46 protein-coding genes are annotated in these 57,671 nt (G+C 47.8%); 18 read left to right on the forward strand and 28 right to left on the reverse strand.

Going from position 1 to position 57,671, the window contains the following annotated elements:
- Positions 1-60 precede the first annotated feature (60 nt).
- On the reverse strand, positions 61-819 hold the full coding sequence (locus tag HNR77_RS19985; protein ID WP_184188138.1) for an SDR family oxidoreductase: 759 nt from the start codon (positions 817-819) through the stop codon (positions 61-63).
- A 189-nt stretch (positions 820-1,008) separates the two neighbouring features.
- Between HNR77_RS19985 and HNR77_RS19990 the strand changes: the two genes are divergently transcribed.
- Together HNR77_RS19990 and HNR77_RS19995 are read left to right on the forward strand one after the other, a co-directional pair.
- Entirely contained in the window at positions 1,009-1,599 is a 591-nt protein-coding gene (locus HNR77_RS19990) for a TetR/AcrR family transcriptional regulator (protein ID WP_260410706.1), read from the forward strand.
- Positions 1,600-1,693: 94 nt separating this feature from the next.
- Entirely contained in the window at positions 1,694-2,731 is a 1,038-nt protein-coding gene (locus HNR77_RS19995; protein WP_184188141.1) for a cupin domain-containing protein, read from the forward strand.
- 193 nt (positions 2,732-2,924) lie between these two features.
- Here HNR77_RS19995 and HNR77_RS20000 read toward each other — a convergent pair whose 3' ends face one another.
- The 4 genes from HNR77_RS20000 to HNR77_RS20015 form a co-directional block, all read right to left on the reverse strand.
- Positions 2,925-4,064 (reverse strand): toxic anion resistance protein, encoded by a 1,140-nt coding sequence (locus tag HNR77_RS20000; RefSeq protein ID WP_184188144.1) that lies wholly within the window; start codon positions 4,062-4,064, stop codon positions 2,925-2,927.
- A gap of 47 nt (positions 4,065-4,111) precedes the next feature.
- A complete protein-coding gene (locus tag HNR77_RS20005; protein ID WP_184188146.1) occupies positions 4,112-5,800 on the reverse strand; it encodes a vWA domain-containing protein in 1,689 nt (562 codons plus the stop codon).
- A 12-nt stretch (positions 5,801-5,812) separates the two neighbouring features.
- Positions 5,813-6,544: a hypothetical protein gene (locus HNR77_RS20010; protein WP_184188296.1), complete on the reverse strand. Its 732-nt coding sequence runs from the start codon at positions 6,542-6,544 to the stop codon at positions 5,813-5,815.
- A gap of 1,216 nt (positions 6,545-7,760) precedes the next feature.
- Complete coding sequence (locus HNR77_RS20015) at positions 7,761-10,073, reverse strand: beta-L-arabinofuranosidase domain-containing protein (protein WP_184188149.1); 2,313 nt, start codon at positions 10,071-10,073, stop codon at positions 7,761-7,763.
- 207 nt (positions 10,074-10,280) lie between these two features.
- Here HNR77_RS20015 and HNR77_RS20020 point away from each other — a divergent pair, with 207 nt between their 5' ends.
- The 3 genes from HNR77_RS20020 (at position 10,281) to HNR77_RS20030 (ending at position 11,927) form a co-directional block, all read left to right on the forward strand.
- Positions 10,281-11,048: a helix-turn-helix transcriptional regulator gene (locus tag HNR77_RS20020; protein WP_184188152.1), complete on the forward strand. Its 768-nt coding sequence runs from the start codon at positions 10,281-10,283 to the stop codon at positions 11,046-11,048.
- A 175-nt stretch (positions 11,049-11,223) separates the two neighbouring features.
- On the forward strand, positions 11,224-11,736 hold the full coding sequence (locus HNR77_RS20025) for a GNAT family N-acetyltransferase (protein WP_184188155.1): 513 nt from the start codon (positions 11,224-11,226) through the stop codon (positions 11,734-11,736).
- Positions 11,737-11,738: 2 nt separating this feature from the next.
- The gene (locus HNR77_RS20030) at positions 11,739-11,927 is read left to right on the forward strand and encodes a hypothetical protein (RefSeq protein ID WP_184188158.1); all 189 of its coding nucleotides are present in this window, start codon (positions 11,739-11,741) and stop codon (positions 11,925-11,927) included.
- Positions 11,928-11,980: 53 nt separating this feature from the next.
- Here the strand turns inward: HNR77_RS20030 and HNR77_RS20035 are convergent, their stop codons facing one another.
- A complete protein-coding gene (locus HNR77_RS20035) occupies positions 11,981-13,027 on the reverse strand; it encodes a 2,3-butanediol dehydrogenase (RefSeq protein WP_184188161.1) in 1,047 nt (348 codons plus the stop codon).
- Between the two features lie 140 nt (positions 13,028-13,167).
- Between HNR77_RS20035 and HNR77_RS20040 the strand changes: the two genes are divergently transcribed.
- Entirely contained in the window at positions 13,168-14,073 is a 906-nt protein-coding gene (locus HNR77_RS20040) for a LysR family transcriptional regulator (protein ID WP_184188165.1), read from the forward strand.
- Positions 14,074-14,250: 177 nt separating this feature from the next.
- Here HNR77_RS20040 and HNR77_RS20045 read toward each other — a convergent pair whose 3' ends face one another.
- The 5 genes from HNR77_RS20045 to HNR77_RS20065 all read right to left on the reverse strand — a co-directional run bounded on the left by HNR77_RS20045 (position 14,251) and on the right by HNR77_RS20065 (position 19,663).
- Complete coding sequence (locus HNR77_RS20045) at positions 14,251-16,005, reverse strand: methyl-accepting chemotaxis protein (protein ID WP_184188169.1); 1,755 nt, start codon at positions 16,003-16,005, stop codon at positions 14,251-14,253.
- A 339-nt stretch (positions 16,006-16,344) separates the two neighbouring features.
- Positions 16,345-16,632 (reverse strand): hypothetical protein, encoded by a 288-nt coding sequence (locus tag HNR77_RS20050; RefSeq protein ID WP_184188173.1) that lies wholly within the window; start codon positions 16,630-16,632, stop codon positions 16,345-16,347.
- Between the two features lie 17 nt (positions 16,633-16,649).
- A complete protein-coding gene (locus HNR77_RS20055) occupies positions 16,650-17,855 on the reverse strand; it encodes a WXG100 family type VII secretion target (RefSeq protein WP_184188176.1) in 1,206 nt (401 codons plus the stop codon).
- Between the two features lie 306 nt (positions 17,856-18,161).
- Positions 18,162-19,175 (reverse strand): anti-sigma factor, encoded by a 1,014-nt coding sequence (locus tag HNR77_RS20060; RefSeq protein WP_184188179.1) that lies wholly within the window; start codon positions 19,173-19,175, stop codon positions 18,162-18,164.
- Between the two features lie 2 nt (positions 19,176-19,177).
- Entirely contained in the window at positions 19,178-19,663 is a 486-nt protein-coding gene (locus HNR77_RS20065) for an RNA polymerase sigma factor (protein WP_184188181.1), read from the reverse strand.
- Between the two features lie 157 nt (positions 19,664-19,820).
- Between HNR77_RS20065 and HNR77_RS20070 the strand changes: the two genes are divergently transcribed.
- Together HNR77_RS20070 and HNR77_RS20075 are read left to right on the forward strand one after the other, a co-directional pair.
- Positions 19,821-20,441, forward strand: a complete 621-nt coding sequence (locus HNR77_RS20070) for a TetR/AcrR family transcriptional regulator (RefSeq protein WP_260410708.1) — start codon at positions 19,821-19,823, stop codon at positions 20,439-20,441.
- 15 nt (positions 20,442-20,456) lie between these two features.
- A complete protein-coding gene (locus HNR77_RS20075; protein ID WP_184188184.1) occupies positions 20,457-21,437 on the forward strand; it encodes an alpha/beta hydrolase in 981 nt (326 codons plus the stop codon).
- Between the two features lie 130 nt (positions 21,438-21,567).
- On the opposite strand, the gene HNR77_RS20080 is transcribed toward HNR77_RS20075, so the two are convergent.
- The 7 genes from HNR77_RS20080 to HNR77_RS20110 all read right to left on the reverse strand — a co-directional run bounded on the left by HNR77_RS20080 (position 21,568) and on the right by HNR77_RS20110 (position 30,122).
- Positions 21,568-22,926 carry an amino acid permease gene (locus HNR77_RS20080; protein ID WP_260410709.1) on the reverse strand — a complete coding sequence of 453 codons (1,359 nt, stop codon included), beginning with the start codon at positions 22,924-22,926 and terminating at the stop codon, positions 21,568-21,570.
- Between the two features lie 136 nt (positions 22,927-23,062).
- Positions 23,063-23,344: a hypothetical protein gene (locus HNR77_RS20085; protein WP_184188187.1), complete on the reverse strand. Its 282-nt coding sequence runs from the start codon at positions 23,342-23,344 to the stop codon at positions 23,063-23,065.
- Between the two features lie 167 nt (positions 23,345-23,511).
- Complete coding sequence (locus tag HNR77_RS20090; RefSeq protein WP_184188191.1) at positions 23,512-23,970, reverse strand: GNAT family N-acetyltransferase; 459 nt, start codon at positions 23,968-23,970, stop codon at positions 23,512-23,514.
- 138 nt (positions 23,971-24,108) lie between these two features.
- A complete protein-coding gene (locus HNR77_RS20095; protein ID WP_184188194.1) occupies positions 24,109-25,455 on the reverse strand; it encodes a DUF1963 domain-containing protein in 1,347 nt (448 codons plus the stop codon).
- 20 nt (positions 25,456-25,475) lie between these two features.
- Positions 25,476-26,657: an alanyl-tRNA editing protein gene (locus HNR77_RS20100; protein ID WP_184188198.1), complete on the reverse strand. Its 1,182-nt coding sequence runs from the start codon at positions 26,655-26,657 to the stop codon at positions 25,476-25,478.
- Positions 26,658-27,209: 552 nt separating this feature from the next.
- Positions 27,210-28,979 carry a dihydroxyacetone kinase subunit DhaK gene (dhaK, locus tag HNR77_RS20105; protein ID WP_184188201.1) on the reverse strand — a complete coding sequence of 590 codons (1,770 nt, stop codon included), beginning with the start codon at positions 28,977-28,979 and terminating at the stop codon, positions 27,210-27,212.
- Positions 28,980-30,122 (reverse strand): glycerol dehydrogenase, encoded by a 1,143-nt coding sequence (locus HNR77_RS20110; protein WP_145405929.1) that lies wholly within the window; start codon positions 30,120-30,122, stop codon positions 28,980-28,982.
- Between the two features lie 369 nt (positions 30,123-30,491).
- Here HNR77_RS20110 and HNR77_RS20115 point away from each other — a divergent pair, with 369 nt between their 5' ends.
- A complete protein-coding gene (locus HNR77_RS20115; protein WP_184188204.1) occupies positions 30,492-31,523 on the forward strand; it encodes a PocR ligand-binding domain-containing protein in 1,032 nt (343 codons plus the stop codon).
- Positions 31,524-31,582: 59 nt separating this feature from the next.
- On the opposite strand, the gene HNR77_RS20120 is transcribed toward HNR77_RS20115, so the two are convergent.
- Together HNR77_RS20120 and HNR77_RS20125 are read right to left on the reverse strand one after the other, a co-directional pair.
- Positions 31,583-32,689 carry a threonine aldolase family protein gene (locus HNR77_RS20120; protein ID WP_184188207.1) on the reverse strand — a complete coding sequence of 369 codons (1,107 nt, stop codon included), beginning with the start codon at positions 32,687-32,689 and terminating at the stop codon, positions 31,583-31,585.
- Between the two features lie 14 nt (positions 32,690-32,703).
- On the reverse strand, positions 32,704-33,564 hold the full coding sequence (locus HNR77_RS20125; RefSeq protein WP_184188305.1) for a LysR family transcriptional regulator: 861 nt from the start codon (positions 33,562-33,564) through the stop codon (positions 32,704-32,706).
- 274 nt (positions 33,565-33,838) lie between these two features.
- Here HNR77_RS20125 and HNR77_RS20130 point away from each other — a divergent pair, with 274 nt between their 5' ends.
- The 6 genes from HNR77_RS20130 (at position 33,839) to HNR77_RS20155 (ending at position 37,324) form a co-directional block, all read left to right on the forward strand.
- Entirely contained in the window at positions 33,839-34,831 is a 993-nt protein-coding gene (locus HNR77_RS20130) for a zinc-binding dehydrogenase (RefSeq protein ID WP_184188308.1), read from the forward strand.
- An 83-nt stretch (positions 34,832-34,914) separates the two neighbouring features.
- Complete coding sequence (locus tag HNR77_RS20135) at positions 34,915-35,217, forward strand: hypothetical protein (RefSeq protein ID WP_184188210.1); 303 nt, start codon at positions 34,915-34,917, stop codon at positions 35,215-35,217.
- 51 nt (positions 35,218-35,268) lie between these two features.
- Positions 35,269-35,487 carry a bacteriocin immunity protein gene (locus HNR77_RS20140; protein WP_184188212.1) on the forward strand — a complete coding sequence of 73 codons (219 nt, stop codon included), beginning with the start codon at positions 35,269-35,271 and terminating at the stop codon, positions 35,485-35,487.
- 26 nt (positions 35,488-35,513) lie between these two features.
- Positions 35,514-36,032 (forward strand): hypothetical protein, encoded by a 519-nt coding sequence (locus HNR77_RS20145; RefSeq protein ID WP_184188214.1) that lies wholly within the window; start codon positions 35,514-35,516, stop codon positions 36,030-36,032.
- Positions 36,029-36,442, forward strand: a complete 414-nt coding sequence (locus tag HNR77_RS20150; RefSeq protein ID WP_184188216.1) for a hypothetical protein — start codon at positions 36,029-36,031, stop codon at positions 36,440-36,442. Before HNR77_RS20145 ends, HNR77_RS20150 begins: the two co-directional genes overlap by 4 nt.
- Before the next feature lie 93 nt (positions 36,443-36,535).
- Positions 36,536-37,324, forward strand: coding sequence for a formate/nitrite transporter family protein (locus HNR77_RS20155; RefSeq protein ID WP_184188218.1), 789 nt, complete (start codon positions 36,536-36,538; stop codon positions 37,322-37,324).
- Positions 37,325-37,490: 166 nt separating this feature from the next.
- On the opposite strand, the gene HNR77_RS20160 is transcribed toward HNR77_RS20155, so the two are convergent.
- The 5 genes from HNR77_RS20160 to HNR77_RS20180 all read right to left on the reverse strand — a co-directional run bounded on the left by HNR77_RS20160 (position 37,491) and on the right by HNR77_RS20180 (position 48,304).
- A complete protein-coding gene (locus HNR77_RS20160) occupies positions 37,491-37,943 on the reverse strand; it encodes a GNAT family N-acetyltransferase (RefSeq protein ID WP_184188220.1) in 453 nt (150 codons plus the stop codon).
- 266 nt (positions 37,944-38,209) lie between these two features.
- A complete protein-coding gene (locus HNR77_RS20165; RefSeq protein ID WP_184188222.1) occupies positions 38,210-43,180 on the reverse strand; it encodes a DUF4132 domain-containing protein in 4,971 nt (1,656 codons plus the stop codon).
- A 31-nt stretch (positions 43,181-43,211) separates the two neighbouring features.
- Entirely contained in the window at positions 43,212-43,631 is a 420-nt protein-coding gene (locus HNR77_RS20170) for a hypothetical protein (protein ID WP_184188225.1), read from the reverse strand.
- A gap of 323 nt (positions 43,632-43,954) precedes the next feature.
- The gene (nasC, locus tag HNR77_RS20175) at positions 43,955-46,084 is read right to left on the reverse strand and encodes an assimilatory nitrate reductase catalytic subunit NasC (RefSeq protein ID WP_184188228.1); all 2,130 of its coding nucleotides are present in this window, start codon (positions 46,082-46,084) and stop codon (positions 43,955-43,957) included.
- A 36-nt stretch (positions 46,085-46,120) separates the two neighbouring features.
- A complete protein-coding gene (locus HNR77_RS20180; protein WP_184188231.1) occupies positions 46,121-48,304 on the reverse strand; it encodes an FAD-dependent oxidoreductase in 2,184 nt (727 codons plus the stop codon).
- A 416-nt stretch (positions 48,305-48,720) separates the two neighbouring features.
- Between HNR77_RS20180 and HNR77_RS20185 the strand changes: the two genes are divergently transcribed.
- Complete coding sequence (locus HNR77_RS20185; RefSeq protein WP_184188234.1) at positions 48,721-49,950, forward strand: nitrate/nitrite transporter; 1,230 nt, start codon at positions 48,721-48,723, stop codon at positions 49,948-49,950.
- A 259-nt stretch (positions 49,951-50,209) separates the two neighbouring features.
- Here the strand turns inward: HNR77_RS20185 and fabF are convergent, their stop codons facing one another.
- The gene (gene fabF, locus HNR77_RS20190) at positions 50,210-51,448 is read right to left on the reverse strand and encodes a beta-ketoacyl-ACP synthase II (RefSeq protein WP_184188311.1); all 1,239 of its coding nucleotides are present in this window, start codon (positions 51,446-51,448) and stop codon (positions 50,210-50,212) included.
- A 160-nt stretch (positions 51,449-51,608) separates the two neighbouring features.
- Here fabF and HNR77_RS20195 point away from each other — a divergent pair, with 160 nt between their 5' ends.
- Positions 51,609-52,457: a helix-turn-helix transcriptional regulator gene (locus tag HNR77_RS20195; protein ID WP_184188237.1), complete on the forward strand. Its 849-nt coding sequence runs from the start codon at positions 51,609-51,611 to the stop codon at positions 52,455-52,457.
- A gap of 75 nt (positions 52,458-52,532) precedes the next feature.
- Positions 52,533-53,207, forward strand: a complete 675-nt coding sequence (locus HNR77_RS20200; RefSeq protein WP_184188240.1) for a response regulator transcription factor — start codon at positions 52,533-52,535, stop codon at positions 53,205-53,207.
- 28 nt (positions 53,208-53,235) lie between these two features.
- On the opposite strand, the gene HNR77_RS20205 is transcribed toward HNR77_RS20200, so the two are convergent.
- Positions 53,236-56,316, reverse strand: coding sequence for a PAS domain-containing hybrid sensor histidine kinase/response regulator (locus HNR77_RS20205; protein ID WP_221443934.1), 3,081 nt, complete (start codon positions 56,314-56,316; stop codon positions 53,236-53,238).
- A gap of 494 nt (positions 56,317-56,810) precedes the next feature.
- Positions 56,811-57,647, reverse strand: coding sequence for a MetQ/NlpA family ABC transporter substrate-binding protein (locus HNR77_RS20210; RefSeq protein WP_184188247.1), 837 nt, complete (start codon positions 57,645-57,647; stop codon positions 56,811-56,813).
- Positions 57,648-57,671: the final 24 nt, after the last annotated feature.

The raw sequence follows: 57,671 nt of genomic DNA on the forward strand, positions 1-57,671 counted from the left end.
GTGACGTAGCAGGGGGCGAAAAGGGGATAAAAGATGCACTTCAGCAGGTCAAGACACGCCCTAGTAAGAACTCCAGCCAGCGTCAGCCGTAATTACGGTACCGTTAACAAAACTGGACTCGTCCGATCCGAGGAACAAAGCCACTTTGGCAATCTCTTCGCTCGTTCCTACCCGTGGGTTGATTGCCATCCCCTGCTGCTGTCGTCCTGCACCAAACGGGTTAATGCCCGTCATGGATGCGCCGATGTTGGTCGCAACCGCTCCCGGTGCAATGGCATTACAACGAATGCCTTGCTCGGCATACATGTATCCTGTATTTTTGGTAAAGCCCACCACAGCATGCTTGGATGCCGTATATGCGCCTCCTGCCCGTCCACCGTGCAGGCCACCCGCTGAAGCGATATTCACAATAACTCCTTGCTGTTTCTCCAGGAAGATCGGCAATACTTTTCGTGTTGTACGCATGACACTTGTTGTATTCACAGCAAATACTTTTTCCCACCGCTCATCCGTAATATCCGCAGCCGGCTCCATTCCGTCCATAATGCCCGCATTGTTGACCAGAATATCAACCGTACCATATTTGCTTACGGTTTGATCAATGAGTTGCTGTACATCCTCCTCTTTGGCTACGTTCGCCAGAAGCACAGATGCTTCTCCGCCGTTTGCCTGAATCTCTTGAACGACAGCCTGTGCAGCTTCTTCGTTAATATCAGAAACAACCACTCTGGCCCCTTCTTGCGCATACAGCGTGGCAATAGCCTTCCCCATCCCCGATCCTGCACCTGTGACAATAGCCACTTTATCTTGAAGTTTCATTTTTTATTCCTCCTTCGATGTATTCGTTTTCATAAAGATAACAAACAAATGTTCATTATCTCTTATCCTTAGTATAATAAGTCATAGCTTTTCGATACAATCAGTAAAAGTCTATCCCTTTGTACGTTAAACAACAGGTTATGACCTGTTTGTACGTTATTTTTATGAATATCCCAGGGAGGAATTCCAATGCCCGAAACATCAGAAGTAATGGATCGAAGAATCCGAAAATCCAAAGCTGCACTGAAGGAAGCCCTCCTTCATTTGATGCAAAAGAATACTTTCAAGGAAATCTCCATCTCCGATATCGTGCAGCAAGCTGACCTGAATCGGGGAACCTTTTACAGACATTATCAATACAAGGAAGATCTGTTCAACGAAATCCTGCATGATGTGACTGAGGATCTGGTGACCTCATTCCGCAAGCCTTACGAAGGTTTAAAAGAATTTCATGTGGATCGGATGCCCTCTTCCGCCATTACCATCTTCGAACATGTGCATCAGCACGCCCAATTCTACTCACTCGTTGTGCAATCCGAAGCATCGTCCAGCTTTCAGCGTATGATCTGTGATGTACTGCGTGATCTGTCTTTGCAGGATCTGAATCATATATTCCCTCCGCATATTAACCCGGAACTGCTTGCAAGTTATCAGTCTCATGCCATATTTGGCATGATCATGGAGTGGATCAGACAGGATTTCAAACACAGTCCTGCCTATATGGCGGAAGAGTTGTTCAAAATTATTCATTACACGCCCGCACAACGATTAAAAAATTGAATAATTTCTCAAAATATGGGTATAATAACATAGTTATTATTCAATTATTTACACATTGTCTCGTAAATTAAAATTTGAAGCAGGAGGAATGATGATGAAATCTTTCAAGTATCGTCTTGAGCAAAAAGAACCCCGTACCGGTCCCGGCGGCATCACCCGCGGAGCCTCGGTTCATGACTTCCCCGCATCCATCGGTATTGCGGGAGTGTCCATGCGCCTGGAACCAGGCGGCATGCGCGAACTGCACTGGCATGCGAACGCGGCCGAGTGGGCGTACGTCATCAGCGGTTCCTGCCGCACAACGGTTATTCATCCCGATGGGCATGCGTATACAGATACCTTCGAACCCGGAGATGTATGGTATTTCCCGCGTGGATACGGTCATTCCATTCAGGGTCTCGGACCGGATGAATGCCACTTCATTTTAATTTTTGACAATGGAGATTTCTCGGAGGATCACACGTTCAGCATTACCGACTTTCTGACTCAGACACCAGACGCCGTTGTTGCTCAGAACCTTGGTATATCCCTCGAGCAAGCAGCCAAGCTCAATCAGGGGGAAGCCTATTTTGCCAAAGGTCCTGTGCCGGATGACAGCTCCTCCTCAGCAACTTATCGCCGTAACTCCGAACTGACCACCCCTCACCGTTACCCTTTGCACGCCAAACAGCCGCGCCGGGCACCAGGCGGCGGTACCCAGCGTACGGTAACCGTGGAAGACTTCCCGATCTCCACGACGATGGCCGGATCACTCATTGAGCTGCAACCAGGCGCCCTGCGTGAACTGCACTGGCACCCCAATGCGGATGAGTGGCAGTACTATATCAGCGGCAGCGCAGAGATGACGGTATTTCTTGCAGAAGGCCAGGCCGTAACCGAGCAGTTCGAAGCCGGGGATGTGGGTTATGCTCCGATGGGTGCGGGTCACTACATCAAAAATACGGGTGATGATGTCTGCCGTGTGCTCATCGGCTTCAACAGCGGACATTATGAGGCGATTGATCTCAGTGAGTGGATCGCAGGCAATCCGGTGGACGTACTTTCCACAAATCTGGGCATCTCTCGTGAAGAGGCAGAACAGCTTCCTAATGATACAGTTTTCATCGCGCCAGCCCAAAAGAAAGGCAAATGACCGTAGAGAGCAGGTGCCTTTGAATACCGTAAATTTTCGTATTCGTCGAAGTTTAACGCTAAGAGCATCGGACATACGGTAGAACGTCTGGAGCCGGGATATTCCCGGCTTTTGTTATGCAACGACAAAAAACGGTTGATCCCGGATATCGCGGGTCAACCGTTTTTAAGATGATCGGGTATAACAATAATAATTACAAACCTAACTTCTGTCCTTTTTCCAGCCGCTGAATCTGCTGTTCCCCGGTCTCCGCCAGCTCACGGAACTGACCGATCGTTTCCCGCATTCTTGGCAGAGCCTCTTGCTTGTAGACCGAGATCGAGTCAAGCGCAGACAATACATCCGCAAAGGCCTGCTTCATCGTATCTACGGAGATACTCGCCTCATACGCCTGCTTTTGGATGGCTGTTCCCTGATCCTTCAGCATCTTGGAGGTGCCGGCAATCAGATCATTGGTGGTGCGGTTCAGCAGTTCGATCTTCTGAAGCACAATCTTCTGATTGTAGAGCGCACTGGCCACGGTAACGGCGATCTTCAGTGCCGAGATGGTCACATTTTTCGCGCGATCTACACCACGGATCAGTTCCTTGTTGTTACGAATCACCACTTCAATTGCCATAATTCCCTGCTGATTCACCACGAGCATCTGCTGCAGATCCATCACACGCTGACGGAGCGGGAACAGCACTTCCTCTGTAATAAAACGTACCTTCTCGGGGTCTTCGCCGCGTACCTTGGCTGCCTCAATCTGGGCATCAATGGATTCGTCCATCAGCATGCCCAGCTGAATCTCCTTCTGCAGTCGCTTGGTCAGCTCGCGCAGGCTCTGCTGCTCGATCTCCAGCGTGGTGTTGTCGTTACGCAGCGTAGCGCGGCCTTTGTCGAGTGAAACGACAATGTCGGCGATGACGGCGTCGGCTTTCTGGTATTTGAGGAAATACGCGCGCAGCGGGTTGAACAGCTTGCCCAGAAAGCCGGTTTTGGCAAAATCGACGACACTCGGGTCGAGATCCTTCAGTTGCATGTGCAGCTCGGTCAAGCCTTTGGCGACCTGACCGCCCTCGTCTCCGGTCTTGGACAGATGTCCAACGGAGACTTGAAGCAGCGCGTTTTTCTCCGAGGAGGATCGCATCGTGTTCATGCCAAAGCCGTCGATGGATTGCAAAATTTCTTTACGCTTCTCCAGGGATTCCAGGTCCAGGTTCATGATCATCTCTACGTTGGAACTGGCAACCTGCTGCAGCTCCGCTACCTCGGCGGGCACCGGTTTGATCTCTTCCTCAATCACCTTCTGAATTTCCTTCTGGCTCGGGATCTCCATCGTAAATGACATCCGCATTTCCCCCTTTTCGCTATCAATATCATTACATCCATGTATGGTTACATCTGTACGTTAAACAGGTTTCCGATTTTGTAGACGACATCGTCGGTATCTGCGTTAATGCTCGCTGCCTCGTTAATGCTGGAGATGCTCTCCAGCGCTTTGATGTCGGCATTATATCCAATGGTGTAGATCGGCACTTTGTAGGTCTCGACCAGACCCCGGATGTCCTTCAGCGTGTGGCCTTCATTCGTCTCACCATCACTCAGGACAAAAATCAGCGGTTTCACATTCGGGTTAGCTACCATATAATCCTCCAGCATCTTCATCGCAACAACGATCCCGTCAAAGGTTGCCGTACCGCCTCCAGCCTGCAAGCTGTCCACCGTTCCCACAAACATGGATTGCTGATTCGTATCATACTTGGCTATCGGCAGATTCACGGTCACTGTACTCGAGTAGGATACAAGCCCGATGCTATTGTCGGTACCGAGATACTTCTGACCAGTGCGCAGCGATTCCTTGAGTCGGTTCAACGGCTCGCCGTCCATGCTGCCCGATACATCAGTCACAAATACGGCTGCAATCGGTTTGCTTCCGTTTTTCTTCTCTTTCCAGACTTTCTGAGCGGATAAAAGTGTGCCGCCATCCACAGAGGCCAGCTCGGATTTGTAATCCTGCAAGCCGTTAAAGCCGAACTCTTCCGCCTTCTTCTGATACTGAGCCTGTGTCACAAAGTCCGCAAATTTCTGGATGATCTCCTGTTTGTTCTGCGGCAGTTGACCAAGTGCGTACAGCGGGCTGTCATGCCTTGCGCCAAAAGGAGTGAACACATAGCCGCTCTTGAGATCAGCTGTATTCACATACGTCTGGTATTCCAGCACAAAGGCATCCAGTCTGCCTGACTTGGCCGCTTCACGCATCTGAATGGTCGTGGACGCCGTAAATGGCACGTTGGCCTGGAATTTCTCGAAGCCCTGAATCGCCTTCTCGCCAAGCGGATTAGCGCTATCATACGTGTTCAGCGCGGTTACAAGGAAGTTAAGCCCTGTCGAGCTGGCAAAAGGATCGGTATATCCCATCGAAAGCTCATTGTTGGCAATCGCTTCGGTTACGGTTTTGACGTTAACGGCACCATACGTGTTGACGAGTGCATCATATTTGGCTTTGGAGATGACAATGCCCGGAACGTTGCCGACGAGGCGCTTGGAGATGAGCTTGGCTTTCACTCCGCTCGCTTCCACCATCGCACCCCACAGCTCATTAGACGGTGTGAAGGCATCAGGCACATATTTGCCGGACTTGATGTAATCTGTCGCTGTACCGGAGGCAATGTTGCGGATTTTGACCGAAACGGCTTTGCCGCCAATCGTGATGTTTGCTTTGTTAAAAGCATCCCCCACCTCGGTCAACCAGCCATCGACTCCGCTGCCTGATTTCTCCGGGGAAGAGAAAATTTCGACATAATCATTTGTGGTGTTCTCCACGGTAATCGGGAATTTCGAAATATCCGGCAACGATTCTGCTACATCGACCGGATCAAGATCAATCTGTCCCTTGACGGGCTCTGCCGTGGCCGGTGCGATATCCGCGTATAATTTGCCAAGCTCCTTCCCTGCATTTTCGGTTGTGACCTGTGTGGACGTTTTACCAAAGTTGGATGTTAGTGTGATCCCGGCGTAGACCAGACCAAACACCAGCACAAGCATCATGATGGATATGAATAAAAATTTCCCTTTCTTCGCCATACGTTCATCCCCTCACTGTCTATATAATTTGGTGTGTTTGATTAACTGATCAATCTCCTGCATACAAGGCATCTGTTCAATATCTCCGGCTTCAAAGCTGTCCAGACGTGAAATCTCCAGCAGCAATTGATCCAGCTTGAGCAAAATTTCTTCATTGGTGTGCAGTGAATTTTTGACGTAGGTCAGATAATCGTTATACACTTTCGTTTTTTCCTGAAAAAGCTTCTGTGGCAAATTCACCGATTTGGATTTCATCATACTGGCATAGTCCGCTTCGTCAAAGACGTTCAGACGGTTGAGGATGCTGCGAATATTCAGATACAGAAGCTTCTCGACCTCCTCCGTGACGGAAGCGAATTTCTTGAAGCTCAGCTCGCCTGGATCAAACCGTTGATGAAGTACATTCATCAGGGTCTCTTTTTTCTTTTTCATCCGGCTCAGCTGAGACAGCCCCAGTGTAATATCTTCTTCAAGCACTTTGATGCGTCTGTAAAAAGATAGAGCTTCGACATAATCTTCATGAGTCTCGATCTGTCTCACGGGTAAAACAACCGGCTGTTTGAACAACAAGGCGTAGCTGCCATAGAAAAGCGCCAGTACACTGCCGAACAGCAAGGTTACGGACAGGGCTGTCTGGAACGCACTCTCTCCAAATCCCAATCCGACAAAGCCCGGAGAGAAGGCCAGAACGTTCGCCGCCACAATGCCGAGCATCAGTGCAAAAAATTGTATGTACCTGGTCATGGTCAATCATCCGACCTCCTTTCATGTTAGATGTTGGCATTTCATGTCATATATCCCTTGTTCCTCATCTTCTCATTGTACATGATGTGAACGCTCTCAGGTGGATAGGATTGGAAATCAATATAGAAATATTGCTTCTTATATGAAGGATGTAAGGTGCATTGGGTGATATGGATGTGCGTAATTGACTCGTCGTGAACAAAAGAAAAGATCGATATCATAATATACGTGGCTTGGGCTTATCCCATTATCTATTTTCAGGGACAACACAGAACAGGCTGTGCTGCTTGCAGGTTAGAATGTTATTTTCTCTAAAAAATCAACGTGAACTTGTCAGTAGTCGGTAACTCCCGTATTCAGCGGTACGGAAAAGTGAGGAATACATATAATTATTCGGTAATACGTGGAAATACGGGATGCGTGTCATTTTTGATATAAGATTTTGTTACGCCCGGTGGAGTAAATTCCGTCAATAGAAGGCTGGCGCGGGCATGGAAGGCTTACATGGGATGTACAGAGGAGGGACAGGGGAGCGGCAACGAGGGAGCATTAAAGGTATGTACGGGCGTGCGAAGGATCTATATGAAGGAGCAAACCATAGGTATCATACCAACGGAGTATGGCGTCGGCCGTGCACTGTGCATACGTAACTCCGCGCAGACCAAAAAGACGAAACGGCAGATAACCTCCGACTTCGTCCTTGTGTGACTGAGGCTGGCATATCGTGACTGTGGCTGGCATATCGCCATATTTTGACGATTCATACAGCTAACGATTCCAGATGACGCTATTTGCTGCATTTCAGCCCATCTCAAAATGTAACGATTCTGAGAAACGTTATTTCCGCTTTTGAGTTGTGATTTCGTTGATTTTGACCCGTTTCGGTCGAAATAGCGTCGCTGGGAATCGTTAGATTTCTGAACAGGCCAAATTAGCCCAAATAAGGTCTGTACGATTCGTTAGAATTTCCACGCATCCACCTTGTACCAACCTCGGTTACTTTCGCGATCTGCTCCAATCGCCCCACATACTATTTCTCCGGCACTCTGCTCCAATCGCTCCAGATAGATACTATTACTCCCACAGTCTGCTCCAACCGTGCCATATGCCACTACTTTTTGCTCTACTGCGCGTGGCTCGAATCTCCCTTATTTTCTCCACTCAGATGTGCGTTGGCTCTAAACCCAGTTACCTTCACACTATACTCTTCACCACGCTACATACTTGGCTGGCTCCGCATTGTGCGAACCTCGGTTACCTTCCCGGCGCAGCCGTTGTCACCGATTGCCTGGAAAGTTACCGTCACCTGCTCCTTACTTCGGGTTACTTCCTCAGGGATATCATAGGTCACGTAAAATACTTCACCGATTTTGTTCATATGAATGCGCTGTTCACCCACAACGACACCGTCCACCAGAATGTTGAAAACCCTCTCGTACCGTACACCTTCTCGTTCAAAATGCAGATAATCCCCGCCCCAAAAGGCTACGCACAGCACATTCACAGCATCCGGATCTACAGCCAAACGATAGCTGAACGCCGCATCCTTCACACCGTATGCCTCGCGCCACATATACAGCTTGTTGCGACCGTTTGTGCCAGAGCCATTATACTTCTCACCGCGGCAATTGCTGCCGAGCTGATGCCCAATCTCATCCTGCTGTCCGTCCGGCTGTACGCTGTCGATGGTGAGGTCGTTCAACGCTTTCTCTAAAGCGTCTCCTTCATCATTCAGCGGCCAGTACACGGTGTAAAACTCATGGTGCACAGCATAGAACGGGATCAGCTTCACGGCTTCACCCGTTGACGTCACTTCCTTGCTGAGTTCAAACGTAAGCTTGCTCGCATCAACAACTTTGATCCATTTGCGCACATCCTCTTCTTCCGTCCAAATTACAGGAACGGCTGCCGTCTTCGGATTCAATGCAGTCTCGTCAATAATGGTATCCTCGGGAAGCCCTTCACTGCCAAGTGCTCCGGCAAGCACAATCGGACCATACAGGAATGCAACCTTGTGAGCATCGTCTCTGGCAGTATATTTACGCAGTGCCATCGGCAGCGTAATGCTGATGACATCGCCCGCTGTCCAGGTGCGGTCGATGGAGAGATAGCCGGGTTCCAGGCGGGTATACGACTGGGCCGAATCCCCGTTTACTGTTGCCGTCATCGGCTCCTGAAGCCAGGACGGCACACGTAATCTGAGATGAGCCGAGGCGCTGCCTTCGGTGATCGTCAGGGTTACCTTTTCCGAATAAGGGAAGTCGGTTTGCATCTTTAAGGTCAGCCCCTGTGAAGCCCAGTCCAGCTCCGACGCCATGTACAGGTTCACATACAGGTCTTGCTCATGCTCATAATAGATAGCCTCGGCGTATTTGCCCGGATTCTCCATGCCTGAACCTGTGCAGCACCACCAGGCGGTATCACGTGTACCGTAAATTTTGTAGTGGCCCTGGAGGGTGGAGGCAAAATACGTTTTGTTCCCCGTATCCGGGTCCTGCGTGCCAAGAATATGGTTATAGATGGCGTTCTCATAATAATCCATGTAACTACTGTCCGGGTTCCACGCAAACAGCTGCTTGGTCAGATGCATCATATTATGGGTACAGCAGCTCTCCCCGGTTTTGATGCCAAGGCTCTCCATGCCCTTTGCTTCGTAATGCTCGGATATACTCGTCGCGCCAAATACATAAGAACGATGCTGCACCGTCGTATCCCAGAAAAATCGGGCTGCCGTCCGATACTGGGTCTGCGCAGGGTCCTGGTTGTAGATTTCAGCCGCACCGATGACTTTGGGAATTTGTGTGTTGGCATGCCGCCCCTGCAGCTCATCCCACTCCTGCTCCAGCGGCTCCAGTATGAGTTGATGCGTAAACTGGTGAGCAGCCTCCAGATAGGCGGACGTCCCTGTTATCCCGTACAGCTGGGCAAACACTTCGTTCATCCCGCCATGCTCACACAGCAGCATCGTCTGGATCTGCTCCTCGGTCATGGTGTTCAGGCCCTCCACTGCCCAATCCGCAAAACGTGTAACGACCTCAAGCGCCAGCTCATTGCCTGTCAATTGATAGGCATCAATCAGTCCACGATAGATTTTGTGTACACTGTACCAGGGAACCCAATACTCGCCGATGTTGAAGCCCCCGATATGCTCTGCACGAAACGCAATGTGGAATGCCTTCTCGGACAAACCTCCGATATATCCGCTGCCTGTTGTCTGCTGGATCTCTGCCAGCTCACTCACGGCGTAATCCAGCGTTTGTTTCAATGTGGCATTGCCCGTAGCCTGATAGGTGACTGCAAGCGCAGACATGAAATGCCCCAGGGAATGACCGCTGATCGAGCGGGCTTCCCAGCCTGCATAACGTTCCTTACGCGGCGTTAATCCGTGTGCTTCATAACATGGAGCCAGGAAACGGTCAATGTCCAGCGATAACAAATAACGTTCCCCGGTATGCTGCGACTTTTGAAACAGACCTTCCAGCAGCTGAACATGTGCGGGGCCTAGAAATCCTTGTTTGGTATCTATCATGCGGCTCGCTCCTTTGAGATATGTATTATTTTTCTGAAATGATCAGTTCGGTGCTCTGCTCTGCATACGAAGGGCAAAATCCGTGATTCCTGGCGGGTAATCTCTATCTTCGCTATCCACCTTCTACCCTTGAATGTCCTCATATTATCAAATAAAATACAGTTACATCAGACCCAGAATCCAAGAAAAGGTGGATAAATCCGTCCTATGTCAAAGCCAGTGGAGCACTACCTGTGCGGGAAATTTATATCAGAGGGCAACTGGAGCCACATGCGGCGCAGCATGCCGGTTCACGAAATTATTTTAATGCTGGAAGGTGAGATGTACATTGCGGAGGATGAGGAAAAATACGTTGTACGTGCTCATGATCTGCTGTTTCTGAAGGCAGGTCATACGCATTATGGATATCGGGTTAGCGATGCTCCTGTCAGCTTTTATTGGATACATTACGGCGCAGCACCGGGCGTTTTCAGCAGCTTTCCAACCCATTCAAGCATTCAGGTGCCTTCGATGGCCAATCAGCTGTTCAAGCAGCTGCTGCATGTATGCTCCTTCTCGCCCGAAGAGGCTGACGCCGCCGCTCTGCTGCTCCTGAAGGAGCTGGAGCGAAATCTGCAAACGGACTATCGCCCGCACAGTGCTGTCGTGGATCATATCTGCAAATGGGTCGATATCCATCTGCATACGAATATGACGGTAAATCAGATTGCTGAGCAGTTTAATTTCAACAAGGATTACATCTCCAAAATGGTGAAGCGTGAAAAAGGAGTTGGGCTCAAAGCGTATATTCTCACCGAGCGGATGCGCCGGGCCAAACAGCTGCTGCTGAATACCAATGCCAGTGTAAAAGAGATTGCTGCCCAGTGCGGCTTCAATGACTACAAGTTATTTCTGCGCACCTTCAAGCAGCATGAGGGGAACACGCCAACCGAATATCGCAACCATCTGTACAGCACACAGTTGAACCGCTTATAAACAACAAGAAAGGATACTCGCAGCTTATTTCCTCAATTGTGCTTGATGATAGGGGCCTATAGAAATGTTGAAATCTCTTATTCAAAATTCCAATATATTGATCCGATTCTGCTGTGATATAATGCAAAACAAACAACATTCCCTACTTAGCTTATAAGAAAAGGAGAAATTAATCATGACGACGGCTGCCATTACTATTGTTCCGGCGACTCCGGCTGACCACGACGATATTGTCGATATTCTGGCTGCCAGTTATGCCGAGTATCAGAGCACATTTGAACAATCAGAACGATGGGAGGCCTATGTAAAAGATATCCGGGAATCGGTGGACAATCCTCACCTGACCGAGCTATGGATAGCCAAGATCGACGAACAGATTGTTGGCACGGTTCAGTTATTTGAGACTGCACATAAGGCCTATCCCAACTTCGAGCTGCCGATTGATTATCCATTTATCCGCCTGCTCGGCGTTGCTCCCGCCTGGAGGGGACACGGCATTGCGCGCAAGCTGCTCCAGCGATGCATCGATTCAGCGAAAGAAATGGGCAAAACGACATTGTACCTCTATACCGGTGGCCAGATGCTGAACGCGATCCGGCTGTATGAACGTTTTGGCTTTGTGGAGGACAAGGAATTCAGCTCTGTCAGCAGTGGGGGTAATGCGATCTGTTATCGTTATGACTTCTAGGGATGATGGATGGCTTACTGATGGATGGCTTACTTGCTCATTTACGACATATAGCATATCCAGCTCTCTGGTTTGACAGACAGCCTTATCAGGCGAAGCTGCGTAGTTATGGAAATGCTGCGGAAGTGCAAACAAAGGGCTGCTCCTATGTCATCAGGTCAGATGGCATGAAGGAGGCAGCCCTTTGTTAATTAAAAAATGTTGAGTATCCGAGTAGAACTCGGTTAACTTTCTTTCGTTCAACTTATTTTTCAGCAATCTCGATCAAAATCTTCGCATGGCTCTTGTCGCTCATCAGCAGTTCAAGCCCATCCTGTACGACATCATTCAGTTTAATTTTTTTGGTCACAATCTGCTTCACGTCCAGTGCTCCCTCCGCAATGAGAGAGATGACTTCAGGGAAGATGTGGCGATAAGCCAGAGTAGCAGTCAGATTCGCCTCTTTCACCAGCATATGGAAAAAATTCACCTGAAGCGGGTTAGGAATAGCCGCAATGACCACCACTTCCCCACCTTTTTTGATGACGGAAACAGCACTGTCCATCGTTGGCTGCACACCAGCTGCTTCATACGCAACATCAATACCGCCTGATTGCTGTGTAATGACCTCTGTTGCATCCACTTTACTGCTGTTTACCGGGATCGCACCGAGTTTGGCCGCCAGCGCCAAACGATCTTCAAATACGTCGACAGCGTACACTTCAGAAGCACCCGCAGCTTTGGCTGACAAAATCGTTAACAAACCAATGGGGCCCGCTCCGTATACTGCAACCTTGTTGCCCACCTTCATCTTGCTGTGGCGAACCGCATGAAACGCTACTGCCGTCGGCTCCACAAGTGCTCCTTCCTCAAAGGATACGTTATCTGGAATCGGATGCACCATATAGGCTTCAACCACAACATATTCGGCAAAACCACCGTCCCCGTTCAGCCCTACGAATCCGAATTGTGTACACTGATTATATTTGCCATGGATGCAATATTCACAGGTTCCACAATGGTATAACGGTTCTACGACTACACGATCCCCTATTTTGACACCGCTTACATTGTCACCTAAAGCGCTAACTGTGCCAGAAAATTCATGGCCTAGCGTTAAAGGTGCTTTTTGGCCTGACAGCGGATGATTCTCACCCTCTTGAATTCCTACACCGTGATGATAGGCGTGCAAGTCACTGCCGCAAATTCCGGCGTATTCAACTTTAATCTGAACCTGACCGGCCTGAGCAACCGGTACCTCGCGCTCTTCCACACGAACATCCTTGTGACCATACCATACTGCTGCTTTCATCCCTGTTCATCCCCTTTTCTAAGTTGATAATTAAAAAATATCCTGCTTGTCTATATATTATATCGCTGTTCACCCATTATTCATATTTATAGATACTTATGTTAACATTACTTGAACTAATGTATATCAGGAGGCAGCTCATGAATCTGGAACAGCTCGAATACGTCGTTGAAATCGCCAAAACCCAATCCTTCTCCGCAGCATCAGAGCATCTTCATGTCACCCAGTCTGCGATCAGTCAATCGGTTCATCGTCTGGAAAAAGAGCTGGGACTTGTTCTGTTTGAACGATCCAGACAAGGTACGCATCCCACATCTGAAGGCAAACAATTTATTGCCAAAGCACTCGACATTTTGCAGCGAATCGATGAACTGAAGTCTCTAAACGCCTCCACCTCTACACTCACCGGCGATCTTCACGTCGCTACTTTCCCAAGTGTAATGCCTTATCTGGTACAATCGGCTGCCGATATGAAGCGGGATCACCCGCAGCTAAGGCTCTCTATAGAAGAGAAAGGTTCGATGGAGATTATCGAGGATATTCGTACAAACAAAACACATCTCGGCTTTATTGCGATCTACGCCAAACAGCTGCGTGAACTGGATGGTCTGCATTTTACGCCGATGTATTCCAGCAAGCTGGTGGTATGCACCCATCAACTGTCCGAACTGGCAAAGCTCACACGCGTCACCCCTGACCAATTAAAAGAACACAAACTGGCGTTATACCGGGACGGCTTCATTGAAGATTTTCTGCAGGAGTTTACCTATGGATACGGGCCTCTGTCCATTCTGTTCAAAACCAATAATTCTGAAGCCATCAGTACGGTATTAAAGAACAATATTGCTGCCACGATCGGCCACGACTTTTCTTTTCATCAGAATCCGCTCTGGAAAGAAGGCCTGCTGAAAATGGTTGAAATCACCGAGATTCAACAGCCTAAGATGCAGATCGGCTTTGTGCAAACAGAATCGCGAGAAGCTGCCGCCGCGGCAGAGCAATTTGCCCGCCGTTTCAGGCAGGCCATTGAACTGGGCCATCTGTAACAGCGTGCAAGATACCAGGCAAACGCCTTAAGCACAAAAAGTGCTCTGCCACTCGGGCGGAACACTTTTCGCTGGTTTGCTGTTGTCTTGCTTCGTCCCACTTTTGCGTTTCTTTTGTGCTTCTTTTGTGTTTTGTGTGCGTTTGGATGCTTAAGTTATAGCAGTTACCCCAGTTGCCTATACCTTTACTTTCTGTACAGCCTCACTCATCTCATTGGTTTGTTGCTCAAGCATTGTAGATGTATCCGCTACCTTGCGAAACATTGCAGATTGCTCCTGCATCAAGCGATAAATCTCATCTGAATGGTCAGACACACCTGCCGAAATCTGTGAGATGGTGTTGACCGAAGCGGCCGCCTCCTCTGAACCGGCTGTAATCTCCTCCGCCGCCGCAGAAACCTCCTGAATACGCTGGGTGACGAGTTGGAATGCAACCACCACTTGCGAGAATGCCTGCTCCGCTTCAGTTGTAAAGATGACACCCTGGCCGATCTCCTGAGCAGTAACTCCCATCCGGGAACCAATCTGCTGTGATTCCTGTTCAATACGAAGCAGCAGATCGGAGATTCGTTCCATAGAGGAACTGGAGGCCTCAGCAAGCTTCCTCACTTCTTCTGCCACTACGGCAAACCCCTTCCCATGCTCACCTGCATGAGCAGCCTCAATCGATGCGTTCAGTGCAAGCAGCTTGGTCTGACTCGCAAAATCCCGGACCGTATGCAGCGCACCACCGATTTCAGTGGAATAGTTGTTCAGCACCTGCACCATGGCGGCTACCTCTCCAGATACTTCGGAGATGTTTTCCATCTGTCTTTTCATCACCGTCATACGCTGTTGTCCGGATTCTGCCGTAGCCAGTGCTGATGTTGCTGCATCAGACACTACATTGGAGGATTCAGAAATATCGTTAATCCCTTTTGCAATCTCTTCCATCGCATGTGCACTGTCACTTGCACTTTGCTTCTGGGTATGCGCGCCTTGTCTGATCTCCTCAACAGCAAGATCTACCGTTCGGTTCATCGTTAGCATGGCTTCGGTGCTTCGGTTGAATTCTTTGGCGGAATCGGATAACAATTCTGTCGTCGTAGCGACTCCTCCCACCATATCACTTACAATTTTGTTCAAATTCCCAGACATATGTATCATTGCTTGATAAGTTGTTCCGATCTCATCCTTGCTTCGCAAACGATATGCTGTCAGAATGCGATTAGCCTCAGCAAGCTCGCCCTGAGCCATCTTTTCCACACTTGACTTGAGTGGATGAAGAGGGCGCAATCCTCTGACAATAAACCACATGACTACAGCGATGCCCGCAAGTGTGGCGAGCAGCAATATAATGTAGAATGGAAGGCTTGATTTTAAAATCTCAGACTCAATACCTCCGATTACGGATATGCCTGTATCAATACCAATGACTCCTGCTGGAGCACCGCTCTTATCCAGAATCGGAGCATAGGAGGAAATATAGTCACCGTACTCAGCATTATTAATGATCGGTGAACTTGCTGTCTCCCCTTGCTGCAGCTTCTGTACGGCATCTGCCGGAATATCTGTCACTTCATTGATCGCTGAGGCTTTGTCAGCATCCTTCATGCCGTCCACCATCATGAGAGGCGTGCCCTTGTCGTCAATTTTGACGAAATACACATACATTGCACCAATCCGCACACGGAAATCATCCAGTTCATCCCGAATGCGAAGGTACTCCTCATTTTCTTTGGGGTCCTTGGCAAACTCCAGATATGATGCTGCATCCAGCTGCTTCACATAACTTTGGGCAATCTGGATATTGTAGCTTGAAATAGCTCCTTGGGCAGCAAGCTTTACATTAGCGACCTGCACCAGCATACTTCCGGCTGCTATAATCATAATGACCAGTGTGACAATAGCCGCAATACGCACAACCAAACGTTTCCTGAAAAAACCGATCATCCGCTCCATCTTCCTCCCCGTGAACCAGGCCTTTTTGACTAGGCTCTACCCAAAAAACAACTGTTTGAAGCACTAAGTATGGGAAAATAGTATACGAATATGTCGAATTAGGCAAGAAAATATTGGTTTTATATAAAAACGCTATCACTGCTGTGCTAGCTTGGTATGGGGCACTTTAAAAAGTCTTGTGAAGCGAGGCACTCTGGAGGATTTTAGGAAAAGAAAAACTCCAACGTGGTAGTTGAAGTTCTTTATAATCTCATTTTCTTATGTGGAAAATGTTTCGAGGCTATCTCTACCCATAAGCAATGCAAGCACTGCTTCAGTTAGAAATTTTCTTTATTTACGTTTCAATTCTGGAGAATGTACATGGCCATTAGGATCTATGATATATTTGACACTCGCCTCTCTATCTGAGATAACGATGGTATATTCATTTTCTGCAAAAAAATCGTTTGATTCTATATTTACAACGACTAACCAAACAGCACCATTCACCTTATCAAACTCACTATAAAATCGAATAGCACCCTCCAAATCACCCGAAATATCACCTGACAATTCATATTTATTTTTATATTGTTGAGCAATATCTAAAACCACATTTAATGTTAAATTGGGACTCATACTTCCGCCTCCATTCATCATTCAAACCCGCCCCACTCAGGTGGAGGCCACTCACCATTCTTTAATTTATACATATACCTTTGTGAAAATAAAATTTCTTCAAAAGTGTACAACTCTTTATTTTTCATAATTTGATTGTATACATACCCTTCTCTTTCTAATACGGAAAGTTTCAGATATTCCTCTTTTCCAATTTCTATCCAATGTTTGGCATGATAGGACTCGTGCATTGCACTTAGATATGTCGGCTCTTTTTTTAATACAATTTGACCAGCTTTAGGATCGAATCCACCTGCTACATATTCGGGGAGTATCTTTCCCTTTCCATCAATAACCACCTTGATATTTTGTTCATTCATATCTTTTGTAAATCGTTTTAAATCACGAACACTTATTATTCTTTGACCATTAGGTGCAAGTTTAACCTGTCCACTTACAGGCATATCTGCCCATTCCTTATAATCAAGATTAGCCGTTCCAGGCGGGCGGTTAAATGCACTAATCTTTGTGCCGCCTCCTGACGAAGTCAGTAGATTATGCGGTTTGATCATCTTGGCGGTGAGACCGCCTCCAACCATCATGCCTCCCATGCCCATCATATTGGCCCAGTGCTCGCTGGACCAGGCATTCGTGGGAAATATCGCTTCACGGATTGTACCATGGATGCCAAACGTCAGCCAATTGGCGGTATCATTCGGTGAGTCGAATGCTTTATTCGCCCGATCCATGTACCCTTCAACCAGTCCGCTGGGAATGCCAAACGTCCAATAGTCCAGAAATCCGCCCACACTGTCATAGCGCTTTTGATAGCGATCATCTGCAGCCTGCATAAAAGCAGTACCCAGCTCTGCCAAACTGTCCGCTGATTTTTGAAAGAAGTTACGCGTGTCAGTAACTGGGGCCTGGCATGCATTAGGGGGAGGCGGCATACAATTCGCATCATAAGTCTGAATAGCCTGCTGATCCGCTAATCTGAATTTTTCGGCATGCCCTTCAAGCGTTTTGGCAATCGAGAGGGAGAGGGAACTGAAATTTTCCATTACCCGCTGCGCGGCTACGAAATCTGCATAGAACCGTTCCTTGCTGCTTCCGCTCCACTGCCTCTCAATCTCAAACAACTGTTGTTTCAAGATGTGATTCATCTGGGCAATCTGACTTTGGGCCGCGGCGAACTGTTTTGAAACCGACAATAGCTGATCAGGGGTTACTTTAATCGTTGTCATGTGGTACCTCGTTCTGAATATGTACTTCGTTGTTATACGAAAAATGGCATGTTATAAAGCTTTACTCATCCAGCTTATGGGATTCGATTATATAGTGATTAAGTATATTTTCGTAGAGACTCACGGCTCAATATTTTAGTTCCTATTACCCCCAGAAAGTCCTATTTATAGAATCCTTAACGACCCAGATATCATCTTACTCCCTGTCTATTAAAAAATCCCGGCGCAAGCGCCGAGAAATTTTATCCCCCTCTATAACAAGGCAGATGATCAGAAGATGACCTAATTGGCAGCAATACCACAATCTCAATATTTATCTACCACAACGCCCAACGTTGCCCCTCTGACATATGGCTGACCACTCAGGGACTTTAGCTGTTTTGCTGTTCCTGTCACCACGACACCCAGAATGCGAATGTCGCTCTCTTCTGGCGAGTTTTTGTCTTTTCTCAAATAATCAAATATCCGGTTAAATTCATAATGGTATAACCCTTTTATATGAATCCCTTGCTGCAAGGCATCCAGAAATTGTTTACCGCTAACTTCTACGGGGTCGGGGGCATAAACACCAAAACCTTTTATCCAATTCTCCGGCTCTGGTGTGGCATAACTCAGCTTGCCGTTTCCATCCTGCTTTGGATCATAGAAAGCTCTGTTATCATACGTATCAACCCAATACCATGTTTGAGTTAGTCCCCGAGGTATCAACTGCTTCGCTTCATCCAAGGAATATTCCTTGTCAAAAGAAATGCCCATCTCTACCCTTTTGTCCAGGTCCATTTCGCTCAACAGCGGGAGGTCATTCAGAATTTTCCCATTATAATTCACACCCGGAATATAAAACATCATCTCTCTCTGCCCGCTTAATCCATTGTAACTGCGAGTATACTCATAACCTTGTTTTTGCATATTCTCATCTGGTAATGAGACTGATTGTTGTCTAGTACTACCACCCATACTTGAAAAGATAGGTAAAGGCAGCACATTATAATTCATCTTTTGATCTGCCCAAGGCACAAGCACACCCTCAATGACTTTTGCTTTATAGGTCTGCAAGGTGCCGTTCAAAAAACCGCTGAAGTTTACTTGTCCCGTCTGCACTTGATCCGGTCCGCTGATCCGGCTCATCAACTGCTCGCTGTGCATCGCACGCTCATAACTGGAGCTTGTTAAATACTGATTGCCGATGATAACTCCGAATAGAGCCGCAACCGATACAACCAGTGATATAGATACGGTACGAATGGTTGTTTTACGTTTGGCCTTTTTAATCATTTTGCTGACATCCACTGCATCTTCCTGCTCAAACGGTTGGTTCATTCTCACTCACTCCCATACTTTTTCTTAAATTGTTGTCTGGCCTGATATAACGATGCTTTGACTTGCTCCATCCGCATGTCGAGCAAATTTGCAATCTCTTGATACGAAAGCTCCATCTCGTACTTCATAATCAGAAGCTGTCTATGTAACGGGGCAAGTTCACGGAGCACAGCCTCCACTTCTTCTTTCTTCTCCTGATGCAGAATAGCATCCTCAGGCAAGCTCGAATCTGGTATTTCCATACTATCAATGGGAACCATCGTCCATTTCTTCCGGCGGCAGAGATCATAATAACGGTTAATGGCGACTTTATAGAGCCACGCACTGAACTTCCCTTTTTCAATCGAGTCGATATATAAAAAAGCTTTGTACACCGTTTCCTGCAAAATATCCTCTGCATCCGATGGCGAAGCGCCAAGTCTGATCAGATAATGCTGGATTTCTCTAAGTTTAGGCTGCAGCTGCTCAGCCATCTGTCTGGCGTTCATGCTTCACCACCTTTCATAGGTATAACGGGCGAATGCGCCAAATGTTAATTGGTCTGTAGAAAAAGTTATTTTACTCATTGTCAAAATCAACGGATTCGGATATATTATTAATTAATTGATCAGTTAATTAATAATATAATCGATAATAGAAAGGATCATGTTTATGGCTAGAACTGTTAATGAAGAGAAAAGGCTTGAGCGACGTAAACGCATCTTGGAAGAAGCTGTCGTATTGTTTGCGGAAAACGGATATTCGAACACCACAACAGCCCTTATCGCAAAAAAAATCGGTGTGACCTCTGGAACGATATTTCAATACTTCCCCAGTAAAGAAGCTTTGTTTCATGCAGCTGTCCTGGAACCACTTGAAGATATTCAGAAGAAATCACTTGCTTCACTCCAACAAAACGGAACACCCGCTGAATTAATTAAAAATATGGTCAAAGAACAATTCAACCATATTTACTTCTACACTAATGAGTTGCGACTTGTTCAGTCTGTCCTGGGACAGCGAATCAGGTTCCCCGAGCTTACTCAGAAGGTTCTGGATTCTATAAAAATAATGACAGACACCATTGAAGCCGTGTATGCAAAAGGGCAATCCTTGGGAGAATTCAGCCCAAGCTTCTCGCCTGTAATGATCTCACGGAGCTACATCTCCTTCTTAAATGGAGTGGCGCTGACGCTCGGAGAAGATATTGTTCATCATCCGGAATGGGAAAACCTGAAGGGACATGCCTATTATTTGTTTGCTCCCTCACAACATAGAGCGAAATAACATGGAGGAATTAATATGAGTAAACAACAAGCATCCATCGAACTCGATTCGACATTTAAAGATCGTATTAAAAAACATAAGAAATGGTTATGGAGCGTGGGAATTGCGCTCGTACTTATCCTCACTGTTGTGTTCTTCATTTCTTATAAAGTCGTAGACATCCTGTTACACCATCCACGAGACACCAATGTCAGCTATGAATTGAACATCGATAAAACACCCTATGAGATCGTTGAATTCAAGAGTTTGAAAAATGATAATACGATAAGAGGGACTTTCTTCCCGGCAAGTGTTTCTTCAGGCAAAGCAAGTAACAAAACGCTTATTGTCGTGCATGGATATACAAGTAATCGCCTCGTCAAGGGACGCACTCCAAAATTGGCAGAGCATTTCATTCCGAAAGGTTATAATATTTTAGCCTTCGATCTTAGCGCACAAGGTAAATCCGATGGTGAGATGATCACACTGGGACTACGTGAGAAATATGACCTGCTTGCAGCTGTTGACTATTTGAAATCCAGAGGTGAGGTAGGCGAACATATTGGAGTCATCGGCTTTTCTATGGGAGCTGCTACTTCTCTGCTAGCTACAAGTGAAAGTGATGATATCGAAGCTGTCGTGGCAGATAGTCCGTTTCGTAATGCCGGTTTATTTTTAAGAGAGGGGCTGCCTGTATTCTCCGGTTTACCTGCATTCCCATTCGGTTATACCTCCACATGGATGGCTAATTGGGCATTCGACGTTGATCTTGATTCTGTGTCGCCTATGGATGCAGTGAAAAAGATGCAAAATAAACCGGTTATGCTCATTCACGGTACTGGGGATCAACAGATCAGTTATACCAATTCAGAAAAGATCTATGAAAATTTAAAGGATAACCCTGATGCAGAGGTGTGGTATCCAGCAAATACGGAACATATCGATGCCATTAATCATTATCCAACGGAGTATTTTGCAAGAGTAGATCGCTTTATGGATAAGTATGTAGGAAAATAAATTCGTTAAAGGCAGCAGTGTAATCAAGTATTCTCTTTCTCTATAAGACTGCTGAATATGTTTATCAAAAAAGGTACAGACATCTCAACAATATGAGATCATCTGTACCTTCTCGTCCTACTAAGCCTCTTTAAGCTGATTTGCTATTCATTTTCCGGAATCTAATCAATGACCAGATTGTCAGCAGTGCAAGTACAGCGAGACAGATGCTAATGCTGAATCGATTTCCCTCGTCAAACACAAACATGACAGCAATGACGCTGAGTATTAGAACAACTACTCCGGTAATGTACGGGAATCCCCATACCTTGAATGTAGGCTCAACCGGATACTTTTTACGCAATTTGAGCTGAGAAGCAGCGATGCAGATCCAGACCAGAATCACCACAAACCCCGGAACAGCAAGCAGCACTCTAAACAGCTGATCTTGGGCAAATAATCCTAACATGGAACCTCCCAGCAGGACAACCGTGCACACCAGCAAGGTGTTGATCGGGCTGCCGTTGCGGTTGGTTTTTGCAAGTGCTTTTGGAGCTTCCCCGCCGACAGCCATCGAATGCATCATACGAGATGCTCCGTAAATACCCGAGTTCGCTGCGGATAGCACCGCGGTCACCAGAATAAAGTTCATAATATGAGCAGCACCCGGAAGACCGGTTGACGCAAGAACCTGTACAAACGGGCTGCTTTCTGGCCCAATCTCGTTCCAAGGAATCAGACCACAGATGATCAGAATCGGCAGCGTAAAGAACAAAATGATTCTGAACATGAAATTGCCCACGATCTTGGGCATCACTTTCTCCGCATTTTCCGTTTCCGTCAAGGTCAGACCGATCAGCTCCGATCCTCCATACGAGAACATGACGACAAGCAATGCAGAGAAGATCGACGTCCAGCCATTCGGGAAAAAACCGCCGGCTTGCGTATAGTTTTGCAGGTAAGGTGTGTTGTCACTTGGAATAATACCAAAGATCAGCCCCGCCCCGAGCACGATAAAAATAATAATCATCGCAATTTTGATCCCGGCCAGCCAAAACTCGAATTCCCCGAACACACCAACGCTGAGCAGATTCACCAGTATAATGAATGCTGCACACGCAAGACTAAGTACCCATAGCGGTACGTCAGCAAACCAATATTGCAGGAAACTGCCCGCAGCGATGACCTCGATGACACACACCGATAACCACAGGAAGCAGTACATCCATCCCATAATAAACGAAACTCTGCTCCCGAACGCTTCCTGCACGAAATCTTTCATATTTCTATTCTTGTATACCGTAGCCATCTCGGCCATCGCAGCCATAACCACAAGCAGCAGCAGTCCGGCAAAAATGTACGTGACAATGACGCCTGGGCCCGCAAGCCCAATCGTGCCAGCACTGCCTTTAAAAATACCTGTCCCAATGACACCGCCCATCGCCATAAATGTGATGTGTCTGGGTTTTAATTTTTTCTGTAATGATTCTTCCGTCTGAGTCTGAGCCAATTGAAATCCTCCTGAGGTACAAAAACGTCTGTAATCCTTGTCTATTTTCAAGCAATATAAAGTCCAGTATACCCTATCTCGCATGAATCAGCCCACCTATTCTGTATGGCTAATTCATCCCAAACCTTCGACATGCCTATGATTTATACCCCATAACCGCACAAAGGAATCGGTATGTTGCCCATGTGACCAAGCTATACCCTATCCCATACAGCAGCCATGCATCCAGATTGGCAGTGAACGTCATCCAGTCACTGGTTATATACAGCAATGGTAACAAGAGAGACACTCCCAAAGCGATTGCTCTGGTGCACCATACCGAAGCGTACCAGCAGGCTCCTAGAAATACAGCCAAAATAGGACACAGCACAAATACCATGAACAACGGGTTCATTCCTCCAAACCACCAGTATAGCATGTTATATGTACCCTCCATTTCACTGATGCGTCACAGCGTTCAAATCCCGAATTCCAGTTTACCACTTTTTGCGCGATATGAACTGTATCAAATGTTTCATTTTAAACGAAATAAAACCAGCCCCCCTATAATAGAGAGACTGGTTTCCATACGAATGATCTGTCATTTCATCCAATAACTTTGGTCATAAATTTACTGTTGGGGTCTGGAACATAATCAGCAAACGGCTCGCAATATTCAAAACCAAAGTCTTCATACAGCTTGCGTGCCGGGATAAAAGAATCCATCGAACCCGTTTCCAGACTGATGCGCTGATATCCGCGAGATGTTGCCTCTTCAATGATGTGCGTCAACATGTGCCGGGCTACCCCTTTGCGTAAATGAGCGGAGGCCGTACGCATCGATTTCAGTTCACCATGCTCAGCGTTCAGTTCCTTAATGGCTCCGCAGCCAAGCAGCTCATCGCCTTCCCATGCACACCAAAACGTTATCTCGGGCTTCTTGAGTCCATCCAGATTCAAAGCATGTATACTCTCAGGCGGCGAATCTGCCGCCATACCTAACAAATGCTCCGCGATTAGTGCTTTTACCTGATCCCCACTCAAATCATCCACTCTAATTTCCATCGTTTCCACTCCTGCCGACATTTTGTAATTTACCTATCTCTACGAAGCCAATCGATAATAATATTCTACAAGATGTCAGGTTTTGTGACAACAGAAGTTTGGTGCCGGAAAATAGATTGGAATCGTGGATTGATCATATTATGACTGCTGATACGATACTGCTGTCATCTGGCATGGCTCACAACCAAACATATAATACACACCTTCACCATTCTCTTGAATCAACTCACCGTCCAGCTGTCCGATTGCTTTCATCGTAGCAGAGCAGGCTGGACATGCAGGATAGTCTGCATCCTGCACCCAACCCGGATGACCTCCAATCTGGGATAGGGAAGGCTCCATTGCCCATTCACTGCCATGAAAAGGCTGACGCGGTTCCGACGCGATATGGAACAAGCGCCGCTGTCCCGAATCATCCAGAGTACTCAATACAAGTCCCGAAACATCGGCCTTGGTCTCTTCGACGTCGATTTCATCCATTCCATCAGGCTTCACATTATGCTTACTCCAGATTGGTTTCCCTTCTGCATCCATTTCCATGTACACCACGCTGTAACTGCTGCATACCAAGCAGGTCTGCACATCCAGTTGAGGGAACTTCCAGTCCACTGAATGGAGCGCAGGATGTTTTACATGTAAATTCATTAAGCTGATCAATGAATTACCACACCATGGACAATGATTGGAGCTCGGCACAAGCAAAGAAATCGGAGCACCATCTAGGTTATTTTCGCTTTCGCCTCCCCCTACCTCACCTACTCTTGCTTCATACAATGAATAACTCGGGGTGATAAACAATTCTCTGCGTTGACCATCTCCGGTTAGCTCCCAGCCCGCCTGCAAGGTGTATCGGTCAGGCGCCACATAAAGCTCGCTGGCCCAATCCGGTGCAGACTGCTTCCACTGCCAAAACTGCTGTACAACAGCTTCGTCCCCAATGTAGGCCAGCATCATGAGGATATGATTGCGATTCTCCTCATCGTTGTTCACTTGCTGAATCAGATGATCCCGCGTCTCGTTAGAGGCACTTTTATACAAAACCGCTGGATAAACAATCTCCCGCTCGAGCAGCTCTGGAATCTCCGCTGTAAGCGGCAGGTCGTGGTAACACACCAGATACAACAGGATATCCTTGCCTGCATCCTCATCCTCCGAGCGGATCAGTTCCATAGCATAACGCTTCATCTCTAGCTGCTGTTCTGTTGATAAAGACAGGTATACCTTTTCCATCGAGTATTTATAAGGTATATATCGAATAAGCGGATCATAGGTTCGCGGTGCATGCATTATTTTCAACACGTCTGCCGCATCCGTAATACCCTCATACAGATCCACATCACGCCGATTCGCTTCAATATAACGCTGGTGAGCTTCACGCTCCATCTCCTGCTTGCAGGGCATGCAGTACCCGCCCGTTTTGGCTGCCGTGGCTGGTAAAATCATATGCTCGCAGCCTTCCCGTATACACGGAATACGCTCTGTCATGCTTCAGCCTCCTCCATGACTTACGAATGATGTCCCAATTGTTCCTTCGTAAACTCATAAAATGCCAGCGCATCCTCACTGCTGGCAAAGCCCGCCTGAGCCATTTTCTCACTGCCTCCGCCTTTTCCCTGGTACGCTCCGAGATTGCCTTTGAAAAAAGGTCCGCACGCCCATTCCGCAGGCTGCCCGTTCTGTGCCAGAACCACCTTTGCTTCCGAGATGCTGGCAAACAGCACCAAACCTTCATGCTCTTCGGTCAGCTTGGCTGCAAGACTCTGCATGTCCTTGAGGGATTTATCCTCAAATACCTTGGCGATGACCAGCCCCTCCCGTGCAGCGAGCAGCTCTTGTGCGTAGTACGTGTCATTGGTTGCTTTTACCGCATTCAGCTCGCTTTGCAGCAGCTTCTGGTCCTGCTCCATTTTGGCAATCCGCTCCAGCAGCTCGTCCCGACTTGTCTTTAATTGGGTCGTAATACTGTTCAGCACCTGCTGTGCTGCCGTAAATTCGTTCAAGGCTCTTGTGCCACATTTAAAATAAATGCGGGTGCCGCCCTTCACCTTCTCGGTTTTGAGCAGCTTAATCAGACCAATCTCGCCAGTTGCTGCTACATGTGTGCCGCCGCAGGCGTTGTACTCTACACCCTCAATCTCCACGATGCGAATGTCTTCCGTCACCGTAGGCTGCTTCACCAACGGCAAACGCGCCGCTTCTTCGGCAGTAACCCATGACGTATGAATCGGGGCATTGCGGACAATCTGCCGATTCACCTCCTGCTCGACAGCATGCAGCTGTTCTGCGCTCAGCACCTCCGCAGCGACATCAATGGTGTCATAGTCTGTGCCCAAGTGAAAGCTGAGTGTCATCGCATCCGTCAGCTTCAATGTAACTGCTGATAACAAATGCTGACCCGTATGCTGCTGCATATGATCGAACCGGCGATCCCAGTCCAGCTCGCACTGCACTTCATCCTGCTCTGGAGAACGCTCCAGCTTATGCCACACGTCTCCAGCTTCCAGATTCACATCCAGCACAGCGATGCCCCCGACCTGCCCCAGATCACAAGGCTGACCACCTCCATGCGGGTAAAATGCCGTTTCGGCCAGTGTGACGTAGACACCATCTTCCTTTGTCACACGATGGGTAATATGTGTATGCCACTCGCGTGTGTACGCAGAGTCATAATAAAGTTTCTGAGTCATTAGAGTGATTCGTTCCCTTCTCGTTCAAGTGAGTAGTTCTATGTTCAGATTACACTATTTCCCATAGCTAACGCCAATATTGCCGCTTCGATCTCTCCCTTTCATGTAAAAAAAGATCATTCGTGCTGCACAGCCACGTTCCACCCAACATAAAAAGACCGTTCTGTAAGCCAAGCCTACAGAGCGGTCTATATTCATCCAACGTTTGATGTACAAACGTTGGATATGCGCAGCCAGATGATTACACCGGAACGGAGATGGCAGACAAATGCTCGCCTGTATACACCAAGAACGAAGCAGACAGAAAGAACCTGGAGAAGCGGAGCTAAAAGCTTTCTGAAAGAAAGCTACATCGAAAGCATAGGCTTCGCATTTATCACCGGATTTGTTCCCTTCAGGGAATCATTCAATATAATCCGGGGATAACGGCGATCGAAAGGTTTTCTGGCTGTGCCGTTCCCGTGTGTCTACCACACCCAGCATAGTCGCCATCGGAGTGGTCAAGTGTAATCGACCAGCAACGCATATCTTTTTAACATCAAACCAAGTAACCTATTTCAAAGATTCGGACAGTTCCGTGAAAATAACACCCAGCGCATATGCGCCAGCATCCGGGTACCCCAGGCTGCGGTCACCGACCGTACCTGCGCGTCCCATACGGGCTACGATATCTTCGGTTTTCTTCGCACCTTCAACCGCTGCGGCTGCACCTTTGGCAAATGCAGATTTGAAGTCATCTCCAGCTTCCGCACTTTGCGTCCAGGCATCTGCACATGGTGCAAGTGCATCAATCAGCGTTTTGTCGCCGACAACCGCACCGCGTCCGAAGGAGCGCTCACCTGTTGCCTGGATGCCTTGAACCGCTGCCTGCATCATCTCAGCAAACTCGGCTACATTCAAATGCTGCTTCTCACCCACCGATTTGCCTGCTGCGCGGAATGCCGAGCCCCAGATCGGACCAGATGCACCGCCACAATACTCCATAATAACCAGAGAGCATGCATCCAGGAATGAACCGATATCCTTTTTCTCCTCGTTAATGATGTGGTTCCATTCACGCTTCAATTGACGGAAGCCTTTGGCTACACTCATCCCGAAGTCGCCGTCTCCCGCATGGGAATCCAGTTCACAGAACGGTACTTCGTTTTTGATGATGATCTCGCCCATTTTATCAATCAGATAAACGACATTGTCGAGCGAGAATTGATTGTTGTGAATCACTGCTGCTGACGCATCTGTCTGCACCTCATAGGATACAGGTGCATCCTCCGTCACAACCGCTTCCAGTGCTTCGGAGTAGGCTGGTTGTGCTATCGGAGGGCCGGACACTTTGAATGCAGGCGTGTCACTTTCTTTGAACAGCAGCGTTTTCAATTCATCATCCAGCTTCAGGATGGTCACCGACGCACCCGCCATATCAATGCTGGTCATATAGTTGCCTACAAACGTTGTTGCAACGGTAAGACCTGTATGTCCGGCAAGCTCGCGTTGAACCGAGTTGTTGAGCAGGTACAGCTCCTGCAAAGGTGTTGCGCCAAATCCGTTTACAAGCACAGCGATTTCGGCTGAAGCATCCTGATCCAGCTTCATGTCTTGAAGCAGAGCAGAAATCATACGTTCAGCAAGTTCATCTGCGGTAGCAATTTTTTCACGGCGAATACCGGGCTCACCATGAATACCTACCCCATACTCCATCTCGTCTTCCGCGATTTCGAAGGTTGGTGTACCTTTCGCTGGAACCGTACAGGAGGTGAATCCAAAGCCGATGCTGCGCACGTTCTGTGCTGCTTTCTCCGCAACGGACTTCACTTCTTCCAGACTACGGCCTTCCTCTGCTGCTGCTCCGGCAATTTTATGGACCAGCACCGTTCCGGCTACACCGCGACGTCCTACCGTATACAAGCTGTCCTGCACAGCTATGTCATCCTCAACACGTACATACTGCACATTGATGCCATCTTCCTCAGCCAGATGTGCTGCGTTTTTGAAGTTCATCATATCGCCGCTGTAGTTTTTGATAATGAGCAGTGTGCCCTTGTTGCTTGCCGTTGCTTTGATTGCTTGATACACCTGAATCTGGGAAGGTGAGGCAAATACGTCTCCGCATACCGCTGCATCCAGCATGCCTTTACCTACATAACCAGCGTGTGCAGGCTCGTGCCCACTGCCGCCGCCGCTGATCAGGCTGACTTTGTCAGCCTGAATCTCTCTGCGTTTGATGACTTTATATTTTTTCAGAAACTCCAGCTCCGGGTGTGCAAGCGCAATCCCGGAGCACATTTCCATAACAACATGTTCAGCCTGGTTAATGATTTTTTTCATTTATTTGGCCTCCTGGCGAGCTGCTTTGTACTCCCGTCCGATTCGATCAGCCGCTGCAATGGCAGCTGCAACTTCAGGTACTGTGATCGGGAATGGCATCGCATGGATGGATTCCTCTGGAATACACGCAATCTCAGCCACTTTCAGCAATTCTTCCTGCGTAATCGTCTCTACACCGATATCTGCCAGACTTACTGGCAATCCTACGGAGAGACAGAAGTCCATCACCTGATGCAGCTCTTCGGTTGGAGCATTTTCAAGGACGAGCTGTGCAATCGTTCCGAAAGAAACTTTTTCACCATGGAAATAATGGTGTGTGCCTTCAAGCACGGTCAGACCGTTGTGAATCGCGTGTGCCGCGGCCAAACCGCCGCTTTCAAATCCAAGACCTGACAGCAAGATGTTCGTTTCCACAATGTTCTCCAGCGCTTGAGTTACAACGTTGCTGTCACAAGCTACTTTCGCTTTAGCCCCGTCGGTAAGCAGCATTTCGTAACACAGTTTGGCAAGCGCAAGTGCTGCGTTTGTTCCAACAGCAGAAGGAGTGTAGCCTTCACGGGAACCCATCGGCAGACTTGCATTGACACGGGAATAGGATTTGGATGTTGCTCTTGCTTCAAAATAAGTGGACAATGCATCTCCCATACCGGACACGAGGAAACGTGTTGGTGCATTAGCAATAACGGTGGTATCGACAAGCACAACACTTGGGCTTTGTTTGAAGTATGCATAGTCATCGAAAGAGCCTTCTGGTGTGTACAATACAGCCGAGTGACTTGTAGGTGCATCCGTTGCTGCAATGGTTGGACAGATGATCAGCGCTTCGCCTTCAGCCACACATTTCGCTGCATCAATCGCTTTACCACCACCAAGACCAATGGTGCAAGTACAGCCTTTTTCTTTGGCAATCTCTTGCAAACGTGCCACTTCCTCGCGCGAGCATTCACCTCTAAAACCGCTTTCAACAAAAGTGATATTGAATTTGGCTGCTGTTGCATCCAGCTTGGCTTTGACACGCTGTACATCATCCGGGTGTGCAATCAACAAAGCAGAATCTCCAAATGACTTTACAAAGTATCCCAGGTTCAACAATTCGTCTTCGCCTTGCACATATTTCGTTGGACTGATAAATGCTTTTCTCATAATATGGTACGCCTCCTAAAAGTAAAAATCGCTAGAATCATTTTCGCCGCAGCGCTTGTCCTTCATCACATGCAATTCAGACATTAAGGTGCCCTGCTCCGTGTTACATCAAATTTTAATTGTTTCAATTGACCTAAATATAACGCAGACGCAGGAGGTTTGCAGTGGACTTTGATAACAAATTATTATAATTTGCAATCGTAATTTTTTGCTTTTTCGCGCAATCATGGTATGTTATTGTCATGAGATGGTTCAATTTTGACCTCCCATGTTCCATTACCCGCTATGTTCATGTCTTAATATGTACAACTTTTAACTTTTTAACGACTCTCCGATCCATGAAAATGATGAACTACGGAGGTTTTTCATATGATTAAAGAATATTTGCACATCAATAAAATACTGGATCTGGACAAATGGAAACGCCTTCAGGATTCACTTGCCACAGTAACCAAACTCGCTATACTAACCGTGGATTACAAAGGCATTCCCGTAACCAGCCACAGCAGCTGCCAGGCCTTCTGCCAGAACGTTCGCAAGGATCCCGAGCTTCTTCCCTACTGTCAGAAATGTGACTCGCGCGGCGGACTAGAGGCCGTTCGGCTCAATGAACCCTATATTTATCTCTGTCATTTCAATATTATCGACATTGCGATTCCAATTACCATTGACGGGAAATATATCGGAGCAGTCATGGCTGGACAAGTCAAGCTGGCTGACCCGGAGAAGGGAACCGATCTGGAGCAGATCGTGAGATCCAAAAATGTATCGATGCATGATGCCAAAATGAAGCATTTACAGGCAGATTATGACCAGCTGCCCGTTATGACGTACGAGGAGATTGTGAAGATTTCGAACATGCTGTCCCTGCTCTGCAACTATATTGTGGAGGAGGCGCTGAACAAAAACCTGCTGGTGGAGATGTTTGAGAAGGCTTCCGGCAATCAGGAGTCCGTGAACCTGTCCACGATTCTGCCCGGTTATTCCATTCGCAACATCGAATCCATCAAAAAGGAAATGACCAACGCCATCGCTGATGCTTATCTCAAAAATAGCCCAAATGATACGGACAGCGTGAATCCGGTGCTGCAGCCTGCTTTTGAGTATATTTACGCGCATAAAAGTGAACAGGTGTCTCTGAAACAAGCAGCCGAACTATGCCACCTGAGTCCAAGCTACTTTAGCCGGTTATTCGCGAAGGAAACGGGTGAAAACTTCACCACCTATCTCGCGAAGCTCAAAATCAAGTGGGCCAAGCAGCTGCTGGAGGTCACGGACATGCCCGTTTCACAGATCAGCGATGAGCTGGGATTTAATGAATCGGGGTATTTTATCAAAATTTTTAAAAAGTTCGAGGAAATTACACCTGCGCTCTATCGCAAATATATTCAGGAGCAGTGAACGATAAACGCTGTTGTGCCTGACATCTCACTCTAGTAAGACTCACGATCATTCACTTGCTATGAAAGCTGCTTCTGCAACTCCCCGTCCAGCCAATTCAGCGCGTCTCTCAGCTTGTCCTGCGGCACCGTATCGTATCGATCCCCTGTCGACATTTCGAAGGAGCAGGTGTTACCTTCGGTTTTGTTCAGATACGATGTGATCGCTATATCAAACTGCTGCACCATTTGCACCAGCAGCGGTTCGACTTCGGAGGCTGCAAGCGCAAAATGAACGTGGAACATGTTGGACACTGGCTGTTCGGGAACCGTTCTAATCCCGTGACATGCATTAAACAGTGACGCCAGCTCTTTGGCCTGCTCATAGTAATGTCCCATTTTGCCAACACGCTCATGATAATAATACCTGGAGCTGAGTATGTACGGGTACAGCCCGATCAGATCACCGCCATGCCGACGTTTCCACACCCTGGATTCCTGCATCATGTCTGAATCTCCAGCAAGAATTGCCCCCGCAATACCGCCAATACCTTTATAAAAAGAGATGTACACACTATCAAACAAACGACAAATCTCCGCTGGTGTTTTCTCATAATAAGGCGTGATCTCAAACAGACGTGCCCCGTCCAGATGCAGCTTGATGCCGCGTTCACGGCAATACGCCGAGATTGCTTCCAGCTCCTCGTATGCTGGCAGCTGCCCGCCAATCTCTCGCTGCGGCAGCTCAAGCAGTAGACAGGCTACCTCCTGTTTCATGCTCTTCACATCTTCGAGTGTAATCAACCGATCCGCTTCTCCGAGCAGAATGCTTTCAATCTGATGCAGCTCCTTCAGCCCGTCCTCCTCATGGATCTCCAGATGAGCCAGCGGATGATAGGCCACCCGTTTAACATCAGCCCGGTCACACCAGATGCGAAGTGCAATCTGCTGTGCCATCGTACCGCTTGGGAAAAACACCGCGGCTTCTTTACCCAGCACCTCCGCCATCTCCTGCTGGAACTCATCTATAATCGAACCATTGCCATAGTGGTCGCTGAACGTTTCTCCATCGACCTGCTCCAGCGCCTCCTGCAATACTTTCACTTTGCGGCTTCCATGCCCGCCTATAATATACGCGGCTTGATTGAAAGCATCAGCCAGCGTTATTACACTATTTTTATCCTGCATAATTCATCTCTCCTTCACTGTTCCGGTTCAGCCATAATGTCGACTAGCGCATGCAGCGCACTAGATATATGTTCACCACGAGAGTATACAAATCCTACTTCCAAACGAGAATATGGATCAGGCACAGGCAGTATGACGATTTCACTTCTGGACGCGGCCTGAGCAACCGAAGAACGTGGCAGCAGGGATACACCGAGCCCCGTAGCAACGCCATGAATAATCGTGTCCAATGTCCCGTACTCTATGACATTTAATGTACCAATGCCCTGGGTTCTCAGAAAACTCTCGGCTTGATCCCGGTGGCTGCAGCCAACCTCAAAAAATAGCATCGGTCTGTGAAGCAATACGGACATATCATGTTCATCTGATCCGGCGATTAGCACCAGTTCATCGTCATACATTTTGATATATTGCAGCTCCGAATGGTCTATTGGACCATACACCAAAGCTCCGTGAAGCTCATGCTTCATAACCTTCTGGTTCAGCTCATGTGTGCCTCCTGTGACAAGAGAATACTGTACCTTGGGATAACAGGAGCAATACTCCGCCAAGAGCGGCGTCAGGAATCGGGAGACAGCAGTCTCAATCGAGCCTAAACGAAGATTTCCCGTCGGCGGACCTCCTTGCTGTGCGGCCTCCTCGGCTTCGTCTAATAATTGCAATATTCGATCTGCATAACCAAGCAGGTTCTCTCCTGCCGGGGTAAGCAGCATTCCGCGATTCGAACGATGAAACAGCGGCACCTGCAGCTGTGCTTCCAGTTGTCTGATCCGTGTTGTTACGTTGGACTGCACATAATTAAGAGCAATCGCGGCTTTGCTGATACTGCCTTCGCGGGCAACCGCCTGGAATATTTTCAAATCACCAGCATCCAAAATCTTCACCTGCTTATCGTTATATGAGAGCATAAGAGCATTCTGCCAACTTAAAAGCTTGTACTTCAGGCCAACACTCTTCTATTTTCCACTTATATTCCACTATGATTATTAATGATACTGACCTTCATTTTTGTTTATTTTACGTGTTTTCAGCCTGCCTGTACAATGACTCAGTAATAGGCTTTATCTTTACACAAACACTGCGATGATGTGTAACTAAGCAGCTTATCTATATCATCTAGGAGGTAAACTCATGAAAGCTATAAAAACAATGAAGGCCATGATGCATTCTGGCCAAGCCGGTCTGAAAGGTCTTCACTATTCAACCTGTGCAGTCCCGAAAGCAGAACCCGGACATGTCGTGGTGCAGCTGCGCTCTGCCGGACTCAATCACCGCGATCTCTTCATTATGTCAGACCGCACACCTCAAGACACACCACTTATTCCTGGATCGGACGGTGCAGGTATTGTGGTCGAGGTCGGCGACGGTGTGCAGCATATCGCTGCAGGTGATCCGGTAATCATTCATCCGACACTCGACTGGCAGCATACCGCAGACGTGCCTGTTGTTCCGGGGATTGTCGGTGGTCCATCCGATGGAACGCTTGCACAATATATTGCGCTGCCTGCCAGCAATGTGCTTCCCAAGCCTGCCCACCTCTCCTGGAACGAAGCCGGGGTCTTATCTCTTGCTGCGCTGACCGCTTATCGGGCGTTGTTCACTCGTGGCGGACTCCAGGCTGGGGAACATCTCTTCATTCCTGGCATTGGAGGTGGTGTCGCTACTTATGCATTACTCATGGCAGGAGCTGCAGGAGCGAAGGTAACCGTGAGCTCCAGAAGTGAAGTTAAACGAGCCGAGGCAATGCGTCTGGGAGCGTTTCAGGCTTTGGACAGTCATGCAGACTGGGGAAATATGTTGAACAGGGACAATCCTGTAGACATCGTCCTGGACAGTATCGGACAAGCCATGTTTCCCAAATACGAGCAGATCATCAGACCGGGCGGACGAATTGTAATGTTTGGCGCAAGCTCGGGCGATGACCTGCATCTGCCGATTCGTTCGATCTTTTTTCCACAGATCAGTCTGATTGGCACCTCCATGGGCAGCCGCGAAGAGTTTGTGCAGATGCTGGACTTTGTAGAGAAACATCAGATTCGTCCCGTAGTAGACAGCATCTATTCACTTGAACATACCGCACAAGCGTTCGAACGTATGGAGAAAGGCGAGCAGTTCGGCAATATTGCTATACAGATCGATTAAAAAGCGACCTTGTGACCATGATCTTTCCCCCTAACAATGATAGACTATGCATAGACATCGTCATCGGTTGGGGGGATTTGCTTTTGACTCGTTTTCTTCAACGTTATATGAAGCGCACCATCGTTGTACTGATCGTAGTCATGCTTTCAGCACAGGTACCTGCAGTGAAGGAACTGCTGGCAAGAGGAGCCGCAGCATTGTACGTAGCTGCAAAATATCCGGGCCAAACGGTCACATTTGAACACTTTGAATATGAGCCACACTTTGGAGACTATATCATCTCTTATACGTCGCAAAAGACAGATTCACTACATCTCATGTTAGCACCGAAAATGTTGCCCATTTTCGTAAAATACAATCCATGGGATCAGCCAATGTCCGACTAAACGGACTGTCGATTTTCCGATTTATCAAGTTAATTATTCAGGAGGTGTATCATGTCCAACCATCAACATCTCGTTATGTTAGTTCGTAAAATGTTGAATGCGGAAGGAACCGAGCAGGAACTGGACGACATGTTAACCGAGGTACAACAGGCGCTGCCCTATGCAGAGGTTAGTAATCTGATTTTCTGGGATGAACGCGAGTTAACTGCGGAGCAGATTGTAGAAGAAGCGCTTCAAGCACGCCCAATACAGCTCCCGCCTCAATCTTGAACTTATTCAGGAGGTGAATGATATACATGTCTACCGAAGAATTAAATAACCCATTAGATGCTCATGATTTCGACTCAGCCTCTTCTCACGAAAAACAGGAAGCGCTCCGTCAGATCATTGAATTGCATGATCCTGAATTAACCCGGCAAGTGCTTGCTCTGGGTATGAATACACAGGAGGAAGATTTAGTGCGCATTGAAGCTTGGCGCGCCCTAGGTATGGCGGGAGCTTCCCCACTTCTAGATACGATTCGCGAAGCAGCAGGACAGTTGGTACGCAATGTAGAGGAAGACGAGGATGTGCAGATCTATGCTTTACAGACGTTAGCCCTGCTGCCCGTTACCGAGGCTGAAATTGCGCTGGCTCGGTATGTCATTGAATCGGACGCATATATTTTGCTCCAAAGCGCTGCTTTCGCTGTGATAAAAGCAAATAAACAGCTTTCCCAAGCTGTACAAGCGTTGGAATCTCTAGAATCACATTCAGAGTTCGGAGCTTCGGCCACACGGGAACTTCAATCTATATCGGGACGTGAGCAACAATGAAATCCAACGATAAACAGCTTTCATCAGAACAGGGTAAAGGACACTCCGCAGAAGAATCGACGGAGGCTACTCAAGCCGTTTACCTTACTCAAGGCGAGATTCATGCCATTCAGAAGGCCCTTCTTTTCCTCAAATTCGAATGCGAAGAGACCGCCTCATTGTTGTACGCGGGCAGTCCGTTATTGAATAGTGCACTAAACAAAATGAGAGAAGTCGATGTAAATAACGAATTCATCCAAAAATTTCACGCTCGCCCTAATCCCCATGCAGAGGCTTTTATGCGTGAAAAGCTGGAGCGATCGTATGCCGAAGAACGTGTGCCGCATGAGCGAACAGAAGAGCAGCTGGCTGAAATCTGGCGCAGCTGCATGTTTCCTTTTCCGGCAGACACCCCCGAGCCGAGGTCCTAAACTTCAAATTCTTTTATTTCGGTGAACTATTGAAGTAAATTACAGGTATAATATAGAAAACCTAGATGATTTATTACATACAGGAGGCGAATGATGGAAACGGAAGGTTTACGCGGTGTGGAGCAGCTTGCTCTGAAGAAACACAAAATCTATAAACAAAGCCTGCTTCGCTATCTGGCGCGCTCCATGCTGGCCAGCATGTTTATCGGCTTCGGCGTGATTGTCGCGTTCAAAACAGGAAATTTCTTCTATATGGAGGATTCCCCGTTTACATACCCTATGGCAGCGATCACCTTCGGTGCAGCAATTATCCTGATTGCTTACGGTGGCGGTGACCTGTTCACAGGCAACACATTCTATTACACCTATGCGGCATTGCGCAAAAAGCTGCGCTGGTTTGAAGTCATTAAGCTGTGGATTGCGAGCTATAGCGGAAATTTGATGGGTGCGGCCGTGTTTGCCCTGCTGATCTACCTGACGGGACTGTTTGATTCAGCACAGGTTAACGGTTTCTTGCTGAGTGTGGTCGAGCACAAGATGGAAGCGCCAGCGATGCAGCTCTTTTTCCGCGGCATTCTCTGTAACTGGCTGGTATGCCTGGCCTTTTTCGTTCCGATGTTCATGAAGGAAAATGGCGCCAAAATGTTTGCCATGATGCTCTTTGTTTTTTGCTTTTTTATCTCGGGCTATGAGCACAGCATCGCGAATATGTGTACATTTGCAATTGCGCTTGTGTTGAATCACCCTGGAACCATCTCGTTTGGCGGTGTAATTCACAACCTGGTGCCAGTGACTTTGGGCAATCTGGTGGGCGGCGTGCTGCTGATGGGCTTTATGTATTATGCAGTGAACAAACCGTTTCTGGACGAGGAGACACATTAATTTTCGAAAAAAAACCCCCTTCTTGCCCGGTTCAATGACCGCATCTGATCGGTAAGCCAAACCAAAACCCCCGGAAGTGTCTCCTGTTTCAGGAGCCACCGCCGGGGGTTTTTAGCCTGTCACCAGCAGGATGACAGAATGAATCTCTTCACCAGAACATTATGAACTAAGCACTTGTCCGCTTCATTTCGAGATGCAGCAGCGGAAACGGATTCCCGGAACCATCCAGCTCCGACCGACCGATCTGCACAAATCCCATCTTCGCATAGAAGCGGGCAGCGTCTTCATTCTGCTCATTGACATCTACTCTAAGCTCGGCGCCTTTCATCTTCATCGTTTGAAAGACCAGAAATTTACCGACGCCTTGTCCCTGAAAATGCTCATCGACAAACAACATTTCAATGAAGCTGTTATCCAGACCAATGAAACCGATTGGCTCCTGCTCGGCATCCAGCACTTCCCAGACTTCAACTTGTTTTTGCTCCAAAGCCTCACTTACCATTTGTTTATAAAAAAGAATGTGATGCTCCTCCAGAAATGTATGTGTAGCTCGAACAGCACGCTCCCAGACCGCTACCAATTTGGCGTGATCCTGCTCCCGATATGGTACCATTAACATGATGTAATTCACCCTCCTTTATCAAGTCACATGTAATTAGGCACAAACTCCCGGTCATATTCATGACCGACTTCAAGATGCGACCATTTTACATCCTTAGACCTTTGTACATTTTACCATATCCAGTATGTAAAGGGCATCTGCGATTCACCACCAATGTCATAACATAACGTATCGACAGATCATGTGTTCCTGCTCATCACACCTGCCGTCCTTAACCAAAAAACCGCCTCATTCGAGACGGCCTTTCCTTACTACATATATAATTAGTGCTGCAGCTGTGCAAGAATCTGCGGATCTTTAATTTTTTGATCCTCGGATAACAATACAATCTTGGACAAAATCTCGGCTGTTCTTGGATCTTCATCCAAAAACGGCAGGAAAATACGTCCGCGATGCTGGCTGTGCACTGGCACAATGTGCAATGCACCTGATGCCTGCTTGAATACATTGCCGCTTCCTAGATGAACAGCATATTCACCCAGATTACCGTCTATACGTGCATAATTGCCATCCAGACGCACATTGTTGATTTTGAGCAGACGCAAGGATTCATTCACAATGACATGACGCATCTCGATCGTTGTAAGGCTTGCCTCTGGATCAACACCACCTACATGAGCAATGCTGACGACCAGATCAACATCACGCATAACCTCGGAGAAGAATACGGGCGGAACATCCTTTAATTCCACAGGTTTATACGTGCGGCGATCATAGAATTGCACCGTTTCCAGCGTAGGGGCTTCTGTATCAGCCGGAGAGAACCAGTCCGCCATCGCATAGAGATTAGCAATCAAGTTATACTCATAACTTACCTTTTGCAATCCCTCTTCATAACTTACGGTCCACTGACGGCTTTTCAGCAAGCTGGCCGTTTTGTTCGGCTGAATCTGATAACCGGCGTACCTGCGGGATACCGTGCCTTGTGCAAGCTCATCCTCGTTCGGCAAATAGAGTTCACGGAAAACCTGCTTGAACGGCTGACGCTCCTGACGATCGAACAGCTCTCTCTGGAACTCGCTCCAGTTGCCGCTCTGATACAAATGCAGTGGATGAGCAATCAGCAGCTGATCCCCTTCCTTCAGAGTATAAGCGACTCCCTCTGTCCCTGGAGCAATCAATCCATTAGTCTGCGCGTCAAATCTTCCAAGTTGCGCGCCCGATTGGAAGATCAATGTTTTTATCAGCGGCTGGATCACTGGGTTGTTCATCAGATTAACAATCTCCTGACAGGTAAAAGCCGTACCTGCGTTCATGGAACGCTCCAGTTCCTGCTTGGCCCGACGGTATTGATTAGCCAGATCAGACTTCAATTCTTTCAGCTCTGCAATGTAACCATCTTTTTTGAATCGTGCTGGTACCGACTTCAGCGTTTTGCCTTTGCTGACAATAACCAGATCCGATTGGCCCTCATCATCAATAACAAGATGTGCCGTCGTATCTTCATCAAGTGTATGAGGTTCGAAATAAGACCTCATTTCATCCAGCTTGCGAGCCTCCATATCCCACATGAGACGTGTTACATCAGCATAACCTGCGTTACGTGCAAGATTGCCAAGTGCAATCTGGGATGCCAATCCTTCGCTTGCACGGCGCTGCGCCCCGAACTGCTTGCTCTGCATCAGGAATTTCTGGATAAAGTCGTACCGCTCACGTAAATCCTGATCCCGATCTTCAGCTAGTGGAATCAAGCTATAGGTCAATAAATGATCCTTGTTGCGTTTGTCTGCAACGGAATCGCGCATTTCCTTCAGGTCAAGCTTGCCCAGCGCGGCATCAGCGAATAATTGTGATCTGCGATGATTAGCCCCGCCGGAGATGTACTTGGCACAATCGTACAGCAGATTGAAACGTTCTTCTCCCACTGCTGCATAGGCTTCTTCAAACCAGGCAATATCAAAGGCTCCATCATTAAAATCTTGCGCCGGGATTGGCGAGTAATGCGCCACAATGGTTTCCTTTTCCGCGGTAAACTGTTCGTTAATATGCGCATGGAAATACCATGCAGCGCTGCGAAGTCCTTCCCAGCCGAGATGTCTCGCTACCAGCTCCATCCATTGAGGCGCATACATCGCTGCCTCCAGCAGCTTTTTCTCGTTAAACGGGTACTTCCGGATCAATTCACCCAGAAGCTGCTCATCTTCGCCAGCCCGAGGATAGCAATGTTTAATCAGGTAACTAAACGTTTCTTTACGAGTCGTGTTGTCCCCATAGCTATAGATATAACCCCGTACAAAAGTATCCTGATCCATCGCAGAGACCAGATGCACCCAATGCTCCATTCCCTCGATTCGTTCCAGCTTCATCGCAAGCGTGCTCACTTCCGTGGACAATTCTCCCCGCGTCAGCTCGATCTCCAGAATGCGATTCACGACAGTATCCCGCAGATGCATCAGCTTCGGATCATCTTGAATACGCTCTGTACGAGCAGATGTCATGTCACGGATGAAAACAAAACGATGATGTCCCATCAGCAGCTGCCGATATATTTCCTGATCATCAATCAGCTCTAACTGATACGCACGCAGGAAATCATCCAGCGACAGCAGTGATAATGGATAGTGAGGCTCCACAAGATGTGAGAATTGATAGGCTGTCTGGAAAAAACGTTTGAAACTGTCATTGTCGTATACGTTGTTTCTTACAATATAATTCCACGGACCTGTCAGAATGTGCAGCATACCCGTTTCCTTCACCAACTGCTCAGCTGGCATGCTAGAGATAATGGAAGCCCATGCTCTCTCCGAAGCCTCAAAGATCCCGCTTGAATCACAATCCAGAAACGCCGCCGAGATCAGAGCTTGAACCTGAAGCTTATACGGAAGAGCTTCCATCATTTCATGCAGCTTGATTATCTCGTTCATTGGGTAAATCTGCTCTGCAAATGTTTTGCGCCAACCCTCCAGCAGCGAAATCTTCCTTAATTCCTCATACTCATACTGGTTGACGTAGAAGGAGTAATGTTCATTCAGTTTGCTATTCAGCTTGCCTAGCTGTAATTCTACATACAACTGCAGCAGCTCCATATTCGTGAGCCCACTCCGCTCAAAATACTGCTTCCACACTTCAGGCAGCGGAAATTGGTCCAGTTCTTTCATTTTGGATCGTTCTGCATAAGGAACCATTGAACGCAAACCGGCTCCGACAAGCAGCGTATCTCTGTACCCCGCATAATACTCCACAACATACTCATGATCCCTGTGTTCATGAACCAGTGCATTCAAACCTTCCAGAATACTTTGGATCTTATCCAGCGATAGCTGAAAGATATCCTTCGGGCCACTGCCACTGTGGTCACGCTCTTCATCCAGCAGCAGTTCACGTCGATTCGGATCAAACAAACCATATCCATTGGAAGACGTGTAGCGGCTGCCTTCTTCAAGCAGTTTATCCAGCAGCTTTTGCTCCTTGGCTGTAGGCTTATCCAACAGCTCCGCCAAAGGCTTGAGCTGCTCTAATTGCTCTGCTCGCGCTTCATCCCCTTGAATCTCCGTTAACAGCTCAAGCGCTCCCAAACGCTGCAGTTCACTCTTGGCCTGGAGTAAACGCTCGACCGAGTCCTTCAACTTCTCTACAGGCTGCAGCAGCAGAACTTGAATAACCTTCTGTCGAAGAGAACCCGTTTTGAGCTTCAGCAGTGCTTCCATCTGCTGCATCTCCTCGCTAGTCAGCGAAAGCCGTTTTACCTTGATCAGTGCACTTTCACGATTGCTGATGCTCTTGTCGGATAAACTCTCAAACACAAACTGCCGCTGCACCTCGTTATCAGGTTCCTGCACAAACTGGGATAACAGCTCGCCACGTAATTCAGGGCTTAACCGATCCTTCAGGGCTATGACTTCTGCAATCCAGTCCGCATCCATATCATAAGCGGCCAGATATAACATCTTCTTGATTACGTCATCTGCTCCGATTCGATATTGAACATAATCCAGCACTCTGGAAGGTCCGCTTGAACCACCTTTTGGAATGAAATACAGCATCTTTTTGAATGAATCAAAGTCATAACGGCGTGCCTCTTTATCTTCAAGCACATCCCAGCGAGGCACATACACGCTGCGCTGATGCTCTCCCTCTTCAAAGCTCCAATTGTGCGTGTACGCCGCCGTATAATTTTGCACGACCCAGTGTATCAATTCAATATCTTGCACATTCAGTGTTTTGCGCGCCATCGCAAGACGAAGTCCCAAGTGTTGGCTGTTAGCCAGAATATACTGTGCTACAATTTTCTGATACAGTTCACCCTGATCCATAATCTCTACAATTTTACCTTGAAGCTCGTTCTCTTCAATAACAGCTGTAGCCCACAGGCTGATGTATAGTTTGTTGGCATTTTTCTCCTGCCGCCATGCCTCACGAACTTCCTCATGAACAAGTGCCTCGTACGCCTGTTCAGCCAGTTGAGACACTACACGCTGGTTCACAGCTTCAAGCCCAAGCCCGGTCCATACCCCCAAAGCTCTAACGACAGAACTGAACCGGGTCAGGTTGTTGTCCAGAATTATTTTTAATATGTAAATATACGCTTCAAGCGTCCCTTCGTCCATGCGTTCCAAAATGCTCTGGCGCAGTCCCTCCTGCAGTCTCGCCGCAATCAAGAGCTCACCGATCATATGATAAGCATCCGTCTGCTCGCTCATGAGCATGCCCTTGATCATTTCACCTGTCAGCAATGCAGCCTGGTTATCCCCATAAATAATGTCGTGCAGCGCCTGCTTGACTTCAGCATTATGATGATCCAGTTCATAGGCAATACAATCCGGCAGCACACTGCGATATTCATACAGATTAAACTTATCCTGCTCACGAAGAGTCAGGTAATCCATCAAGTGTAAATCTCTGGCCTCCATGCGAAATAAACCGAGCAGCTTGCGCAGCACATGAACGACATGCTGCCTTGGGTCGGAAGTCCGGAAAGGCCTGCGTTCGTAGCTGGTGCTGTAAGGATAGAGTGTTGCGCCTTCAGCAATATAACGGAATCGGGCAACAAACGAATCATCGGTCAGGTGCTCCAACACCTCAATAATGGGCTGAAACAGAGGCTGCTGCTTCTCCAATGCGAGACTGACCAGCAGTCTTTCCGCATTGAAATAACTCTCCTCATCCCCACGCAAATACGTTGACTCTGCCAAAGTGATGATATATTTCGACAACTCCAGCCGTGGTCCAGTAAAAGCACCTGCCTTCTGCTGCAATCCTTCAATATACGTTTGTACCTGATCTTCCTGATTCATTCTGTTCTCCTCCTTGTCATCCTGCTTCTTCCTACCACAGACGTCCAGCTAACATCGTAAAACGAATAAAGGCCACATCAGCACCATCCTCAATCGTCAGCGGCTCATCCAGCGCCTCTAGCTCCCGCTCATTCAGAAATACTTTGTAAAGTCCGTCTTCATATGCCATTATCGCGGCTTCCTTCGCCTCTGCCAGATCAGGAATACCCTCACCGTTTACCGTTCCAAAAGCAACCTTGCCCGCAGCGCCCTGAGCCCCGATCTCATCTGGCATCAGATACGCAAGCATGGACGAAGTATTTTTCCTCTCCTCGAAAGCCTGCACCTGCACTTCGACCATGTTTTCGATAAGAAGCCGAAGCGTGCAGGTTGTTTCCGGAAGCACGACTGCTTGTCTGGCGAGAGCCGGCTTGCGTTTCCCCAAACTTTTCACCGTAACCCATATCTTCAATGAAATGCCCCCTCTTTACCGAATGCTGCCTAAATCCAATTAAAACCAGCCGCATGCAACCTGTAAAATCCTAAATAAATACCCGAAATTCAGACAGTTCAAAACAAACCAAATACGTACATATGTACCCCTAATGAACATCATAACCAAAATATAAGTCTCTTTCATGAGCCCATAATCATGTTTACATCGAACCTGCGAACTAGAAGACATTTGCGCATAACACGCAAAAAGCCACTCCCCCGCATAATCAGGGATGAGCAGCTCGGAAGCACCTAACATGATATTCACGCATTTTAATACCGTTTTTCCGCTGGAATGTATCATACCAGACGCAACGGTTGAATCCTGACCGCAGCTGTCTTGAATCCAGGCATCCGGCAAACAGGGTCCAAATCCGGCCTTGTTGCCCGGTTCACATTCTGGATACCACCCCAGTGCATAGGTACAAACAACGTATCCTTCCTGATGGACTCCCTGATTCGGGAACGTACAGTGAATGTCCCATAAGCAGACGTGATCTCGACCCATTCACCGTCACGAATGCGGTGACGAGCTGCTGTTGCCGGATGCAGCTCCACAAAGTTCTCCAGCTCGCGAGCGGATAAAGCCGAACTTCTGCGAGTCTGCACACCCGTCAGATAATGAGGAAGAATTCGTCCATTCGTCAAAATCAGGGGATATTCATCTGAAACATCGTTCCAGCCCGGACTTGAGCCCAACGTAAATGCAGCCTTTCCGTCAGCATGAGCGAATCGTTCGCGGAACAATAAGCCCTCTCCTTGATCCTCCGCAGAAGGACAGGGCCAGTACACCCCCTGTTCCTTACGCAGACGCTCATAGGTAATGCCATAATAATCTGCCTTACCACCACGGCTAGCCACTCGTAATTCATTGAAAATATCCTCCGCCTTCTCGAACTCAAACCACGAGCCCTTGCCAAGCCTTGCTGCAATTCGGCATAAAATAACCCAGTCATCCAATGTCTCTCCCGATGCAGCTCTCCCCTGTTCCCGCAGAAGAACACGGCCCTCCAGATTCGTAAGTGTACCCTCATTCTCCATATAAGACGTTACTGGCAAAACAATATCCGCCAACCGGGCTGTTTCGGACAAAAACATATCAGCCACGACCAGCAAATCAAGCTTGCGCAGCCCTTCCTCCACCAGACGAACGTTGGGGTTAGAAACGACCGGGTTGGAGCCCATAACGAGCAAGGCACGAATATGCTGTTCATGAATGTGCTCCATCATCTCATAAGCCGATACACCTTTACCTGGCAAAGCCTCGGGTTCTATCCCCCAAACCGATGCTATATAGGCACGGTCCTCCGCATTTTCTATAGAACGATATCCTGGCAGTTGATCTGCCTTCTGCCCATGTTCTCGGCCTCCCTGCCCATTTCCTTGCCCGGTAACTGCACCATATCCACAACCCGTTCTGCCGATTTTGCCAGTTGCCAGCACCAGATTCAGAAAATGGCGAACAGCCATATGTCCATCCGTTTGCTGCTCCACCCCGCGTGCGGTCATAATCATGCCCGTTTGTGCATTTCCGAAAGCGATCGCGGCCTGTCTTATCATGTCCAGTTCAACTCCGCACGCGGTCGCAGCCTGTTCAAGCTGCAAATTTTCCATCTCCTGCACCAGCTGTTCATATCCACTGGTCCGTTGTTTAACAAACGCGGAATCCACCAAATCTGCCTCCACGATCACCTTCAGCATCGCATCAGCCAAGAGTGCATCCATACCAGGCTTCACCTGCAAGTGAAAATCAGCAATCGCAGCGGTTGCCGTCTTGCGAGGATCAATGACGATGATCAATGCTCCATTCTCTTTGGCCTCGTTAAAATAAGGCAGCAGTGTCGGCTGGCACTCGGCTATATTGGTGCCCGCCAGGATAATACATTCGGCTTTGGGAATGTCGGACAGCGGGAATGTTAAACCGCGGTCGATCCCGAAAACTTTACTGCCAGCAGAAGCGGCAGCTGACATGCAGAAACGGCCATTATAATCAATGTACTTGGTGCCAAGCGCCACCCGGGCGAATTTGCCAAGCAGATAGGCCGTTTCATTGGTTAATGATCCACCTCCGTATACACCAACAGTATCTGGCCCATAAGCATGCTGAAGCTGCTGAACACGATCCGCAATGGTCTGAAGTGCCTCCTCCCAAGAGCACGGCTGCAATTCTCCCCGGCGGCGAATGAGCGGCTGCATCAATCGCTCGGGACTGAATACTTGCTGATGAGCATTCAGGCCCTTTACACACAAGCGGCCCTGCGAAGCCTTGTTTGGCAAGCCTTGAACTGCATACTCCGCACGTCTCTGACCAGCAACAGGCGCAGCCAGCTCTTCCACTGACATCTTGCACTGTACGCTGCAATAGGGGCACTGGGTTTCTTTTACCACTAATTTGGACACCGCTTGTTCCGTATCTGCTGTTCCGCTCATACTTCCCCCTGCCTTTCTGAATAATGATTCGAAGCTTCACGCCTCAATCTGAAACTGAACCGCTTCAACTGACCTTTGCGTTCCGTCAAGCTTAACACTCGCCACAAGCACACGTTCCTGCTCCCGATTAAGCACAAGCTCCTGTTGAAACTGTGTATCCAAAAGTGTTTCCCGAATGGACGTACTTCCGAGTCGATCCATCCAGGCCCATATTGGTTCATCGAACCAGGCCGTTTGCCGGTACCATTGCAGACAGGCTGAGGCAAGCTGCAGAGCTTCCTCGATTGATTCAACCGTACCCAGAAGAAAACCTTGCTTCACAGGATGACCTGCATGACCACCTGCGTAAATCTCCCAACCTGCCGGAGAAGCCAGCAGACCGATATCCGTAACCAGCACAGGAACGAATGATTCCGGACCCGAAGCGATCGCTATACTCACTTTGTATGGCATTGCTGCATCCTTCCATAAGGTAAGAAGCTCTGACTGGACTCTGCCCATACTGGAGATACACGCTGTGGATGAATTGTGTTGATCTGATAACATGTGAATGTTATTCTTCGTATCCATCTCAGACAGTGTGGACCCTGACATATGAGCATAAAATTGAATAGCGGCAAGACATACCGGACACCCCTGTTCCGAATTCCAGTTCAGCTGCCTCAGGATCGAAGTCAAGTCATTACCAGTCTTTATCCACATCCCATTCAGCTGATGCTTCAGCTCTTCATGTCCCGTATCCGTACAGCGGCATACAGGCATCACCGCCTTCTTCTGAAAATCGCGTGAATCTGTACTTGCAGCAGCATCTTCATTAACCATTCCACGTTTCGCGTGTTTCAACAGCGCGGCCACCATCGGTCTGCAGCCGCCACAGGAGCCAGAAGCTTTGGTTTGCAGCTTTACTTGCTCCTCCGTCTCCAGCCCCTGCTCATGAATAGCCTTCAAAATGGATGCTTTGGTTACATTGTTGCAGGCACAAACTGTTTCGTGACCCGGAAGCGCAGCTGCAGCCATCTCAGCCGGATCAGGCGCCCCTTCCCGGGGAGCAAGCTCTGCGACCTCAGCCCCACGCTGCACCAGTCCAAGCAAAGCTGTTCCCTCTGCTGTATTTCCAAACAAAATGGCCCCCTTCACCTTGCCACCTTGCATCAGCACTTTTTTGTACGTTCCCTGTATGCGATCTAAATGCTGTACCGCCGTCTGCACACCCTCCCCGCTGATCTCTCCTGCCGAGAATACATCTACACCCGATACTTTAAGCTGTGAATAAGGAACGGAACCTGCATATCCTGTTGTTTTTTGTCCACACAAAGTACGTGCAAGCACTTTACCCTGCTCATACAAAGGTGCAACCAGGCCGTAACTGATTCCCCGATGCTCTGCACATTCTCCAACAGCATAGATATCAGGCACACTCGTGCGCATGTAATCATCAACCGTAATTGCACGATTCGTGGCAATACCACTTCTTCTAGCCAGCTCAACATTCGGCCGAATGCCAACAGCGACCACAACGACCTGTGCCTCCAGCTTCGAACCATCTGTAAAAAGCAGCCCCTGTGCTTGTGAACGTCCAGTAATTTTCTGTGTATTTTTATTCAAAAGAAAGGACATGCCCTGAGCTTCAAGCTCATGCTGAAGCATTGCTCCAGCCTCAACATCCAGCTGCCGGTTCATGATATAAGACGCATTATGGACTACCACCGCTTCCATGCCCAGATGCAGCAGCCCGCGTGCAGCCTCCAGTCCCAATAATCCGCCTCCGATCACGGCAGCTTTACTGAACTCCTTGGAGTAGTGTGACATGCGGTTACAATCATCTATCGTTCGGAAAGACATCACACGGTCCTTTTCAATCCCTGGAATTGGCGGCATAAATGGAGAGGAGCCTGTGGCCAAGATCAGAATATCGTACGTTTCCTTTTGGCCGGATGCTGTTTCGATGAATTTACGATCTGGTTCAATCCGTTGCACAGTCTCCCCCGTACACAGTCTGATCTTACGCTCCGCATACCAAGTCCAGTCATGGATGATGATATCCTGTAAGGAATGCTCTCCCTGGAGCACTTTGGATAACATAATTCGATTGTAGTTGGGTCGAGGCTCGGTCCCGTAGATGACGATCTCGTACATATCCGGTTCGAGTGCAACGATCTCTTCTACACATTTCACACCTGCCATGCCATTGCCGATTACGACCAGTTTCCTTTTATTCACGGGACGGCCCCCTTTCTCGGATTTAAACAGAACAACCCCTTTTCCTTATGGGGAAAAGGGGCCTCATTGCCTCCGTTCTACACGCCATTGTGTAGATTCTTATTAAGTTCAGATTAAGGTAATTCGTTTTTAATGTCAACTAAATTAACATAATAAAAGTGGGATTCGCTCGAAAATAATTATTTTAAAATTTAATGTTATTTTTATTGACATAATCTTTTCAACTTTTTATAATTTGAATCAAAATCACAGTGTTGTGATCATCTCAGAAGCGGAAAACACAAAGACGTGTACCGCTGTCGGCAACGGGGCCGCAAATCGTTCTGGTATCAGGACGGCTTGCGGTCTTTTTTTTGCCGGAACGAAGACATAGAGACATAACAAAAAACCTATCTGGATGAGGAGCGATGAAAATGATGGAGAGCAAGAGTTTTTGGAAAAGCGGACATAAGCCTACGCTGTTCGGAGCATTTATGTATTTTGACATCAGCTTTATGATCTGGGGCATGCTCGGTCCCCTCGCAGTTATTATTGCCATGGATTACCCGATGACTCCACTGGAAAAAGCAAACCTGGTCGCCCTGCCAATCCTCGGCGGCTCCATCCTGCGACTTGTGCTCGGCTTTATGTCCGACTATATTGGCCCCAAGCTGACCGCACAGATCGGTATGATTGTCACACTCGTGCCTTTGCTGCTGGGCTGGCTGTGGGTTGATTCTCTGAGTCAGCTCTACGTCGTCGCTCTTCTGCTTGGCGTAGCTGGTGCCTCATTTGCAGCTGCACTCCCCCTTGCAGGCCAGTGGTATCCCAAAGAGCATCAAGGTCTGGCCATGGGAATTGCCGGAGCAGGCAATAGTGGGACGGTGCTCGCCACGTTATTCGCTAATCGACTTGCCACTCATTTCGGCAGCTGGGAGGTTGTTTTTGGACTAGCGATCATTCCGATTGTAATTGTATTTGTACTCTTCTCCGTCTTCGCCAAAAACAGTCCGAACCGTCCTGAACCGAAAAAGCTCTCCCAATATGGAACTTTGCTTAAACAAAAGGATGCATGGGTCTTCTGTGCCTTTTACTGTGTCACCTTTGGCGGCTTCGTTGGACTATGCAATTATCTGACCATTTTCTTCAACACCCAATACGGGTTATCCGCAGTTCATGCCGCTGATATTACTACTTTCTGTGTGATTGCAGGCAGCTTCTTCCGGCCTGTTGGCGGTTTTCTGGCTGATAAAATCGGGGGAACCCGAATGCTGACCTTCTTGTACACAGGGGCCTGTGTTATGCTCCTCGGCGTGTCCTTCCTGCCCCCTCTGCCCGTTGTCATCGTAATGCTGTTCCTTGGCATGATGTGCCTTGGAGCAGGAAACGGCTCCGTATTCCAACTGGTTCCACAACGCTTTGGCAATGAAATCGGTCTGATGACTGGCATTGTAGGGGCTGCCGGTGGATTAGGCGGTTATGCACTGCCACTTATTCTGGGTCAGCTGTACAGCACCTATCAATCTTACACACCAGGCTTTGTCAGCCTTAGTCTCATCGCGGCTGCCTCTCTGTGCCTCGTGCTCTTCATGCAAGCCCGCTGGCGGGTAAGCTGGTTGAGCAGAGGCAGCAAGGGTATAGCCGAATCCACTTCACTGACGTCCTGATCCTATTGCTCGCCTAAATATGAACAAACAGCGCTAGCCAACTGGGCAGCGCTGTTTGTTTTGTATAAGTTGCACTATTTATTTACACGTGAACGGAGAGGACAGAAAAAACCTGAAAAAGCGGAGCGGTCGCCTTTATCACCGGATTTTCCCCTTTGGAACACAGAATTCAAAAAATCTGGGGATAACAGCGATTAGAAGGTTGTTCTGTCATCGGAGTGGATGGTGTAAAATCTTTAGTTCAACTTATAAAGTTGCTTCAGGACACATACTTCTGAAGAATAATCACCGCATTATGCCCGCCGAAGCCGAAGGAGTTGGACATGCCAATCTGTAGATTCGCCTCTCTGGCAACGTTCGGAACATAATCCAGATCACATTCATCATCTCGCTCTTCCTGGTTAATCGTTGGTGGAATGATGCCATGCTGCAGTGTTTGTACAAGGGAAATTGCTTCTGCCCCTCCAGCTGCACCAAGCATATGCCCTGTCATGGATTTATTAGCTGTGACAGGAATGCAATACGCCGCATCTCCAAAGAGCTGTTTAATCGCTCTCGTTTCCGATAAATCCCCTGCTTCTGTGCTGGTCGCATGAGCGTTAATCACATCAATATCACCAGGCTCCAGGTCCGCGTCACGCAGTGCAGCCCTCATCGCCAGAAAAGCTCCTCTGCCTTCAGGGTGAGTGGCTACCATGTGATACGCATCAGAGGTGGCTCCATACCCGGTAACCTCGGCGAGAATATTGGCTCCCCTTGCCAGCGCATGAGACAAGGATTCTACAACCAGTACGCCTGCCCCTTCAGCCATAACAAATCCGTCTCTCCTGCCATCGAACGGTCGGCTTGCTGCTGTATAGTCTTCGTTTCTGGTTGATAAAGCTGTTGCATTGCCAAAACTCGCAAGGGATATTTCCGTAACTGCCGCTTCCGTCCCGCCAGCAAAAATGACATCTGCTCCGCCGTGACGGATCAGCCTGAACGCTTCACCAATAGCCGTATTTCCGATGGAACACGCTGTTACCGGGGAAAGCGTCGGCCCCCAACAGCCAAATCGCATGCTCACCGCAGCTGCTGCCATATTGGATATCATTATCGGTACAAGCGTGGGGCTGACTCTCCCGGCTCCCCGCTGCGTTAATACACTTCCCTGTTCCATTAAGGTCTGAATGCCCCCTATACCAGAGCCAATATACACCCCGACGCGCTCTCGATCCATTGAATCCAGCACAAGACCCGAATGAATCAAAGCCTGATCGGCCGCAGCAACAGCAAATTGCACAAACCGATCCATACGCCGTGCTTCCTTTCGTCCAAAAAGAGCTTCACCGTCAAAATTACGTACCATACCACCGATCCTTGATTTATATAATCTGCTGTCCAGATGTTCAATCGGAGATATGCCGGACTTCCCTTCCTTCAATGCATTCCAGAATGCATCCACATCATTTCCGAGTGGAGAGATCACACCCATCCCCGTAATAACAACACGTTCCATCGTCATTCCCGTGTTTCTCCCTTCTAATTATCCTTTAGTTGTCTTCAACTTTGTGTTTCCTGAGGCTTGTGCATTCATAGTGCCATGTTTTTATATCCTATTACAAGTTGTCATTTATCATAGTATAATGAGTACCATGTTAGAGTGGAGGAATGATGATATGAGTGAAACGACTCGCTTACAGGCCTTATCTGCTTTCTTGAAGACACAACGTTCCAGATTATCCCCGGAATCCGTTGGTTTACCTGCCGGAGGACGGCGAAGAACTCCAGGCCTGAGAAGAGAAGAAGTAGCCCAATTGGCTGGAGTAAGCACCACCTGGTATACCTGGCTGGAGCAAGGACGAAGCATTCAGGTTTCTCATGCGGTACTCGACAGCATAGCTTCTGCCCTGAGACTCACTGCCGATGAACGGAAGTATCTGTTTTCACTTGCTATGGAGCATTATTCGGATCTGCCCGCTCCGGAGCCGGACACCTTTCAGCTGCATCCGTCCCTGCAGAAAATTTTGCAGGAACTTCGGTACTGCCCAACCATTATCTCGGATCGGCGCTGCTTTATTGTGGGATGGAACGAAGCGGCCGCACAGGTCTTCATGAACTTTGAACAAATCCCGTTGGAGCAGCGCAATATGATTAGTCTGTTATTCGATCGGAAGGAGCTGCGCAGGCTTGCCGTGAACTGGGAAGACTTTGTGAGCGGATTTTTATCTATTTTCCGTGGCTATTATGGTCGTTATGTGGACGATGAATGGTATAATTTATTTTTGGATGACATGATAGACCGCCACCCTGATTTTCACACATTATGGAAACAAAGCAGCGTGAGCAGTGCTCCTGATGTGTGGATCGAATTCAGACATTCCAAAGCAGGCAAAATGCTGTTTGATCTGACCTCATTACAGGTGCAGGGCAATGCTGATTTGCGCTGCAGCATCTATACTCCAGCACCAGAAACCGCAACAGAACGCAAGCTAAAGCAGTTGTTGGAGCGTGGCAGTGAAGTTTGAACAGAAGGCCTATTAACGGAAAGACGGCATAAACAGCCAATATATTTTTAAAACGTGGTTTGAGAAAGGGACATCATGACCAAAGTGCTTATTATAGAGGACGACAACATGCTGGGTGATACGTTATGCCTGTATTTACAAGGGGAAGAATACGAAGTATGTCGGGTTGATACCATTGGGAGAGGCCTTGTGCAGCTTGAAAACCGACCGGATATCATTTTACTCGACTTGATGTTACCCGATTCCAAAGACAAACATCCCTGCGCACTGATGCGTGAACATACCTCAATCCCGATCATTGTCATATCTTCGTTAACCGAGGTTTCCGAGCGTATTCGCTCCTTAACCGGCGGTGCGGATGATTTTGTGTGCAAACCCTTCAGTATGCAGGAGTTGAAGGCACGCATCGAGGCTGTGCTGCGCAGGTATACGCTGCTGAAAAGTTCCTCCGTTGTCGAACATGAGCCTGGAATCTCGCTCGATCTGGCTCGTCGAACGATTCTGCTGAATCATCGCAGAATAGAGACGACCTTTTCAGAATTCGAAATAATGAAGCTGTTTGTGGCTCACCCCGGCAAGGTGTTCAGTCGATACGCCCTCATCGAGGCCATTCGCGGGATTGATGCCTATATCCATGATCGAACAATAGATGTACATATTACGAACTTGCGTAAAAAGATTGAAGATAACCCGAAAAACCCCCAATATATTCAAACGGTATGGGGGGTCGGGTATAAATTCACACCATAAGCGGGTCAACATAGCCTGGGCATTGTGATTACCACGGTAGCGATTCAATAATGAAATCAATTTCTTGCTGTACCTTCTGCAGCAAAAATTTCAGCTCCGTTTCCGAGAACGGGACCGACAACAGCGCTTCCAGACGAAGCACGGCCTGTAACAAATGTACAGCATGCAGATGGGCAGCAACACCTACGAGAGAATGTGTACTTCGTACGACGAAATCCATCTTCTGCTGATGCAGACTGGTTTGGATTCTGGATTCAAAATTCTTGTATTCGAGAGAAAACCGGGTCAATGCATACTGAAGAAGATGTGGTCTGTCATCCATCTGTTTCAGTGCTTTTTCTGCCTCTATTCCCCTGATTCCAAATATGCCCTTCAGACCAATCCAGTTATCTATTATTGATCTGATCTGTTTCTGATCAATCGGTTTGGTCAGAACGGCATTCATGCCAGCCACGATACATTCTTCACGCACCTTCTCTGCTCCGTATGCGGTAAGTGCAATGACAGGGGTCTGATCATACTGTCTCATTTGCCGAATTTGTTTGACCGCCTCTATTCCGTTCATTTCCGGCATATTCAAATCCATCAGTACCAGCTTCCATTGCTGTGTGTGCAGCTTGCCCAGAACCTCTATTCCATTATTCACGACGCAGACCTCATATCCCAACTGCTGCAGCATGGCATGTATAGCGATCTGGTTGATCTCATGATCCTCCGCTACTAAAATGGAGCCTAGCTTCTGCCCGGGCTGTTCATCGTCCGATCGCATCTGCTGCACCTCTTCACGCTGAAAAGCAAGTAATGCTTCAAAGAGTCCAACACGAGTCAGTGGCTTGAACAGAATGACCTGGGGAGTACTGTAATGCTGCTCACTTGCCACTGCAATTTCACTGGTCGCATGTGTATATCCAAACACCTGAATCCGGGAATGCCGCAGCCGGGCCATCAGCCTGCTCCAGTCCGGATCAAAATGTATATGTTCTGTATCCATATCCAGCATAATCAACAGGCAAGGTGATTCCTCTTCTTCTCGTTCATCATTAACATGTTCGAGCACCTGTTGAAAAGAAACGTAGACTTCCGGCCGAAGACCAAACGAACGCAGCATCTGCTCCAGATTCCCAGCCACTCTCATGTCACTATCCACTATAATTACATCATTGACAGCATACAATAAAGGGTAGGTTGGAAGGAATGATCGTTCTTCTGTTTCTGTCAATTCATACATCAGGTCAAACGTAAATATGCTGTATTCACCAAGCACACTTTCCACTTGCAAACTGCCCCCGAGGGAGGTAACAAGGAGATAACAAATAACAAGGCCCAATCCAGAGCCGCCATACTTTCGATATGTCGAAGGTTCAGCCTGACTAAAGGGGACAAATAAACGCTCCATCTGTTCAGATGAAATTCCGATTCCTGTATCTTGAACCTCAAAACGAACTTCGACACTTTTTTCTTCAAATGCAAGCACTTCTGCATGCAGAATAACGTATCCTTGATCCGTAAATTTAATGGCATTACCCAAAAGATTGATAAGCACCTGCTCCAGTCGAAACGGGTCACCAAGCACCGTTAAAGGCAAATCGGGATCAGTCTGAAAAATGACCTTGATATCCTTATGCCCAATAGCAGTGCTAATCTGATCCGCCACACGTTTAAAAACCTCTTCCAATGAAAACGGTACATGCTCCACATTAAATCTCCCGGCTTCAATCTTGGAAAAATCCAGGATATCCTTGACCAGATTGAGTAAGGACTGAGAGGAGACCATGATTTTGCTCACATAATCCAGCTGCTGCGTGGTAAGATCCGTTCGCTGTAACAATGAGCTGAAGCTGGTAATACTATTCAGTGGTGTCCGCAGCTCATGACTCATTAAAGCAAGAAATTCACTCTTTGCCTGACTCGCCTTGTCGGCTTTCATACGTCTGTGTTGATCTGTAATATCCTGAAAAACTGCTCTAATCTGCTCTATAGACCTGAATGACTTGAGCGGATGCAGATGAACACGAACGTGCAGCTCTTCACTTTCCCCTATACGGAAGATTAACTCCGTCTCTTGTATAGTTCTGGTTGAAAGTGTGTTCTTCAGAACCGTAAACCAGCATTCCACCTTCTCCATCACAAGCAAGTCTCCAAGCTCACGTCCGATCACCTGCTCCCTGTCCGCTTGAAGAACATCAAGAAATTTCTGATTAATTGACACGATCGTGCCTCTGCTGTCCAGACCCGCCACCCAATTCGCAGATACTCGCTCCAGCATGCGATAGCGCTCCTCACTCTCCTGAACTCTGCGTCTGACCGCTCGATGCTCTGTAATATCAAGTCCGTATCCAATGACATACTTCACCATTTCGTCTTCTACATACGGGCCTAATTTGACAAGTGCATAGTTCCCCTGATACTCGATCTCAAAAAAAAAGGATTCGCCTTTCCAGGCCCTGTTGAACTGTGTTTTCAGAAACTGAATTTTCTCCGGCGGCAGAACTTTAATCGTGCCAAGCTGAAAGCATTCCTCCAGACTTCGCATATCCATATCTAACCGAGACAACATCTCTCCTTCCAGCAAAAGAAATTCAAATTCCCCGTTCACTTTGCGAACTTTTAAAGTGAATCCTGGCTGCATACGGAGCATCTTGATCATCTCCTGCTCCTTCTGGACCACCAGCTGTCTGTAATAATGATTCTGATTCAGGAAATAGATGAACAATACAAGCAGAAGCATACCGAGGAAATGGCAAAACAAGACTGTTCCCCGGCTTTGGAGGGTTGAGGAGTCAGAGGTGACTAAAGTGGTCAACTGATATGCTGAAATCAGCAGTAATGACCCGGATATCCAGCGGTTGACAAAACCATGAATATACTTGAAATTCAGCGTAATTATGAGTACAAACACTACCTCGTACATGGCATACTGCCAATTCTCTATCGAGGGCCACAGTCCCACATTGAGCCGAAACATCCATAAGCCGGCAAATGTAATAAATGCCGTTCCTCCTCCACCATAATAGGCAGCCAGAAGATAGGCAACAGAACGGAAGTTAAGCACCGTACCGTCTTCTAATACAATGGAGAAATAGTATAGAACGGTACCCAGCATACTCATAGAAATACCTATAATCACTTTTGAGGTAAACGACAATTCCCGTCGATTGTTCAATTGATTTAGATAGTGATGCACCAGAAAAACAATAATCAGTATTAATGTAAAATTTAAAACCAGATCGCGCAGCAAAGTTCACCATCCAAGTTACGACTTCAGCATTACTTAATATAGATCAGGACACGCCCTAAGTAATAATCAAATCATATTACGCAAAACTTTTGTATTCAATTGCGGATATTGACCTGTTTTCATACACTCTTCCATGCTTTCTTCTAACATGCGCTATGCGCTCCAAAAATTCACTTCAAATTTAACCTAAACATAAAAAGGAGCCGCTTGGCTCCTTAATACTTAAATTGATGAAGCAGATTTGCAATTGTTCAGCCATATTGTACAAACTTCGTGCAGGATGCTGATATTTCCTCCATTGAAGCCAGGTCACAGTAAAAAAGACCCGAGCAGCATCGCTCGGATCTCTGCTGAATATAGAACACCTAGAATGCAGGGATAGCAATATCCGCGTAGTTTTTCTCAAAAAAGGCTTTGACCTCTGGACCCGCCATTCGTTTAGCCAGCTTCTGAATTGCTTCAGAATCTTTATTATCCTCTCGGGCTACAAGTGTAATGGCAAAATGCGAATCATCCTTCTCCGTTAACAGTGCGTCCTTCTTCGGGGTCAAGCCGAGCGGGCTCGCATAAGCTGGAGTCATTGCGACCAGGTCTGCATCGTCCATCATACGGGCAAGCATCAGCAGATCGACTTCTTTAAACTTAAAGTTCTTTTTGTTCTCTGTGATGTCCGCTTGTGTAGCGTTAAAGCCCACTCCATCCTTGAGTTTAATCAGACCATTTTGCTCCAGCATCACCAGAGAGCGTCCAATGTTAGAAGGGTCGTTGGCAATCGCAATGACTGCACCTTCAGGCAATTCATCTATGGACTTGTATGTTTTGGAGTACCCTCCATAGATTGCATTGTAGATGGGCTGCACAGGAACGAGATTGGCGTTGTTCGCTTCGTTATACTGCTTCATATAAGGCACGTGCTGGAAAAAGTTCGCGTCCACTTCCTTGTTTGCCAATGCTGTATTAGGCTGCACATTATCAGACAGTACCACAACCTCCAGATTCACACCATCCTCTTTAAGCAGTGGTTTGACAATATCAAGTACATCGGTCATTGGTGGAATCAGTGTGGCTACTTTCAGTGTAACTTCCTGTCCGGCTTGAGATTCCTGCTTTGTGCCTTCAGCCGCAGGTGTTTCTTCTTTTTTGCCGCAGGCAGATACAACCAGCATAACTGCGAGCAGTGTGAGCATTAATTTGGCTTTCATTCATTTGTACCCCTTCTCTTTTAT

It is taken from the genome of Paenibacillus sp. JGP012 (assembly GCF_014203995.1).
In the GTDB taxonomy this organism is placed as follows: domain Bacteria; phylum Bacillota; class Bacilli; order Paenibacillales; family Paenibacillaceae; genus Paenibacillus; species Paenibacillus silvae.

Bases quoted from the DNA above. Each gene is read 5' to 3' on its own strand.
- HNR77_RS19985 (WP_184188138.1), bottom strand. From the start codon at position 819: ATGAAACTTCAAGATAAAGTGGCTATTGTCACAGGTGCAGGATCGGGG.
- HNR77_RS20090 (WP_184188191.1), bottom strand. From the start codon at position 23,970: ATGGAAATTAGAGTGGATGATTTGAGTGGGGATCAGGTAAAAGCACTA.
- HNR77_RS19990 (WP_260410706.1), top strand. From the start codon at position 1,009: ATGCCCGAAACATCAGAAGTAATGGATCGAAGAATCCGAAAATCCAAA.
- HNR77_RS20010 (WP_184188296.1), bottom strand. From the start codon at position 6,544: ATGACCAGGTACATACAATTTTTTGCACTGATGCTCGGCATTGTGGCG.
- HNR77_RS20005 (WP_184188146.1), bottom strand. From the start codon at position 5,800: ATGGCGAAGAAAGGGAAATTTTTATTCATATCCATCATGATGCTTGTG.
- HNR77_RS20155 (WP_184188218.1), top strand. From the start codon at position 36,536: ATGGAAACGGAAGGTTTACGCGGTGTGGAGCAGCTTGCTCTGAAGAAA.
- HNR77_RS20045 (WP_184188169.1), bottom strand. From the start codon at position 16,005: ATGATCGGTTTTTTCAGGAAACGTTTGGTTGTGCGTATTGCGGCTATT.
- dhaK (WP_184188201.1), bottom strand. From the start codon at position 28,979: ATGAAAAAAATCATTAACCAGGCTGAACATGTTGTTATGGAAATGTGC.
- HNR77_RS20150 (WP_184188216.1), top strand. From the start codon at position 36,029: ATGAAATCCAACGATAAACAGCTTTCATCAGAACAGGGTAAAGGACAC.
- HNR77_RS20165 (WP_184188222.1), bottom strand. From the start codon at position 43,180: ATGAATCAGGAAGATCAGGTACAAACGTATATTGAAGGATTGCAGCAG.
- HNR77_RS20000 (WP_184188144.1), bottom strand. From the start codon at position 4,064: ATGTCATTTACGATGGAGATCCCGAGCCAGAAGGAAATTCAGAAGGTG.
- HNR77_RS20065 (WP_184188181.1), bottom strand. From the start codon at position 19,663: ATGAACGCCAGACAGATGGCTGAGCAGCTGCAGCCTAAACTTAGAGAA.
- HNR77_RS20115 (WP_184188204.1), top strand. From the start codon at position 30,492: ATGATTAAAGAATATTTGCACATCAATAAAATACTGGATCTGGACAAA.
- HNR77_RS20050 (WP_184188173.1), bottom strand. From the start codon at position 16,632: ATGAGTCCCAATTTAACATTAAATGTGGTTTTAGATATTGCTCAACAA.
- HNR77_RS20075 (WP_184188184.1), top strand. From the start codon at position 20,457: ATGAGTAAACAACAAGCATCCATCGAACTCGATTCGACATTTAAAGAT.
- HNR77_RS20095 (WP_184188194.1), bottom strand. From the start codon at position 25,455: ATGACAGAGCGTATTCCGTGTATACGGGAAGGCTGCGAGCATATGATT.
- HNR77_RS20025 (WP_184188155.1), top strand. From the start codon at position 11,224: ATGACGACGGCTGCCATTACTATTGTTCCGGCGACTCCGGCTGACCAC.
- HNR77_RS20145 (WP_184188214.1), top strand. From the start codon at position 35,514: ATGTCTACCGAAGAATTAAATAACCCATTAGATGCTCATGATTTCGAC.
- nasC (WP_184188228.1), bottom strand. From the start codon at position 46,084: ATGAGCGGAACAGCAGATACGGAACAAGCGGTGTCCAAATTAGTGGTA.
- HNR77_RS20040 (WP_184188165.1), top strand. From the start codon at position 13,168: ATGAATCTGGAACAGCTCGAATACGTCGTTGAAATCGCCAAAACCCAA.
- HNR77_RS20035 (WP_184188161.1), bottom strand. From the start codon at position 13,027: ATGAAAGCAGCAGTATGGTATGGTCACAAGGATGTTCGTGTGGAAGAG.
- HNR77_RS20020 (WP_184188152.1), top strand. From the start codon at position 10,281: ATGTCAAAGCCAGTGGAGCACTACCTGTGCGGGAAATTTATATCAGAG.
- HNR77_RS20070 (WP_260410708.1), top strand. From the start codon at position 19,821: ATGTTTATGGCTAGAACTGTTAATGAAGAGAAAAGGCTTGAGCGACGT.
- HNR77_RS20160 (WP_184188220.1), bottom strand. From the start codon at position 37,943: ATGTTAATGGTACCATATCGGGAGCAGGATCACGCCAAATTGGTAGCG.
- HNR77_RS20200 (WP_184188240.1), top strand. From the start codon at position 52,533: ATGACCAAAGTGCTTATTATAGAGGACGACAACATGCTGGGTGATACG.
- HNR77_RS19995 (WP_184188141.1), top strand. From the start codon at position 1,694: ATGAAATCTTTCAAGTATCGTCTTGAGCAAAAAGAACCCCGTACCGGT.
- HNR77_RS20085 (WP_184188187.1), bottom strand. From the start codon at position 23,344: ATGCTATACTGGTGGTTTGGAGGAATGAACCCGTTGTTCATGGTATTT.
- HNR77_RS20110 (WP_145405929.1), bottom strand. From the start codon at position 30,122: ATGAGAAAAGCATTTATCAGTCCAACGAAATATGTGCAAGGCGAAGAC.
- HNR77_RS20130 (WP_184188308.1), top strand. From the start codon at position 33,839: ATGAAGGCCATGATGCATTCTGGCCAAGCCGGTCTGAAAGGTCTTCAC.
- HNR77_RS20060 (WP_184188179.1), bottom strand. From the start codon at position 19,175: ATGAACCAACCGTTTGAGCAGGAAGATGCAGTGGATGTCAGCAAAATG.
- HNR77_RS20120 (WP_184188207.1), bottom strand. From the start codon at position 32,689: ATGCAGGATAAAAATAGTGTAATAACGCTGGCTGATGCTTTCAATCAA.
- HNR77_RS20030 (WP_184188158.1), top strand. From the start codon at position 11,739: ATGATGGATGGCTTACTGATGGATGGCTTACTTGCTCATTTACGACAT.
- HNR77_RS20015 (WP_184188149.1), bottom strand. From the start codon at position 10,073: ATGATAGATACCAAACAAGGATTTCTAGGCCCCGCACATGTTCAGCTG.
- HNR77_RS20140 (WP_184188212.1), top strand. From the start codon at position 35,269: ATGTCCAACCATCAACATCTCGTTATGTTAGTTCGTAAAATGTTGAAT.
- HNR77_RS20100 (WP_184188198.1), bottom strand. From the start codon at position 26,657: ATGACTCAGAAACTTTATTATGACTCTGCGTACACACGCGAGTGGCAT.
- HNR77_RS20205 (WP_221443934.1), bottom strand. From the start codon at position 56,316: ATGAGTATGCTGGGTACCGTTCTATACTATTTCTCCATTGTATTAGAA.
- fabF (WP_184188311.1), bottom strand. From the start codon at position 51,448: ATGGAACGTGTTGTTATTACGGGGATGGGTGTGATCTCTCCACTCGGA.
- HNR77_RS20195 (WP_184188237.1), top strand. From the start codon at position 51,609: ATGAGTGAAACGACTCGCTTACAGGCCTTATCTGCTTTCTTGAAGACA.
- HNR77_RS20185 (WP_184188234.1), top strand. From the start codon at position 48,721: ATGGAGAGCAAGAGTTTTTGGAAAAGCGGACATAAGCCTACGCTGTTC.
- HNR77_RS20055 (WP_184188176.1), bottom strand. From the start codon at position 17,855: ATGACAACGATTAAAGTAACCCCTGATCAGCTATTGTCGGTTTCAAAA.
- HNR77_RS20210 (WP_184188247.1), bottom strand. From the start codon at position 57,647: ATGAAAGCCAAATTAATGCTCACACTGCTCGCAGTTATGCTGGTTGTA.